Below are 57135 nucleotides of genomic sequence, written 5' to 3'. Positions count from 1 at the left end.
CATTGAGGGTCTCGATGCCGGTGCCGACGATTACCTCATCAAGCCTTATGACTTAGATGAGCTGAGTGCTCGAATCCGTGCGCTTCTGCGCCGTTCGGCCGGAAGAAGTGATCCGATCATTCGCAGAGGGCGCCTCACCATTAATCCTTCGACGCGCGAAGTGCTCTTTAACGGAGAATCCGTACTCTTATCCAGCAAGGAATACGCGCTTTTATTTGCCTTGGCCGAGCGTCCTGGAATCGTATTGTCCAGAGCTCAGCTGGAAGAAAAACTCTACAACTACGAATCTTTAATCGGCTCCAACGCAATTGAGGTTCATATTCATCATCTTCGCAAAAAACTCAGTGAAGACAGTATCAAGACCGTCCGCGGCGTAGGCTACGTCCTCGAAACCTAATGTACTCAATTAAGACCCGGCTCCTCGTTGCCCTAAGCATCGTACTGGCACTGACAACCATAGCCACGGGAGCCGCTATGTATTACTCGGTCCAGCGGGAGGTCGACCGCCTGCTGGATGACTCCCTGCGCGAAGTCGCTCTTTCCTTTGACAATATTCGCTCTCAGGACGTCGTACAGCTCAAGCGCCGCTTCGGCAACCGAGAGCAGAGCATCGTCGTACAAATTTACGATCCGATCAGCGGCACCGTTGCCTTGTCCAGACGGATGGAATCCCTGCCGGTAATGGACCGCGTGGGCTTTTCTGACTTCCAGCTGGACGGCAAGACATGGCGCGCGTATACCTTTTTAAATCCGTACGGCCAGATTGTCGAGGCCGCACAGCCGAGATTTATCCGCAGCGAAATCGCGTTTCAAACGGCTAAGCCGGTCCTGCTCCCGCTTTTTGTCATGATCCTGCTGGTCGGACTTGTGGTTTGGGTCATCATCGGACAAGGCTTTCATGCACTTAATAAAACGACGGGAGCCATTGCCAGAAGGTCTCCGACCTCTCTGCAGCCTCTGTCCATGAAGGGCATGCCGCGAGAGATTGTGCCCTTGGTGAACGCCTTAAACGACCTTTTAGGCCAGCTCGGAGAAAGCATTAAGGCCCAGCAGCGATTTGCTTCCGACGCCGCCCATGAACTTCGAACACCCTTGACCGCGCTCACACTGCAAATTCAGCTCGCCGAACGAGCAAAGACGGATGAGGCTAGGGCAAAAGCGTTCGGACGGTTAAAGGACGGCGTTAAGCGTGCAACTCGACTCGTGACTCAGCTTCTCACGATGGCTCGCCTCGACCCGGACAACCGCTCCAGACCTTTCCTTCCCGTGGACATGACGCAGCTGGCTCGTTCCGTTGCAGAAGATCTCAGTCCCATCGCCGAACAGAAGCACATTCATTTGTGGGCAGTGTCGGAAACACCGACGGTCGTGGTTGCAAACGAAGACGCCCTTCGGCTGCTGCTGACGAATTTATGCGATAACGCACTGCGCTACACCCCCGAAGGCGGCGAAATACGAATTGAGACCCTGATCAAGGATACGGAAGCCTCGATCCGTGTCTGCGACAACGGTCCCGGAATACCTGAAGCCGAACGCGAAAGAATCTTTGAACGTTTCTATCGAGCGGAGGGAACGAAAACGATTCCGGGCACCGGCCTCGGATTGGCGATTGTGCGGCGCGTCGCAGAGCTGCACGGAGGCAAACCGTCTATTTCCGAAGGCATCGGAGGAAAGGGCGTCTGCTTCAGCATCGACTTTCCCATCTGCAAGGCTGCCGTAGAAGATCAACCCCCTGAGGCTGATGAATAGATGACATAATTTTTTACCTTAGCTCTTTGAAGATTAAGGCTTAATTAAGTCCGAAACTTAATATAGAAAGCAATTTTCCGCTCATTTCTTAGGAGAAAAGGAAGCATGTTTTTCAATAAGCTCCTTAAGCCGGCTGTCCTGACCATCGCTTGTGCAGCGGCCTTAACTGCCGGTTCTTTCGGCAACGTATCCTTCTTTCATGAAGCCCACGCTCAGACTTCCCAGCTTTCCGGTCTGCCCGACTTTACAAAGTTAGTCGAGGACAACGGTAAAGCCGTCGTCAGTATTTCGACAGTTAAAAAAGCAAAGCGCCTCGGACCGCAAAACGGCGTGCCTGACGAGCAGCTTGAAATGCTCCGCCGTTTCGGTTTTCCTTTCCCCTTCGGGGATTTCAACGGCCCGGGTATGACACCCGAACGCCGCGGCCAGGGTTCCGGCTTCATCATCGATCCTAACGGCATCATTCTCACAAACAATCACGTCGTCGACGGCGCCGATGAAGTCACCGTGCACCTCACTGATAAACGTGAATTTAAAGCTAAAGTCATCGGTACGGATCCGAAAACCGATATTGCCGTCATCAAGATTGAAGGCAAAAACCTCCCCGTCGTAAAACTGGGAAAATCCGATGACGTCAAGGTCGGAGAATGGGTGGCCGCTATCGGCGCCCCCTTCGGGCTGGACAATACGGTCACCGCGGGGATTGTTTCCGCTAAAAGCCGTAACCTTCCCGACGAACAGTTCGTTCCGTTCATCCAGACCGACGTTGCCGTCAACCCCGGTAACTCCGGCGGTCCGCTCTTCAACATGAAGGGAGAAGTCATCGGTATCAACTCCCAAATCTTCTCCACTTCCGGCGGTTTCATGGGCCTGTCCTTTGCCATCCCGATTGATCTGGCTGTTCAGATCAAAGACGAGCTGATGAAAAACGGCAAGGTCTCCAGAGGAAGACTCGGCATCCTGATGCAGCAGCTCACGCCTGAATTGGCAAAGAGCTTTAACCTGAAGGACGCTAAAGGCGCCCTGATCGCTCAGATCGAAAAAGACGGTCCTGCCGATAAGGCCGGTCTGCGTGACGGAGACATCGTCATCGAATACAACGGCAAGCCGATAGCCGATATCAGAGAACTGTCTCAGGCCGTTGCTTCGACAAAGCCGGGAGCCAAGGTCAAAGTAAAGGCAATGCGCGAGGGCAAGCCTGTCAACCTCGTCATCGTGGTCGGAGAGATGCCCACCGACGGCAAATTGAACTTTAAGAAGCCTGCCGCTTCTCAGAACAATGCCCTCGGCGCCAATGTCAGACCGCTCAATGACAAAGAAAAGAAACGCGTTTCCAACGGATTGTTTGTCGAGTCTGTCTACGGAGCAGCCGCTGAAGCCGGAATGCGAAGAGGTGACATCATCATTAGCGCCGGCGGTAAAAAGATCCGCACCGAAAAGGACTTAAACGAAGTCGTCAGCAAAGCCAAAGGCAGCCTGGCGGTTCTCGTTGACAGGAACGGAAGTCGAGAATTCATTCCCGTGAAACTTTCGGATGAAGCGAAGAAGTAAGCGGTAAAAAACTGCTTTCCATATAACAAACGGCTCTGGAAACGAGCCGTTTGTGTTTTTAGTGTTTGTAGTGAAGGGTCCGGAAGGCTGCCTCTTTCAGATTGTCGGCATTCCGATCCGGTTTGCCGGCTTTTGTTTTCGGGAGCTCCTTTACCCAGGCAATCCGTCGAGGAGACTTATAAGAAGCCAGGATAGGCTTGAGTCTTAATGCCAGTTCTGCATCGGAAGGCAATTTCTGCTCATCTTTCGGAACGAGCAGCGCCGTCACAATGGCACCCCAAGTCTCATCGGGCAGACCTAAAACCAACGCCTCTTTAACCTCGGGAATTGTTTCCAGCGCCTCTTCAACTTCCGCAGGATAGACATTTTCTCCGCCGCTCAGGATGACGTCCTTACGACGGGCAAAGACGCGCACAGAGCCGTCCGGATCGACTTCTCCGATATCTCCGCTGTCAAACCACGCGCCGGGCACCAAGGGCTCTCTTCCCCAATAACCGTGCATCAGCATCGGTCCTTTGATGAAGAGGTGTCCGTCTTCTGACTTTATCTGTACGCCTTTATTGATTTTTCCGCTTCCGGAAGTGCGTTGATAGCGTTCCGCAAACGGTGTTGTCACGACATTGCTTGCCGTCTCTGTCATCCCGTACGTCAGAATAATCGGGATGCCTTTTTCCTCGGCCTCCGCTTTCAGCTTTTCTGAAGTCGGAGCCCCGCCGACTAAAAGCGCTTTTAATGTTTTTAACGGGCGCCATTCGGGCGCTTCATCAAAAATCATGCGCAGCATCGTCGGAACGATAGAAGAGTAGGTAACGTGATCAACCTCCAGACGGCGCAGGTATTCTTTCGGAGAAAACTTCGGCCCGAGCGCAATTGCCGATCTTGCGATCAAAGACCGCGTCAGAATGGAGAAGCCTCCGATACGTGCGGGTGAAATCGACAGCTGCCAAACATCGCCGGGACTCAGAGGAATGTTGTCTCGAGAGGCCTCGGCGCTGGCAGTCAATGCTTCTCGGGTAAGGATCGCGGGCTTAGGCAGTCCCGTAGTTCCGGAAGTAAACAAGATGACAGCCGTATCTTCCGGCAAATGATGATCCAGTCCTTCAACACTTGAGAGGAGCGTATTGCGTTCGTGCTCGGTAAGACCCGGATGGAGAAGCAGGATCGGCTGCTTTCGCTCCAAGAGCGCGAAGACCTTAATCAGCGTCTCAAGATCAGGACGGGCAACAAGCGGGTAAGGGCGCGCGTCACCGAGTCGAGGCAGGATGTCTCGGACCTTTTTGGCAAGTTCCCTGTACGTCAGACAATCACCGTTGCTGCGGACGGCCACAGCATCAGGAACTTCCTCTGCTGCGGCCAGAACCGACAGTTTGTGATCTAAATCGATCGACATATTCCCTCTCGGCTTAGGGGAGACGAGGGAACTTCTTAAAGTTAGGACGACGCTTCTCAAGGAAAGCCTCTTTACCTTCCTTGCCTTCTTCGGTCATGTAATACAGGAGGGTGGCGTTGCCTGCAAGTTCCTGCAAACCGGCTTGACCGTCGCAGTCCGCATTCAGGGCGGCTTTCAAGCAGCGAATAGCAATCGGAGAATTGGCAAGAATCTCACGGCACCACTGCACGGTTTCGGCTTCCAGTTCTTCATAAGGAACCACCGTGTTCACTAAACCCATTTCCAGTGCTTCTGTCGCGTCATAGAAACGGCAAAGGAACCAAATTTCGCGAGCCTTCTTCTGTCCGACAATGCGGGCCATGTAGGATGCACCCCAGCCGCCGTCAAAAGAACCGACGCGGGGACCGGTTTGACCGAAACGTGCATTGTCAGCAGCAATCGTAAGATCGCACATCATGTGAAGAACATGACCGCCGCCGACACACCATCCGGCAACCATTGCAATGACGGGTTTCGGGCAGGTTCTGATCTGACGCTGGAAATCCAAAACGTTCAGACGCGGAACGCCGTCGCCGCCGACATAGCCGCCGTTGCCGCGAACCTTCTGGTCTCCTCCGGAGCAGAAGGCATCTTTTCCTTGGCCGGTAAGAATGATGACACCGATGTTTTCGTCGTCACGAGCGTCTGCCAAAGCCGTTTCCATTTCTCTAACGGTCAAGGGACGGAATGCATTGCGCACCTGCGGACGATTAATCGTAATTTTGGCAATCCCTTCTTCTGATTTCTCGTAAAGAATATCTTCGAAATCTCCGGCCTTTTTCCATTCCGGGACTCGGGGAAGATGTGACGTATCCAACATCGGCTGCATTTTTAATTCCTCAATACGTAAATAATGGGCAAATTTTAGTGGCTATCTGCTTTGATTTCAGAAACAAGCGAGTTCCATTTCGGTTTTTCTGCCGCAATAAAGGCTGCAAATTCATCTGCGCCCGAAAATACCGGTTCCGCGCCGAGCTTTAAGATTTTTTGCTTGGCATCTTCCGAGTTCTTTAATGCCTTAATGGCATTGGAGAATTTTTCTACTACGGGAGCCGGCGTTCCCTTCGGCAGCACGAATCCGTCCCAAGCGTAAAGTTCATAACCGTCGACACCGGCCTCTTTCATCGTCGGGACTTCAGGGGCAGCTGTCAGTCGTTCGGGCGTCGTAACGGCAAGGGCCTTTAAGGCTCCTTTGCGGATGTGAGGAAGAACGTTGCTGCTCACGTCGATCATGAAAGGAATACGGCCGGCCAATACTTCAACCAGAGCCGCCGCGCCGCCTGCATGGGGAATATGAGTAAGTTTTGTACCTGTTACCTGAGCAAAATACTGACCCGCGAGGTGGCTTGTGGTCCCCACGCCTGAGGAGGCGAAATTAACTTCACCGGGATGCTCTTTGGCGTACTTGATCAAAGAGGGTAAATCCGTCACGCCGGGAATTGCTTTCGGATTTAAAACCATGATCAAACCGATCTTAGAAAGTTGTCCGACGGGGATCAGATCTTTCATCGGATCGAAGTTTGTCGTCTTGTAGAGGAGCGGGTTGACGCAGAAGATGCCGTTCGTGACGTAGCCGAAGGTCTTGCCGTCAGGAGCAGCCTGTACGACCGAGCTTGTGCCGATATTGCCGCCGGCTCCCGGACGATTCGCAATCCATACCGTGCTCCCTAAATTCTTGGACAAATATTCAACTTCGGACCGAGCCAGGTTGTCTCCGCCGCCGCCCGGAGGAAAAGGAACCACCAAACAAACTTCTTTTTTCTCTTGAGCAAAGGCCGGTGCCTGAGTCATTAACAATAAGGAGATAAGGCTCAGCCCGAAATTACGTCTTTTCATATTGTTACCCATAAAATAATGTACCGTATGGTACAGTACATTCACTGATGCCACGCACAGAGCTCTCAAAATGAAGACTGAAATCGTTCCGAAAAGTAACACTCCTAAAACAAAACGAGGAGAAGATCGCCAAAAGAAGCTATTAAATACGGCGATTAAAGTATTTTTGGAACACGGCTACGAGGGAGCTTCTCTGGAAAAGATCATCCTTGACGCCGGCGGCTCTCGCTCAACCATCTATTCGTTATACGGATCCAAGAAAGGACTTTTTCTCGCCTGCCTGAAGAGTTTGGTGGAAGAGGTCTATTTCGCATACGCAGAACATTACGACGAGTCTCGTCCTTGGGAAGAGGAGCTCATTGTTTTCGGAAGAGTCTTCCTGACATCCATCTTGGATGATCGGGCCGTCAATACTTCGCGCCTCATCTTTTCTCAAGCCGCTAAAGACCCGGATATTGGAAACTGGTATTACACCGAAGGAGCCGAACTAAGTTACCTTTGCTTTGCCAAAGTACTGGAAAACAAGCTCCCGTTAAGTCTTGAGGAACTCAAACCGCTGGCGCAGCATTATATCGAAATGCTTAAGGCTGACCTCTACATGAAACGTCTCTGCGGCGTCTCTGTTTCTTTGAACGACCAAATCATCAGCGATGAAGTTCGTCTCTGCGCCGATATTCTTATCAAATATCTCAAATCTAGAATGATACAGACTTAAGCTGCCGATACTGCAGCGCAGAGTTGTCTGCAAAAACAAGACCTCCTGAAGATCCGCTTCATTCCCTTAGGCGTTATCCCTAGAAAGTCATTTTTTCTTCTTTCAATCGTCTTATCATTCAGCTTAATTTTTTAGTTACCTCGATTTTCGGGTCATGCTCGATTCCTTCTATTTGCAATACCTCTTCGGCGGATTTGTCAGTCTCATTGTTATTACAAACCCGCTCTCTAAGATTCCGCTTTTCATCAGTTTGACGCAGGGCATGTCGTTAGACGTGCGTAAAAAGCAGGCTAACTGGTCCTGCTATTACGCTGCAGCCATCATGTTGGTAAGTCTGGCTGCCGGAAACCTGCTTCTCGTCTTCTTCGGCATCTCTTATGGAGCGCTTCGTATTTCCGGTGGTTTTGTCGTCGGGATCATCGGCTACCAAATGCTCTTCGGTTCCCGAGATCAAGGAGGTGCCCCGGTTGTGCGCCGTGACAAGGATGACTATTCCTTCTTCCCGATTGCCATGCCGGGCATCAGCGGCCCCGGTACGATCGCCGTTGTTATCGGTATTGCTTCCGAAATCGCTGAACTTCCCAACGTTATGGACATGGCCGGTGCGTTTTTCATGACCGGCGTCGCCATCGTTTTAACCTGCGCCGTCACCTGGATCGTTCTGCGTTCGGCAGATTACATCTCCGGCCGTTTAGGACCGTCGGGCACTGCTGTACTGACCAAACTGATGGGCTTCCTGCTTATCTGTATCGGCGTGCAGTTCATCGGCTCCGGCATCAGAACCTTCATTGCAGGTTCCTAAAGCTCATACCCAGCAAAAAGCCGGCGATTTCGCCGGCTTTTTGCTTTTGGAGTCCAAACGAGACGATTATTCCGTCGTCACGCTCTTAGCCAGGTTTCTCGGTTTATCCACATCCGTTCCTTTTGCGATGGCTGTGTGATAAGCCAGCAGCTGGAGAGGAATGACATGAAGAATCGGAGAAAGAACGGCGTAATTTTCCGGAAGCTGAATAACATGCATACCCTCGGACGGCTGGATGTTGCATCCTTGGTCTGAGAACACGAACAACTCACCCTTACGTGCACGAACTTCTTCCATGTTGCCTTTGAGTTTCTCCAAAAGCTCATCGTTCGGGGCGACCGTGACAACCGGCATTTCTGCATCAACCAGTGCCAGAGGTCCGTGCTTAAGTTCTCCGGCCGGATAGCCTTCGGCATGTAAGTAGCTGATTTCTTTCAGCTTCAATGCGCCCTCTAAGGCGATCGGATAATGCATCCCGCGTCCCAGGAACAAAGCGTTGTTCTTCTGCGCAAATACAGAGGCCCACTCTTTGATCTCGTTTTCTTTTTCGAGAATTGCACGCATTGCCTCAGGCAGGTGGCGCATGTCTTTCAAACGAGCTTTTTCCTCCTCTTCAGACAGCAAGCCTTTTTCTTTGGCAATCGCCGAGGTCATCAGGAACAAGGCTGCGAGCTGAGTGGTAAAGGCTTTCGTGGAAGCGACACCGATCTCTACACCTGCACGAGTAATGTAATGTGCACGAGTCCTTTTCACCATGGCGCTCGTTGCGACATTGCAAATCGTCATCGTCATGTCCATGCCCAGGCTCTTGGCATGTTCCAGCGCTGCGAGCGTATCAGCGGTCTCTCCTGACTGAGAGATCGTAAGAACCAGCGTATCTTTATCAGGGACTGATTCGCGGTAACGGTATTCGCTGGCAATTTCCACGTCACAGGGGACTTTTGCGAGAGATTCCAGCCAGTACTTAGCAACCATGCCCGCGTAATAACTCGTGCCGCAGGCAAGAATCAGGACGCGTTTGAGGCGCTTAAACATGGCGGGCGTTTCATGTCCGAAGATAGAGCTGGAAATACCGACAACACCTTCCAAGGTATCGGAAATCGCCTGAGGCTGCTCAAAGATTTCCTTCTGCATGTAATGCGTGTACGGTCCGAGCGCAATGTTCTGGCTGAAACCTTGAACAACCGAGACGGGACGCTCAACGCGGACAAACTGATCGCCCTGAAGATTGTAAATCTCGGCGGACTGCTGCCGAACATCGGCAACATCGCCGTCTTCGAGATAAATATAACGGTCGGTAACGCCGGCTAAGGCCATGGGATCGGAGGCAACGAAGTTTTCGTTTTCTCCTAAAGCAATCACAAGTGGAGCGGCGACGCGTGCCGCGACAATGCGGCCTGGTTCATCTTTGCAGGAAATGGCCAAGGCGAAAGCGCCGCGAATGCGGCGCAGCACGTTTTCTACCGCTCCCAGCAAATCGCCTTTGTAATAATAGTGGACTAAGTGAGCAATCACTTCGGTATCGGTCTGACTGACGAATTCGTAGCCTTTACCGATCAGCTCTTCTTTTATGGCGGCGTAATTTTCAATGATGCCGTTATGAACCACGGCAATCTGATTATTGGAAAAAAGCGGATGCGTATTGCGAATTTCAGGTGCCCCGTGTGTAGCCCATCTGGTATGAGCAATACCTGTGGAACCTTTAACTTCGTCTTCTTCCGTTTGTCTGATCAGATCTTGAACACGCTTAACCGTTCTGGAACGCTTAAGCTGACCGTCATCGACGACAGCGACACCGCAGGAGTCGTACCCGCGGTACTCCATGCGACGAAGACCTTCCGTCAGAATGGGAACAATATTTCTATAGCTGACCCCGGCAACAATTCCGCACATAGTTTGATAATCCTTATTTCTTTTTGACCGGGCGTTTCCAGCCCTTAATTTCTGTTTGTTTCACACGACTGATGACAAGTGTGTTGTCATTGACGTCTTTGGTCACTGTCGTTCCTGCGCCTACTGTCGCACCTTTGCCGACTTTCACCGGCGCTACCAGCTGTGTGTCGCTTCCGATAAAACAATCGTCTTCAATAACGGTTCTGAATTTGTTGGCACCGTCGTAGTTGCAGGTAATGGTTCCTGCTCCGATATTGACGCCGGAACCCATCGTTGTATCACCGATATAAGTCAGGTGATTAACTTTCGATCCTTTGCCTATTTCGCTCTTCTTAATTTCGACAAAGTTTCCGATGTGTACTTCATCGGACAAAGCGGTTCCCGGACGCAGGCGCGCAAACGGGCCGATTTTGACCGTGTCTCCGACGACAGCCTGATCAAAGTGCGAGTAAGCATCGATGACCGTTCCATCGCCGATTTTGGTGTTCTTTATGACGCAGTACGGTCCGACGACTACGTTGTCTCCGAGGACCACGTCTCCTTCAAAAATACATCCGACATCGATGAAAACATCTTTGCCGCAGGTTAAGGATCCGCGGATATCGATGCGGTTCTTATCCGCCAGACGAACACCTTTCTCCAGCAGTTCTTTCGCCTGACGGAGCTGAAATGCGCGCTCTAAGCCCTCAAGCTGAACTTTGCTGTTGGCGCCTTCAACTTCCCAAGCATCCTGAGCCTTGAAAGTTTTGATTTCACGGCCTTCGGCCGCCGCCATAGCAACAAGATCCGTCAAATAGTATTCCTGCTGTTTGTTATCGTTTTTAAGGTTACCGAGCCAGCGTTCCATCTCTTTGGAAGGAAGGACCATAAAGCCGGTGTTCACTTCCTTAATGGCTCTCTGCTGCTCGGAAGCATCCTTTTCTTCAACGATGCCGATTACCTTGCCGTCTTCTCTCAAGATGCGTCCGTAGCCTTTCGGATTGTCCAGATCAATGGTTAAAAGAGCAAAACCGTCACCGGCGGTTTTTTCAAGTGCCGAAAGCGTTTCCGTAGAAATCAGCGGCACATCTCCGTAAAGAATGAGCGTCGGTTCGTCGGGATTGATCGCCTCGAGTGCTTGCTGCACGGCGTGTCCGGTCCCTTTCTGCTCCTTTTGAAGGACGAATGTGACCGGCTGATCCGCCATAGCTTCTTTGACTTCTTCTGAGCCGTGCCCGACTACGACGATAATTTTTCCGGCATCGGGAAGCCTTCTTGCAGCTTCCACAACATGTTTGAGCATAGCCTTGCCGCCAACCGGCTGAAGGACTTTAGGCAGATGCGAATACATCCGTTTGCCGAGGCCGGCTGCCAAGATAACGATATTCATAAAAAGAAGAATTAAGGTTATTGAGCAATATAGAGATACTTGTCTTTGTTTTCCTGCCAATTGCGAACGCACTCGCGATTAGCACGAAGCGGGAGAAGAGATCCGATGACCTGTCCGAGTCCGGCAGCCAGGAAGCCGCCGAGCAGTGCAGGGAATTCTTCTCCGAGTCCTGAGAACGAGAGAACGATCCAGACAGCGGAGCCGGCGATGATAGAAAGCCAGCAGCCCAGAGTTGTCGAACGTTTCCAGTAAAGGCCGAGTGTTAAAGGCCAGAAGGCGCCGATAACCGGGAACTGATAAGCCATTGCTGCCAATTCATAAATCGGCGTGCCTTCCATGAGAAGTGCATAAGTCAGAACGCCGATAGCGAAAACCACCAGAGAAATACGCATCGCCTTCAATTCTCTCTGGTCGCTCAGAGGCATCAGGTTTCTCAAAACGTTTTCTACGAAGGTCGTTGTCGGAGCCAGCATCGTGGCAGAAGCCGTCGACATCACGGCGGACAAGACTGCTCCGAAGAACATAATTCTGAGCCACAAAGGCATGTATTCCTTGATGAAGGTCGGCAGAATTTCCTGCGGAGCATCAGCCATCAGCTTGGAAGCAAGTTCCGGCGCACCGACGGTTGCAGCGATGACAATAAACATCGGAACGAAAGCAAACAGCAGATAAAAAGAGCCGCCTAAGATCGGACCGTAGCAGGCGATCTTTTCACTTTTCGCCGACATCACGCGCTGGAAAACGTCCTGCTGAGGAAGCGATCCGATCATCATTGTGATGGCCGCGGAAATCCAGAACATCCAGGATTTGAAATTGTTTTCCGGCAGGATTCTGAAAAGGTCATTTTGTACGGCATACTCGGTCACCTTGCCGGGGCCTCCGGCCATGGAGCCGGCGAAATAGGCCACCAGTACAAGACCGATCACGATAATGATCATCTGGAAGAAGTCGGTCAGGGCCACCGACCACATACCGCCGAAAACCGTGTAAATTAAAACCACAATCGTGCCGACGATCATCGCATTGCTGACCGAAACGTAACCTTCGGTCAGAAGATGAATAACGAGTCCAAGTGCTGCGACTTGAGCGGCAACCCAGCCGAGATAAGAGAGTACGACAAAGATGGAACAGCAGAGCTCAACCGAAACTCCGTAACGGCGTCTGTAAAAGTCACCGATCGTCAGCAGACTCATTCGGTACAGCTTTCGGGCGAAGAACATACCGACGAGGATAAGAGCCATACTCGATCCGAAAGGCTCTTCAACAACGCCTTCTAAACCGTTTTTAATGAATTGGCCGGGAAGCCCGAGTACGGTTTCGCTTCCGAACCAAGTAGCAAAAGTTGCCGTAATCACCATGACCAGCGGAAGCGAACGTCCGGCCAAAGCGTAGTCGGTTGTACTACGAACTCGTGTCGCGGCAAAGAGACCGATAGCGACCGTGCAGAGCAAATATAAACCAACGAACAGAGTCAGTTTCACTGCTTCTAGACCCTCAGAAAAATGACTAAAAAACGGGGCTGACTAATACACGTCACTCCGGCCTTAAGTCTTTTAATTGTAGATAAAAAGTGGGAGCCTTAAAAGAAAAACGGGGCCTAAGCCCCATTTTTCGTAAAAATACAACTTTAGGCTTGCTGAATGCCGGCTAATAGCCAGCCAGTCTTGCCTTCCTTCGGCTTAACCAGGTTCCAGATTTCTTTGATTTCTGTCGGTTCGCCGTTTTCCTTCAAGCTGCCGGTAAAGAGAACGGAAGCGACGTACTCTGTCGGAGTAGTTTCAAATCCGGCCAAGGAAGCATTCAGATTGACGATTTCCGTCAGGTTTGCGCCCTTAATCTCGCGGCGCTTATGCGTGAGTTCAATGAACAGGTCATCTGTCGTGTAGTTGGCCAGATCGTCCATATCTCCACTGTCCCAAGCTTTTTGAAGCATCTTGAAGTAAGCGGTGGACATGTTCAGGAACTCTTCCTGGTTGAAATCGGCAGGAGCACCGTAGGTGGATTCCGAAGCTGCCGCAGGCTCATCGGAAAACTGATCCATTGCGGAACCCGGACGAACGGCCTGAGCAGGATTGAAGGCCGGCTGTTCTCTCACAGCGGCTTCGCTTCTGCTTTGTCCGAAGTCGGCATCCTGAGTCGGCTGAGAGGCAGGAGCGCCGGCAGATGCTGCGGCAGAAGCTCCGCTCTTGCGGGCGGCGAAGAAGCGGAATGCCACAACGGCCAACAGGATAAGCGTCAGAATCATAAGCATCTGGGCAAATCCCTCACCGAGACCGAGCATATTGGCTAAAGCCATAAAGCCCAATGCAGCGGCTGCGCCGATCAGGAGGCGCTTGCCCATGCTCATCGGAGCCTTGGCAGCAGCACCGGCAGCCGCAGCTGTTGCCGGACGCTTAGTGGCAGCAGCGGAAGGAGCTTTGAAGGGAGTAGAAGGAGCTGCCTTCGGAACGCTCATAGAACGACCGAAACTTGCACCGCCTCCGAGTCGGGCAGCCGAGGCATCCAATGTGATGGATACCAGAGAGAGACCAATAAGGAGGGCTGCTAAGAATTTTTTCATGTAGATCCTCAAATTAGTTTTTATATCCGATATGTAAAGCCGTGATCCCAAAGGTTAAATTCTTCCATTCAACCCTCTCGAACCCGGCCTCGCGCATGATTTTAGCAAGAGTTTTTTGATCGGGGTGCATCCGAATCGACTCTGCGAGGTAACGATAATTTTCAGAGTGTCCTGCGATCTTTGCCGAAAGAAACGGCATTACTTTAAAGGAGTAAAAGTCGTAGAAAGGACGCATCAAAGCTACCGGTTTTGAGAACTCCAAAACCATGAGTCTGCCGCCCGGTTTTAAAACCCGCTGCATTTCTCTGAGCGCCCGATCCTTGTGCGTCATATTCCTTAAGCCGAAGGACACAATAAGGACATCGAAATATCCGTCAGGAAAAGGCAGATACTCCGCATCACATGTGAGAACATAAGGATGGTAGCCGGCATTTTTAAGACGCTCATCTCCGATCTTCAGCATCTCATGATTGATATCGGACAGCCACACCTCTCCGGTACCTGAAAGTTTCTTCTGAACCAAAAGGGACATATCACCGGTTCCTCCGGCAATATCCAAAACTTTCATACCCGGCTGAATTTCAGCTCGATCAATTGCATACTGTTTCCACAGCCGATGCATTCCGAATGACAAAACGTCATTCATCAAATCGTATTTCGGAGCAACTTGGTCAAAAACAGCCTTTACCTGTTTTTCTTTGTCGGCTTCTTTAACTTTCGAAAAGCCGAAATCTGTTAGTTTTTCAGCTCGATTCTCTTTTTGGTTCTGTTCGTTCATATCAGTGATGGCTCGGGCACTTCTTCTTAGGCGGCTCTTCAAAACGTTTATTAGCAGGATCGTTGGGGTCTCGGCTCGCACCGGCCGCTTTCAAATCCTCCAAGTACGCCTGCCAGAGTGAGTCTTTGTTCTTGCCTAATTCTTCCAAGTAGTCATAGGAGTAAATTCCGCTGTCGTGTCCGTCGCTGAATTTAATTTGCAAGGCATAGGATCCGATAGGAAGAATTTCCAAGACATCGACATCACGTTTGCCGACCTGGAGCTTTGCCTGATCGGGCGTATGGCCTTGAACTTCTGCAGAAGGAGAAAATACTCTTAAAAATTCGAAGGGCAGCTCATAGCGATCACTCCCATACTCAATTGCGAGGAGTCGGGATTTCTTTTTTAACTCGATACTGGTAGGTAATTTCATACAATCTCCTTTGCGCAAGATTTTAAAGTTAAAACCCTGACTTTTTAGTTCTCGTCCTGAAGTTTTATCCGAGGAAAGGCGTGTTTGGATTTGCTTTCTTCTGTTTTGCTTAGGTAAAATGGTTAACTTCGCACCCGTAGCTCATTTGGATAGAGTACTGCCCTCCGAAGGCAGGGGTAGTGGGTTCGACTCCCGCCGGGTGCGCCATCCTCCGGAGCACTTATAGCTCCTCGTTTACCACCGATTTCAAAATATAGAGCTTGTCGTTCTCTCGAATTTTTTCCTTAAGTTTGAAAGTGACGTGCTCTCCCTTTAAGACCCTTTCCACCGGTTTTTCATCTACGTACGGATTATCGAGCGTGGCATAGACTGCACCTGTCGTCGGACCGGTAATGAGAAGCTTATCTCCGGCATTAAGTTCAGCCGCCTGCACCAAAAATTCGGCAACCTGAGCTTTGGAAAAATACTTAATCCCCTTACCGGCGTAAATCTTTCTCTCAGTCGCCTGTGAACCGTAACGGTTGCTCCATTCGCCCATAGTCTGACCGAGATAATAACCGCCCCAAAAGCCGCGGTTATAAACGGTCGCCAACTGAGCATCCCAGGCTTTGCTGATCTCTTCATTCCATTCACCCGTCAGAGCTTGGCGAATCGCCTGATCGTATGCCTCTACGACGGTTCTGACATATTCAGGACCGCGTGCTCGGCCTTCAATCTTAAAGACGCGAACCCCGGCCTTGATCATCTGATCCATGAAGCCGATTGTCTTAAGATCCTTCGGCGACATGATGTACTGATTGTCAATTTCCAGCTCGACATCACGCTCTTTGTCCTTAACGATATAGGCGCGTCTGCACGTCTGCATACATGCACCTCTGTTTGCGCTTTTTCCTGCATTATTCAGGCTAAGGTAGCACTTGCCGCTCACTGCCATACATAAAGCACCGTGACAGAACATTTCGATTCTGATCAGGTCGCCTTTAGGACCGGTAATGCGCTGCTGCTGGATCTCATCGTAGATCCGTTTTACCTGACGAAGATTCAGCTCTCTTGCCAGAACAACAACATCGGCGAACTGGCTGTAAAACTTCAGCGCCTCCACGTTGGAAATATTAAGCTGCGTGGAAAGGTGAACTTCTACCCCTTTTTGCTTGCAGTACATCATAACGGCAGCATCCGAGGCAATCACCGCAGATATCTTGGCTTCTTTTGCCGCATCAACGATTTGTCTCATCAGCGGCAAATCTTCGTCGTAAATAACCGTATTCACGGTTAAATAACTCTTCACGCCTCGTTCGGCACAAAGCGAAGCAATCTCTTTGAGATCGTCGATCGTAAACTCATTGGCTGATTTTGAACGCATGTTCAGCGTTCCGATGCCGAAGTAAACGGAATCTGCTCCGGCCTGAAAGGCCGCGGCCAATGACTCGCGAGACCCCACCGGGGCCATAATTTCAAAATCTTTTCTATCCATACTAATAATTCAATGGGTCAACATCGATATACCAGGAACCCTTGGCTTTCAGAGAAAGGGCTTCGGGCTGAAATCGATTTAAAAATTTCTGCATTTCAACTTTGTTGTCCGCCTCGATCAGTAACTGACCCCTTTCTATATCCATGACTTTTTGGACCGTCAGCGGTACAGGTTCAAAAATCCGCACGGAAGGACCTTTGATTTTCTCGGCCAGCGCCTTAAGTTTTTGCAGAAAAGCCAGAACCGAAGAAATCTCTTTACCTTCTGCGACAAGCAGAGCCTGAGCAGAGAAAGGCACCATGAAACTCGCTCGCCGGGCTTCAAGTTCACCGGCCGCGAACCCTTCATAATCCTGGGATTTTAGGTGCTTGAAAATGTCATCTTCGGTATAACGCGTTTGAATTAAAACCTTTCCTTCCGTTTTATCTCTGCCGGCCCTTCCCGAGACTTGCATCAAAACGGAGAACAGCCGCTCTCTGGCCCTATAGTCGGAAGAGAACAACTGAGGATCCGTGTTCAACACAACCACCAGCCCGACGTTCTTAAAGTCGTGTCCTTTTGCGACAATCTGGGTACCGATGAGGATGTCGACGTCACCGTTATGAACTGCATCGAGCACCTTGCTGGCACTTCCTCTCTGGCGTGCGGAATCCTGATCCAGTCTTGAAACCCTTGCTTCCGGCCAGCGAGTTTCCAGTTCTTCCTCGGCCCTCTGAGTGCCGCGTCCTATCGGCAGCAGCTCGTAGGAGCCGCATTTCGGACAAGTTTTCGGAAGAGGCGTCGACCAGCCGCAGTAATGACAGGTTAAACGCCCGGTAGTTTTATGAAATACGGCGTAAGTCGAGCAATGAGGACATGTTGACTGCCATCCGCAGTTCTTACATTCGACCACCGGAGCAAAGCCTCTCCGATTTAAAAATACAATTACCTGACGCCCGGAATTAATCGTTTCGGTAATTGCATCCGCTGTCTCCTGACTCAGGCCGTTAACGGGCTTATCCTTCCGGATATCCACTAGTGAGAGCTCAGGTAAATGAGCATTTGAGTTTGCCCGCTGCGTCAGCTTAAATAATTTGAATTTCCCTTCCAGAGCGTTTTTATAACTTTCCAGCGACGGCGTTGCTGAACCGAGAACAATGGGTATTTTTTCGATCGATGCTCGTTTCAGTGCTAAATCACGGGCGTTATACCTCACTCCTTCCTGAGATTTGAAAGAAGGATCGTGTTCTTCGTCAACCAGGATCAGCTTTAAAGACTTAAAGCTCGCAAATACCGAGAGACGTGTGCCGACTAAAATTCTTGCCCTGCCTTCATGACAAGCAAGCCAAGATGAGGCTTTTTGTCCCTCCGCCATTCCCGAGTTCCAGGAGACGACTTCCAATTGAGGAAAACGACTCTGCACCCTTTCGACAAGCTGGGGCGTAAGGTTAATTTCCGGCACCATTAAAAGAACCTGAGCTGCAGGATCACTCAATAGAACCTTCTCCATCAGATGGAGATAAACCTCGGTTTTTCCGCTTCCTGTGATTCCAAAAATGAGTGCCGGATAAAACGCCCCATCCATCTGGAACTCTTCAACGATCGCGCTCTGTTCCGAATTGAGATGCGGTTTTTCTGAGGGTTCCTTAACGGCTCGCTTCTTCTCTTTTCTTAAACGTTCAAGCGAACGTTCATGAAGTTTCCCGGGAAGTTTTCTAAAAAATTTAGGAAGAGCAGGAATCGCCACCTGTCCCCAACCGCTTTGATAATAGCGAGCGGCGAACGAAGTAAGCGCTAACCAACCGAATGAAAGAGGTGCGATGTCATCAACCCGGGATATGACCTCTCTTAATTTTGAGAATCGGCTTTCTTCGGAAAAGCCCACAACGATCCCAACGACCTTTCTTGTTCCAAGCGGTACAAGGCACCGCTGGCCTACTTGGATTTCAATATCGGCAGGCACAAGGTAATCCAAGGGCTCCCTAATCGGTGAGTCCACGATAACATTAGCGATCCTTTTTGCCATATCCGATGTTAGTAATCTTCCTTCAAACCTATGAAAACTTCGGAGTTCAATTCAAGCCGAGAACCGATTTTGAACTGAACTCCTTACTTAAAGTGCCGTTTCCGTAAATTTTGAGCAAATCCGCTAGGAGAAAAATGCTTTTGAAACGCTTAGCGGGAATGGAATTTACGGCTGTAGGAATGAACTTCGTCGACAAGCGCGGCAACGACCTCAGGATCAGTATCCTTGTCGATTCCGTGGCCAAGGTTAAAGACATGTCCTCCGTTTCCGACATGACCGAAATCTTCAATAACCTTACGGGCCTCTTGTCTCACGACATCTTCGCCGGCAAACAACACAGAAGGATCCAAGTTGCCTTGGAGCGCAACTTTATCCTGAGTCAATGCACGAACCTCTCCGAGACTGACTGTCCAGTCGAGACCCATCGCATCGGCACCGATCTCTGAAATCTCTTTAACCCATGGGGCACAGCCTTTTGTAAAAACGATAGAAGGAATCTTTTGACCGTGTCTCTCACGTTTGACGGAATTGACGATACGTTTCAGGCAGGGAAGTGAGAACTTAAGATAAGCCTCGTGAGACAGTGTGCCTCCCCATGTGTCGAAAACCATTACAGCATCCACACCGCTTTCAATCTGTGCATTCAAATAAGCAATCACAGCGTCCGTATTCTTTTCAAGAATCTCATTGAAAAGGTCAGGACGGCGATACATCATTTCCTTTACTTTGCGGTAATTGGAAGAGCTGCCTCCTTCAACCATATAGCAGGCAAGTGTAAAGGGACTGCCGGAAAAACCGATCAAGGGAATGCGGTTGTTCAATGCGCGCTTAATTTCGCATACGGCATCCGTCACATATTTCAGTTTGTCGGAAGGATCAGGAACATAAAGAGCTTTAACGGCTGCTTCGTCCTGAACCGGTTTTGCAAACTTAGGACCTTCACCGGCAACGAAAGATAAGCCCAAGCCCATTGCATCGGGGATCGTCAGAATGTCCGAAAAGAGAATTGCGGCATCCAGCGGGTATCTGTCCACGGGCTGAAGGGTCACTTCACAAGCGTAATGAGGATTAGTTGCCAGTCCCATGAAACTTCCTGCCTCAGAGCGAGTCTGGCGGTACTCGGGAAGGTATCTTCCGGCTTGTCTCATAAGCCAAATCGGTGTGTAGTCTGTGGGTAACTTACAGAGCGCCCGAAGAAAAGTATCGTTTTGAAGTTTCATAGCCGTTGCAAAAATTACGATTTAACAGATTCGGATTGTAATTACAAATCCTGAAAGAGCCCTTATAAAAAAAGCGTCCCGAAAGACGCTTTAACAAATGTTCTTTTTTTAACGTACCACAAGGACCGGTCTGTCGGCCTTGGCGAGGACCTGCTGAGTTGAACTGCCGATAAAGAGAGAGCCGAGCGTGCCCAACCCGCGGCTAGCCATGACAATAAAGCGTACGTCTCTTTCCTGAGCGACTTTGAGAATGGCGTCAGGGATGGAAGTTCCGACAACTTCCGAGACTTCGCACGGAACTCCGACTCTCTGACAAGCATCTTTAACATCATCCAAAGTTCTTGCAGCGGTCTCTGAACCTTTAGCTTTGACGACGGTTATGCCCAGAACACAAGTATTGAGATTTTTTGCCAGCTTGGCTGCGGTCACGATTGCCTTTTCAGAAAGCTCGGAACCATCGGTAGAAACTAAAATCACTGGATTCTCCATGTATTGAGTATATCTTTGGTATTTTAGTCTAAGCAGAAAAGAAAAAACTCCGAAACTTCCATGAGAAGATCGGAGTTTAAGAGAACTAATACAAGTATTAGTGTTTGATTCTCTGAAGGATGCGGAGCTGTTCGGCAAGCATACCGATTTCGGCTTCGACCTTCGCCAGTTCGATTTCGCTGGCAGCAGTCTTTGCAGCCGCCTTTGCTTTTTCCATAGCTTCTTTTGCTTTCGCTTCGTCGAGATCCTTGCTTCTGATCGCTACGTCAGCTAAGACGATCACGTGGAAGGGCTGGATTTCGAGAACTCCGCCGGCTACGAAAATTTCTTCCTCGTCCTGTGCACTCTTGCGAATACGAACAAGACCCGGACGAATCAGCGTAATCAGGGGAGTATGGCCTGGCAGAATACCGAGCTCGCCTTCGATACCGGGCAGAGCTACAAACTCGGCGTTGCCGCTAAAAAGGCTTTCCTCAGCATTAACAACGTCGACTTTTAAGGTTTTTTCCATTTAATTCTCCAGGTAGCCGGTGAGGGAAGATCCCTCACCTAGGATTACTTGATTGTCTTAGCCTTTTCGAAAGCTTCGTCAATCGTGCCTACCATGTAGAAAGCCTGTTCCGGCAGTTTGTCGCATTCGCCGTCAACAATCATCTTGAAGCCGCGAATCGTTTCCTTCATCGGAACATACTTACCGGGCTGACCGGTAAAGACTTCAGCAACGTGGAAGGGCTGAGAAAGGAATCTCTGGATCTTACGAGCTCTGGTAACAGCGAGCTTGTCTTCCGGAGAGAGTTCGTCCATACCCAGAATCGCGATAATGTCGCGGAGTTCTTTGTAACGCTGCAGAGTGGCCTGAACACGACGTGTGACAGAGTAGTGCTCTTCACCGATGATGTGCGGGTCAATCTGACGCGAAGTGGAGTCAAGCGGGTCAACAGCCGGATAAATACCGAGAGCTGCAATATCACGAGACAACACAACTGTGGCGTCCAAGTGGCCGAATGTTGTAGCCGGAGACGGGTCAGTCAAGTCGTCAGCAGGAACGTAAACGGCCTGAATGGAGGTAATGGAACCGACCTTCGTAGAAGCAATACGTTCCTGGAGCTTACCCATTTCTTCAGCCAGTGTCGGCTGATAGCCCACAGCGGAGGGCATACGGCCTAACAAAGCGGACACTTCGGTACCGGCCAGTGTGAAACGGTAAATGTTGTCAATGAACAGAAGAATGTCGCGACCTTCGTCACGGAATGCTTCAGCCATTGTCAAACCGGTCAACGCAACGCGGAGACGGTTTCCGGGAGGTTCGTTCATCTGACCGAAAACCATGGCCACTTTGTCCAGAACCTTGGATTCGCCCATTTCGTGGTAGAAGTCGTTACCTTCACGAGTACGTTCACCAACACCGGCAAACACGGAGTAACCGCCGTAAGCCTTAGCGATGTTGTTGATGAGCTCCATCATGTTAACGGTTTTACCCACACCGGCACCGCCGAACAGACCGACCTTACCGCCTTTAGCGAACGGGCAAACAAGGTCAATAACCTTAATGCCGGTTTCAAGCAGGTCAACGGACGGGCTCAGTTCGTCGAACTTCGGAGCGGCACGGTGAATCGGCATACGTTTTTCTTCACCGATTTCGCCGGCTTCGTCAACCGGACGTCCCAAAACGTCCATGATTCGGCCGAGGGTCTTCGGACCAACCGGAACCATAATGCCGTGTCCGAGAGCCTTAACGGCCATACCGCGCTGGAGACCTTCAGAAGAACCCATAGCAATGGTTCTTACTACGCCGTCTCCAAGCTGTTGCTGCACTTCAAAGGTCAGGCCTTCTTCAGCCAGCTTGTTGTTTTCGTCCTTTTCAAGAACGAGTGCGTCGTAAACTTTGGGCATTTCGTCGCGAGGGAATTCGATGTCCACCACCGCGCCGATGACCTGTACGATCTTTCCGATACTCATAGGTATTCCTCGATTCGATATCTTTTCAATTAAGACACTGCAGCAGCACCACCGACGATTTCGGTAATTTCCTTGGTAATGCCGGCCTGACGTGTCTTGTTGTAAACCAGTTCCAGATCGTCGATAAGCTTCTTAGCGTTATCAGAAGCGGCCTTCATGGCGACCATTCGAGCACTCTGCTCGCTGGCCATGTTTTCGGCAACAGCCTGATAAATCAGAGCCTCAACGTAACGCTTAAGGAGAACTTTCAAAACTTCATCTGCGCTAGGTTCGTAGATGTAGTCCCAAGAATTCTCGTGCTTGTCCGTCTCAACCGCAGATTTCGGGAGCGGAAGAAGCTGTTCAATAACCGGCTCTTGCTTCATCGCATTGATAAAGCGAGAGTAGGCAATGTAGACGACGTCAACTCTGCCTTCTTGGAACGCTTCGATCTGAACCTTAATGGCTCCGAGCAAGCGCTCAAGGTTAGGACGGTCGCCTAACTGCGTAACCTGGGAAACAACCGGGATGCCAACGCGTTGGAGGAAGCCCAAGCCCTTGTTACCAATGGCAGTAGCTTCGACTTTTTTGCCTTCTTGTGCCCAATCTCTGAAAGTATGAGCAAGAAGTCTCTGAATGTTTGTATTCAGAGCGCCGGCCAGGCCTTTGTCGGTGGACACGCAGATCAAGCCGATGTTATTGACTTCCTTAACTTTACGAAGGAAGGGATGAACAGCCTCGGTAGAAGCGTCTGCAAGGTGACCGATTAAGTTACGGATCGTATTTCCGTAGGGACGAGCAGCCCTCATACGATCTTGTGCCTTCTTCATCTTAGAAGCAGCCACCATCTCCATCGCCTTTGTGATCTTTCTGGTGTTGTGCACCGATCTGATCTTAGCTCGTATCTCTTTGGTACTTGGCATTAGGATCCTCTAACGTGGCTTATTAAAAAGCACCGGATTTCTTGAACTCTTTAACTGCTTCAGTCAAGAGCTGTTCGTCTTCCTTAGACAGGGCTTTCTGCTGTTCAATGCGGTCAATCAGATCAGCATGATTGATCTTCATGTAATCCTGCATAGCAGCTTCGACCTTCAGAGCGTCCTTAACTTCGACATCGTCGTAAGCGCCGATGTTGATGGCGAACAGAACCAATGCTTCTTCCCAAACCTGCAGCGGCTGGTACTGATCCTGTTTCATCAGTTCAGTAACGATACGGCCGCGTTCGAGCTGTTTACGTGTTGCTTCGTCAAGGTCGCTGGCGAACTGAGCGAAGGCAGCAAGCTCACGATACTGAGCAAGAGCCAAACGAACACCGCCGCCGAGTTTCTTAATGACCTTAGTCTGAGCTGCACCACCGACTCGAGAAACAGAGATACCGGGGTTGATAGCGGGACGGATACCGGCATTGAAAAGGTCGGTTTCCAAGAAGATCTGGCCGTCAGTAATAGAAATCACGTTGGTCGGAACGAAAGCGGTAACGTCACCGGCCTGTGTTTCAATGATCGGGAGAGCGGTCATAGAACCGGTCTTGCCCTTAACGGCACCCTTAGTGAAACGTTCTACGTATTCGGGGTTCACACGAGCGGCTCTTTCGAGCAGACGGCTGTGGAGGTAGAAAACGTCGCCAGGGTAGGCTTCACGTCCAGGCGGACGACGAAGCAGCAGGGAGATCTGACGATAAGCCCAGGCCTGTTTTGTCAAGTCATCATAGACGATGAGGGAGTCTTCACCGCGGTCGCGGAAGTATTCGCCCATTGTTGCACCGGCATAAGGTGCAATGTACTGCATAGCAGCAGATTCAGATGCGGAAGCAGCAACAACAATGGTGTATTCCAATGCGCCGTATTCTTCGAGTTTACGAACAACGTTAGCGATCGTGGAAGCCTTCTGACCGATAGCAACATAGATACAGGTCAGATCTTTGCCTTTCTGGTTGATGATCGTGTCGATAGCTACAGCAGTCTTACCTGTCTGTCGGTCGCCAATGATCAACTCACGCTGGCCGCGGCCGATAGGAACCATGGAGTCAATAGACTTCAGACCTGTCTGAACCGGCTGGCTAACGGACTGACGTTCAATAACGCCAGGAGCAACTTTTTCAACAACGTCAAACTCAGTTGTTTCGATCGGGCCTTTACCGTCAATCGGCTGACCCAAGGCGTTAACAACGCGGCCTTTCAATGCGGGTCCGACGGGAACCTGCAGAATGCGGCCGGTAGTCTTAACGATATCGCCTTCGGTAATATGTGTGTAGTCGCCCAAAATAACGGCACCGACGGAATCTCTTTCAAGGTTAAGAGCAAGACCGTATGTGTTATTCGGGAATTCAAGCATTTCGCCCTGCATCACGTCAGAAAGACCGTGAACACGGCAAATACCGTCGGTAACGGAGACAACCGTACCTTCAGTGCGAAGGTTGGTGTTCAAACCCATACCTTCGATTCGCTGCTTCAGCAGCTCGCTAATCTCACTCGGATTGAGTTGCATAGCTTTTCAACTCCGTAATTAACTTGTGAGGGCAGACTGCATCTCTGCAAGCCGCGCCTTAACTGTTCCATCAAGAACCTTGTCCCCGACAATGACTCTCACGCCGCCGATGAGGTCTTTATCGACCACGACTTTCGGCAGGAGCTTAATTCCGGGAAACTTCTTGTCCAAGGCCTTGATAAGGTCCGCTACCTGATCATCCGATAAGGGGAAGGCCGTTTCAATGGTGACATCGGCTTCCTTGTTTTCGTGATTCAGTAATTCGCGGTACTGTGCAGTGATCTGCGGGAGGGCTTCGATTCTGCCGTTCTGGATGACTAACTTAAGAAGGTTCTCAGCTTCTTGCGGAACGGCCTTATCCAGCATTCCTCTGATAAGTTCGTAAATCTGATCCGAGCTTAAAGAGGGATCGCTAGCGAGTTCTTTAAGCTTCGGGTCGGCGACAATCTCATCAATGGTGTCGAGGACGGGAATAAGCTTTTGAGCTAAGCCCTCTTCCTTACTTTCTTTGACGGCCTTCAGCAAAGCTTCGGCATAAGGCCGTGCAATTGTTGAGATCTCTGCCATGATTACAGTTTCGCCTTAAGTTGGTCAAGCAATTGCTGGTGAGCGGAAGCGTCGACTTCCTTACCCAAAATCTGGGAAGCGCCGGAAACAGCCAGCTGAGCAACCTGATCTCTCAAGGCGTCACGGGCAGACTGAACTTCCTGAGCAGCCTGAGCACGAGCAGCGGCGATAATCTTATCGGCCTCAACCTGTGCCTGAGCTTTTGCTTCTTCAATAATGGCTTGGCCACGCTTTTCGCCCTGGGCCACGATGACCTGCGACTGGGCACGTGCAGCGGCTTCGATAGAAGCGCCTTCTTTCTTGGCTTCTTCCAAAGCATGTTCGCCGCGATCAGCTGCGGCAAGGCCGTCAGCTATCTTTTTCTGCCGCTCTTCGATTGCTCGATTGAGCGGTGGCCAAATGAACTTCATGGTGATCCAGGCACCGACGAAGAACACGGCCATCTGTACGAACAATGTGGCATTAATGTTCATTTTCTAATCCCTTAAGCACTCGGGGTCCGAGTGCAGTTTGTCTATGGAAACCTGTTGGATGGTTGGCTTATTAGCCGACAAACGGGTTAGCAAAGGCAAACATCATGGCGATACCGACACCGATAAGGAAGGCAGCGTCGATAAGACCGGCCAGAAGGAACATCTTGGTCTGCAGTGTGTTGATAAGCTCAGGCTGACGAGCAGAAGCTTCGAGGTATTTGCTACCCATGATAGCGATACCGATACAGGCACCGAAGGCACCAAAGCCAATGATCAGGCCGCAAGCCAATGCAACATATGCAACGTTTGTCATAACGAACTCCTTGTTTAATATGACGTATTTAAATCAAAAGAAAGAAAAGAATTAGTGTCCTTCGTGAGACTGACCAATGTAGACGAGAGTCAACATCATCATAATGAAGGCCTGAAGCAACACGATAAGAATATGGAATAACCACCAGCAGAGACCGGCAAAGAACTGGCCGAGTACACCGAAAGCAGCAAGTCCGACTTCTCCTTCCCAAAGCATTCCGGTGAGGAGCGCAATGAGGAAGAACAAGAGTTCACCCGCATACATATTACCGAAAAGTCGCATGCCGAGAGAAACTGTTTTTGCCAAATATTCAATGATATTCAGCAGGAAATTGAACGGCCAGAGAAGAATGAAGTTACCGAAAGGAGCAGTGAAAAGCTCTTTTCCGAAACCGGCCGGTCCCTTAATTTTGATACCGTAGTAAATCATCAGCAGCAATACGCCGACGGAAATACCCATAGAACCGTTAAGGTCAGCGGTAGGCAGAGGACGCATGTAATGAATGCCGAACCAGCCGCAAATGGCAGGAATCAAGTCAACCGGAATAAGGTCGATAGCGTTCATCAGGGTGACCCAAACGAAAACGGTCAGAGCCAAAGGAGCGATAAACGTGCGGTCTCCGTGAACAATGGATTTAGCCTGTTCCGAAACCATATCGACGAGCATTTCAACTGCGCACTGCCACTTACCCGGGACTCCGCTTGTGGCTTTTTTGGCTGCACTGTACATGAGCCAAACTGCCAACAGCATCATAAGGATAGAGAAAACAGCGGTGTCGAAGTTAAAAACGCTGAAGTCGACAATGCTTCCTTGCTTAGCACCAATGTTGTTTAAATGCGTCAAATGGTGCTGAATATACTCAGTAGCCGTGCCTGCCATGATTCGTTTATTCCTTCAATTATTTCCTGCTTGCCAAAGCAAAAATATGACTTAGTAAAACTATTCCAGCTGACAAAATAAATGGCAGCCAGCTTAATTCTTTATAAAACAAAGCGACGCTGAAAAATCCTAAGATCACCAGCGACACTTTTATGAATTCGTATAAGAAGATTGCTAACGGATGGGCTTGCTGATTCCGAAACAAATGCATCAGTAAGACGACGAGCATTGAAGGGAGCGCACAAACCAAACCGCCCAAGAGGGATGAAATTCCGGCCACAGAACCTGCCGCAACCCAAGAAACAAGGCCACAAAGAATGACGGCTCCGCTTTGCCAGAAAACAGTTCTTCTCAAGGCCTTCATGGTCTCAAAAATCTCCTTGTTTCCCGTCCTGACAGCAAAAATCCGAATGCATTCTAATGAGTTAGGCCAAAATGAGCAACTGAATCAATCAATTATCATCCGTTTGAATGAAGGGTTTGTTCCAATAAATATAGCTTTATTTATTATTTAGAGACCTTAAAAGTTCAAGAATTGCGGCAAATTCTTTTTCATTTTTAAATGAAATCTGTAAGTTACCTCTTCCTTTAGAATTTGATACAAGTTTTACATGTGTATTCAGGATTTTTGAAAGCTCATCCTCAAATTTAGTAAATTCCGAGCTTTTTTGCACCGTTTTATGGGGATTCTCGCTTGTATTTTCCCTTTCTTTATAACGCGCAACGTATTCCTCAGTCTGTCGGACGGAGAGTCCTTTTTCTTTGATTTGCTGGGCAAGCCAGACTTGCTGTTCTTCCGGGAGAGAGAGCAGGGCTCTTGCGTGACCCATTTCTATTTCACCGGCTCTGAGCATGGTCTTAACCGCTTCCGGCAAACCTAACAGACGAAGAAGATTAGATATCATCGGTCTGGAACGGCCGATAGCCTCTGCTACACCTTCATGACTGTATTTGAATTCTTCAATGAGTCTTTGAATCCCTTCCGCGGTTTCCAAAGCATTGAGGTCTTTTCTCTGAAGATTTTCGACAAGGCCAACGATCATGGCCTGCTTATCGCTCACGTCCAAAATCGTTACCGGGACTTTTTTCAACCCTGCTATTTTGGCAGCCTGGTAGCGTCGTTCACCGGCCAAAATTTCATACTTGTCCGAGGAGAGCTTTCTTACAACAATCGGATTTAGGATCCCGTTTTGTTTAATGGATTGTGCTAACTCGGCCAAGCCGGAATTTTCAACGTCGTTTCTCGGCTGAAATTTTCCCGGCTTGAGAGCCGAAAGCGGCAAAGAACTTTTCGGCTCCGGAACCTTCGGATTGTCTATCACATCGGCAACGTTTTTCATACTGAAAACGCTGTCCATATTTTTTCCTAATCCTTTTCTAACAACCACTTCAACCCTCACGCTTTCTGTTTTTGAGAAGTTTCTTTAACTTGTCTTTTTTCACAAGTTCTTCTGCAAACGTTTTATAAGATACGGCGCCTCTTGATGAGGGGTCGTACTGAATCCCTGAAAGTCCGTAGCTAGGGGCTTCTGCGAGGCGAACATTTGTCGGAATAACGGAAGAGAAAACCGATGACCCGAAATATCCGGAGAGCTGCTCGCTAACTTCACGCTGAAGCGTAATACGAGGATCAAACTTCACTCTCAAAAGACCGGTAATCACCAAACCGCTGTTCACTTGCTCTCGGACGGCGCGAATACTCAGCAATAAGTCTGAAACACCTTCAAGAGAGTAGTACTCGCACGTCATCGGAATAATCAGACCGTCTGCCGCACAAAATGCATTGATTGTCAGAATTGAAAGTGTAGGAGGGCAGTCAATGATAATGACGTCATATTGCCCGGACACTTCGTCCAGCTTCGTCTTTAACCTCAGCTCTTTTCTCGCTGCAGACAATAATTCTTCCTCGGCTGCGGCAAGCTTTCTATTAGAACCCAGAATGTCGTAGCCGGATGTGGAGTGAGTGATCACTTTCTTTATGTCCGCTCTGTCCAACAATACTTCGTAAACAGATTGAACAAGATTATTTTTCTCAAGCCCGCTCCCTGTCGTCGCGTTTCCCTGTGGATCAAGGTCAACCAACAAAACATTAAAAGACAGCTGAGACAACGCAGCAGCTAAGTTAACGGCTGTGGTCGTTTTTCCCACACCGCCCTTTTGATTAGCTATACAGTAAATTTTTGCCATGTTGTCTATATATTCCGAAATTTTTCAAGCCGATTAGTAAATTCTTTAATTTTACCCAATTAGGGAAAAAGGTTTTTAGCTGTTTAATTTTTAGTAATGACAGACATAACTTTTCACCTTTGTACGGCGGCGACCGAATACTCTTATCAGAATCCGGAATAACCCAATCTACACACTCTCCGAGGGAGATGGATACCAGGGAGGCTAGAATTTCTGCATCTACTGAACTAAATTTCTATTAACTAGATGGATAAGCAACTTTCGGTCAAACTCCCGCCGTCTCTCACTGCAGAGACCTCTGTGAAAATATGGGAGCAGGTCCTCGGAGCGGAAAGTTCAGGACAGACTATTTTTGACGCATCGGACCTTACCTTTTGTGATGAGTCCGGTTTGACACTCTTATACGAGCTGCGGTCGAGACCTGACGCTTTTAAACTTATCAACGTATCGGCCAGCATTGAAACGCTTTACAACACAATGCTGAAGAATTTTTCTCCGAAACCGGTCGAGAAAAAATCTCTAGGCGTTGTAAGCAGTCTCGGAAAATGGCTTTACGACGCTGCCTCTTCCACCAAGCAAAGCATCATTTTTTTAGGTTCGGCATGCTGCGCTCTGACAGACGTGTTGCTGCATCCGTCTCAAATCCGTTTCGGAGAAATTCTCTCCGTCTCAGATGAGGCCGGCAGCAGAGCCGTAGGCATTATCTGCCTTATCGGTTTCTTAATGGGCGTCATTATCGCTTTTGAAACGGCCTTAGTTGCTCAAATTTTCGGAGCCGTTATTTTCGTAGTCAATGGTATCGGAATTGCGATGACAAGAGAATTGGGGCCTCTTATGACCGCAATCCTCTTTGCCGGTCGAAGTGGTTCTGCCTTCGCAGCCCAGCTCGGAACTCAAAAAGTTAATGAAGAATTAAATGCATTAACGACCTTCGGCCTGAGCCCAATGTACTTTTTAGTCGTTCCTCGCCTGATCGCTTCCTCCCTTGTCGTGCCGCTATTGTCTGTCTTTGCCACGATCCTAGGGATCCTTGGAGGAGGTCTAGTCATGGCAATGTACGACATTACGTATACACAGTTTTATGTACAGCTACTTAAATCCGTGACTGTGACCGATATTGTTTTCGGGTTAGTGAAGGCTGTAATTTTCGGTTTTGTAATTGCACTTATCGGGTGTCAATGCGGTATGAACACCGGTGCCGGTGCAGCTGCCGTCGGTTCTTCTACGACGAAATCCGTTGTTAAAAGCATTATTTGGATTGTCGTGATCGACGGTGCTGCAGCTCTTCTGACTAACAGGTTGGGAATATGATGGACACCTCTAAGAAATCCGTAATAAGTGTGCGTAACCTCACGATGGGTTGGCCGGGAAAGATTCTTTTAGAGAATGTATCTTTCGATATTTATGAAAAACAAATTGTTTTCATAATGGGAGGGTCCGGCTGCGGAAAATCCACGTTGATGAAAACTATCATCGGTTTGAATCCGCCCATGGCCGGAGACATACTTATTCGAGGAAAAAGTATTATCAACTCGGGAAAAGAAATTCCTGAAATTCAGCGAAGCTTAGGCATCATGTACCAAAGCGGAGCCTTGTTCGGTTCTCTAACTGTTTTGGAAAACGTCCGTTTCCCGTTGGATCAATTTTCAAAACTACCCTTAGAAGCCAGAAACCTGACTGCACAAATACTTCTGAACGCTATGGAGATGCCCGGTTCGGCCAACTTAACTCCCGGGGAACTTTCCGGAGGCATGATCAAGAGAGCCGGCATAGCCAGAGCCCTGTCTCTCGGAGCAACTATTCTTCTATTAGACGAACCAAGCGCAGGACTTGACCCTATAACTGCGGCCAACTTAGACCAAACAATACGCAAACTTCGCGACAATCTAGGGGCAACTTTCGTCATTGTCAGTCACGAATTGAAAAGTATTTTTAGAATCGCAGACAGATGCATCATGCTTGATCCAAAAACACGTTCCATCATCGCCGACGGGGCACCTAACGACTTACAAAAAAATTCTCCTAACCCGTGGGTTAGACAATTTTTTAATGCTCAACCTGATGCGGAGTAGAAATGGGAGTTAAAACAAATTATTTCAGATTGGGCCTGTTTGTAGTCGCTGCCATTGCAGCGGCAATCGCCTCTATCCTTATACTTCTCGGCCCGAGCCTTGGAAAGCCGTACGCAGAAATGGAGACGTATTTCCAATTTTCTATCAGCGGACTAGAAGTCGGAGCCCCGGTTAAATTTAGAGGTATCCAGGTCGGACAGGTTCAAGAGATTCTCTTATCGACGGAAGCCTATCCGTCTTCTTCTCAAGAAATTCTTTCTGAGACCAAAGCTGTTGCCGTTGTAAGAATGAGAATGGAACTGGCTGGAAAGGAAGTTGAATCCCACCTTCAGGACTATATTAATCACGGTCTGAGAATCCAAACACAGCTTGCGGGCATCACCGGCTCCTTGTATCTCTCTGTAGATTTCCTGGATCCGAAGAAATATCCCGCAGATCGTGTTCCTTTTGATTGGAAACCTAAGTATTTGTTCATTCCGTCAGCTCCAAGCTTGAGCAATGAAATTGTTGAAAATGTCAAAGGCTTCCTTGCCAGTCTTGATTCTTTAAATATCAACAAAGATCTCCAGGAAACCGTCCCCGTGATCCAATCTCTCATTGCTAATCTTGAGAGGATCGCGAACGGAATTGATCCGTCCTCCTTTAATAAACTTGGAAGCTCTCTTTCCAACCTACTTAACCAAGCTGACAACAAGATCAATCAGTTCGACATCAACCAGCTGAACACACTCATTGCGCAGCTGGATAAATCTGCTGAGCAAATCGGCAACCTCAGTCAAAAAGCTGAGACTAAACAGCTCGTAACCAACCTGACAAACTTATCTCGTAATCTAAATCAGATGGTTTCTAACAATGGTTACGACGTAACGGTTACGCTTATGAACTTAAGTAAGATCGCACAAAATTTAAAGAATCTTACGAACAATATTTCGGGTTCCGCCTCTGAGTTTTTAGCACCAGCGCCAAAGACAGCAGAACCCTTCCAAGTTAATAAATAGGCACGCTTATGAAGAGAAGAACTCTTGCTTTAGGACTTTTAACCGGACTAGCCGGCTGCTCAATCCTCCCTGAAAGACCTCCGCTGAAGCTCTATACACTTCTTGCGAATCTAAACACTCAGGACTGCAGAGCACCGAAACGCCGTCTCTCCAGTGTGCGCATCAATTCCCCTATGATTGCGTCTCCCTATGACAGTACGCGCTGCTATGTGTTAATTAAGGACAACCGAATCTACAACACAGACATCAATAGGTTTTCATCTAATCCCGGCAACCTCATCGGAGACGGCTTACGCGAAGTCATACAAGACTGTGGACCATGGAATGTTGTCCTTTCTCCTAATTCCATCAGTACACCTGCTTATCAGCTCACGGTCTTTGTTTCCAAGTTCTTCATCAATGCTGTTAAGAAACCGTTTGCAGCTGTCGTCGAAATGGAAGTTTCTGTGGTGGCAAGCGTTTCCGGCAAACTGGTTTTCCATGAAACCTACAGCCAAACACAGAACACGCCAACAGACGATATGCCGGGAGCCGTGAGCGCCTTTGATGTCTGCCTCGAGAACATCTTCAAGACATTAACCAACGACCTCAATAAGCAAGCCACAAGAATGTGAGGTTAGCGTGCTTGTTCCTCTCTGATTTAAGCTCACTCTGGACTCGCGCCTTCTCCTAATCCAAAGAGGCGAGGGGAAGGCTATAGGAATTCTGGAAATAATGAAATCGATAACGCGTCGCGCCTTATTAACGATTCTCGCCGGTTTTTCTTTTTTTAATCCGGCAGCAGTCCTAAGCGCAAAAGAAAAAGAGTTAGCGATTTTCTATAGTTTCTCGGGAAACTCTAAGAGAGTCACAGAAATTTTTCAAAAATTAGAGCACTGCGATATCTCAGAAATTAAAACCTTGGAGCCTTATAACGCTTATGACGCGAGAGAGGACAGAAAGAAGAGAGAACTTCCTCCCATCTCACCGTTGAACATAGATTTGGACAATTACCGAAAGATCGTCCTGATTTTTCCTGTCTGGGGGTACACGCCGGCTTTGCCGATGCAAAGCTTCCTGAGGAAACATTCACTAAACAACGAAGTGGAAATTATTTCCGTAGGTGTCGGACGGCTAGGCGGAATGTATGAAGACGTCCATAAGCTGCTTCCTCACGCAAAGATCACACGCTTCACACACGTCCCTAGGGCCTCCGACCTCACTGATAGGGAACTTGAGACAATGCTCCGCAATCGATCTTTGCCTCCTTCAATGCATGCCATACTCACAAAAGGCTTGGATGCCTACAAAGAAGAAATTAAAGCGCGCATTGATTTCACAAATGCAGAATTTGCAAAGATGCTTCCGAGAACGGCCACATGGTGCAAAACACCACAGGTAAAGCCTAAGCCGCGTCTAAGTACCAATCCTGCACCTGACTGTCTGAGTTTTCAAAATAATATTCTGTATTTCAATGGGCAGCCCATCGGCATGGGCGTCTTTTATGATGCACTTCCTTCGGAAGGAAGCGAAGTAACAATTTCCGGTTCGACGAACGCAGTCTGAAATCTCATTAAGCGTTAGCATTTTCTTGTGAGCTGCGATTGTTCACTGCAACTCACAAATAAAGGGACGATGTTGAGTTACATCTTCCTTAATAAAAATTGAAGCGAACTTTAAGCTCCTTATTTCTTCTTTAAAACTATCAGATGTCTTTCAGTATCCAGGAAAGGAACTTTCAGCTCTATCACTTTCTCCACACCAACACCGGCCGGAAGCTCGTTAATTTCCTCGACCGGATACTTGCCTTTCATGGCTAGCCATCGTCCATTCTCGTCAATTAAGTGCTCAGTTAACGTCACGAAGCTTGCTAATGAAGAGAATGCTCTGCAACTAATTAAATTAAAAGGCTTTAATGGATGAAAATTTTCAACTCTTTCATTAAAAGCATTGACATTCGGAAGTTTCAGTTGAATGACCGCTTGTCGGACAAAAGTTATTTTCTTATTAACCGTGTCGATTAAATTAAAGTCAAAATCTTTCAAGAAGATTGACAAGGGAATAGCAGGTAATCCCCCGCCACACCCAACGTCCAAAGTTCTGCAACCTACTTCTGATCCGTACAACTTGAAATAAGGAAGTAGCGTCAAAGAATCCAACAGATGTTTTCTAATTACGTCCCCTTCGTCTCGAATCGCTGTAAGGTTATAAACTTTATTCCATTTCAGCAACAGCTCGGAGAAAGAAATCAACTTTGAAACCTCTTCTTCACCGGCTGTTATCCCGAGCCTTTCCAATCCTTGGATGAGTTCTTCTCGATTCTTTTCCATATTTACTCCTTCTTTCCTCGGTATCGTTTCAGATAAACGAGAAGGATAGAAATCGCCGCAGGTGTCACCCCGGAAATATTTAAAGCCTCCCCAAGTGTTCTCGGTTTGATCTTTTTCAATTTTTGTGTGATTTCAAACGACAGGCCCTTTGCAGAATCGTAATCAAAATCTTCTGGAATAACCGTCTCTATTTTTTCCAAGTTCTTCTGAACTTCGGCTTTTTGTTTGTCTTCATAGCCGGAATACTTAACTTTAGTCGTAAGCGTTTCAGCGTCTTCGTCCGAAAGATAGGGCGGAGGCAGCAGCGATTCTCCGTCTTTTGTCTTCAATAATTTGAGTTTTTGATAATCTACTTCCGGTCGTTTCAGCATTACATAGAGTTGTGATTCCTTAGAAAGTTCAGCGCCCACAACTTCTTCTAAGCTGAATTTATCCAGTACACCGGGGTTCACCCAAATACTTTTAAGACGTTCTGTCTCTCTTGCTAACCGCTCTCTTTTTTCTTGGAAGAATTTCCAGCGCTCTTCTGACACAACTCCAAGCTTATAACCGATCTCAGTAAGTCGTTCATCTGCGTTATCTTCCCTCAGGCTCAGCCTATATTCTGCCCGCGAGGTGAACATACGGTACGGTTCATTCACGCCTTTGGTGATCAAATCATTTACCATCACACCGAGATAAGCTTGATCTCTGCGGAGCAGGAAAGGCTCTTCATCTCTAATTTTTAAAACTGCATTGATACCCGCCATCAAGCCTTGGGCCGCGGCCTCTTCGTAGCCGGTAGTACCGTTTACCTGACCTGCCAAGAATAAATTATCAAATTCTTTACTTTCAAGATTGTCTTTCAAATGGGTAGGATCGTAATAATCATATTCAATCGCGTAACCGGGTCTTATGATGTGTACATTTTCCAAGCCCTTAATGGAATGAATGAAATTCACCTGAACGTCGTAAGGCAAACTTGTTGAAATTCCGTTGGGATAATACTCATAAGTATTTAACCCTTCCGGCTCTAAGAAGACATGGTGAGAATTTTTAGAAGCAAACTTGTGAATTTTGTCTTCGATTGAAGGACAGTAACGAGGACCTATCCCTTCAATAACACCTGTAAATAAAGGCGAACGGTCTAAACCTTTCCTAATAAAGTCATGAGTCGTTTGGTTCGTATCTGTTATCCAACAAGGCACTTGCTGCGGATGATCCTCAGGCGAACCCATGTAAGAGAAGACCGGTACCGGCTCGGAATCGCCCAACTGCCTTTCACATTTAGAAAAATCGATTGTTCTTCCGTCTAATCGCGCAGGTGTGCCTGTCTTCAAACGAGCTTTAGGTAACCCTAGCTCCGCCAGATTAATTCCTAAATTTACCGAAGAAGGGTCACCGGATCTGCCGGCAAGGTATGAAGTTTGTCCGATAAATACTTTACCGTTCAAGAAGGTACCGGCGCACAAAACGACTGCCTTAGCCTTTATCGAGATTCCTGATCGTAAATAGACACCGGCAACTTTCCCGTTTTCAAGAAGCAGGGCGTCAACAGCTTCCTCAATCAAAGACAAATTTTCTATTGCTTCGATTCTTGTCCGCATCTGATATTTATAGAGACGCCGATCAATTTGTGCTCTCGTAGCGCGAACGGCTGCACCTTTAGACGCATTTAAAACCCTAAATTGAATACCGGAAAAATCCGTAGCTTTTGCGATTAAACCATCTAAGGCATCAACTTCTTTAACTAAATGGCTTTTTCCGATGCCCCCAATAGATGGATTGCAAGATTGCTGGCCCAAATTGTCCAAATTATGGGTTACTAAAAGCGTTTTAGCTTTCATTCTTGCGCAGGCGGCTGCCGCTTCAATTCCGGCATTTCCTCCGCCAACAACAATTACTTCGTATTCATTTGGATAACAATAACTCATCTTTTTGTTCCACGTGAAACAGCTTACTTGCCAATACAAAAACCACTAAAGATTTTTCCTAAAAGATCGTCAGAAGAAATCTTCCCGGTAATTTCTCCCAGCTCATCGGAAGCTCCTCTTAATTCTTCTGCAAATAACTCCAATTGAGGGCTAGTTGAGTTAAGGTAAGAAGCGGCTCTCTTTAACGATTCTTTTACATTAAGCAGGTTATGGATATGACGCTCTCGAGCCATATAGATTGACTGATTTTCTGAAAAACCTGCCAGTTTCAGAAGTTCGGATTTCAATTCCTGCATCCCTTTTCCGGTGACAGCTGAGGTTTCAATGATCGTTCCACGTGAAACATCTTTTGTGTTCGGAAGAGGAGTTGAGATAAGATCGACTTTATTCAAAACAGTAATGATAGGAACATCTTTCCCTTTAATCATTTTCAGAGCTGTTTGCATCGAGTCTTTATTCTTATTTTGCTGATCTCTAATATCTCGAATTTCTAAAATAACATCTGCTTTGGATATCTCCTGCTTCGTCCTTTCGATACCAATCTGTTCAATTCGATCTTCTGTTTCACGAATACCGGCCGTATCTACGAAGTGGAAAGGAACTCCGGAAATAATTAAGTCAGTTTGAATCTTATCTCTAGTAGTACCGGCAATATCAGAAACAATAGCAATTTCTTCGCCTGCTAAATAGTTCAAAAGACTGGACTTGCCAACATTGGTCTCGCCAACGAGAGCAACTCTCAGACCGTCTCGCAAGATCTCGCCCTGACGCGCGGAATCCAGAACGCTCTCTAATCTATTCTGAATATCCTCTAATTTCTCCTGACTCTGGTATTCAGACAAGAAATCAATTTCTTCTTCAGGAAAATCTAAAATAGCTTCAACTTCAACTCGAAGATTAATTAACGCATCATTTAATGCATTAACCTTATTAGAAAACTCTCCGGTTAGAGAACGAGATGCTGCTTTTGCGGCGTTACGGGAATTTGCTTCGATAAGATCTGCTACAGCCTCAGCTTGAACTAGGTCAATTTTCCCATTCAAAAAAGCGCGCTCCGTAAACTCACCGGGCAGAGCCTGTCTCAAGCCGAATTCTTTCCCGAAGATAAGCACTTCCTGAACAATCCAGTTAAGAAGAACTCTGCCTCCGTGAACCTGCAGTTCAAGTACAGATTCTCCCGTATAAGAAAAGGGGGCCCGAAAATAAATCACAATTCCGGTATCCAATATTTGACCCTGAGTGTCTCTGATTGGAAGCAATTCTGCGTAGCGAGGTTTTATTTCTTTTCCCGGGAACATCTTCTGGAAAAGAGCTTTGACGTCTTCTTCCTCGCCGGAGATTCTAACGATACCAACACCCGCGTTTCCGTTTCCGGTTGCTATTGCTATGATTGGTGAAGTTTTCACTAAAGACATTTAGATACCTAAGAATGAGTTTGAAGCAGAATAACAACGAATTGTCCCGTCTAGTCGGAGCCGCAATCGCTGTCCTAATCGCACTCCCGATCGCCGCCTGGGTAGGCAGCTTCATCGGTGACTCTTACACTGCCCGAGCAACGGCCTACATTTTAATCCTTGCATGGTCTGTGCTCGGTGCAGGAATACTTTGTTTCATTACCCGAAATTCGACCAAACCTGTGACCGCTGTCTCCTTAATTCTTTGGATCATCAGTGTTTGGGTCTGGCCGATTCTGCTTTTGGTTTATTGGCAAAAAAAATAAAACCAAAAGTGGCGCAAAAAAAATTTCGGGTCCGACTCAGAGAGAAGGACCCGATTTTTATTAGTTAGACTGCCGTTTTATTCTGTCTGCCTCTATTTGTTTGTTCACAACATATTGCTGAATGATCGACAAGATATTGTTGACAAGCCAGTAAAGGACCAAACCGGAGGCAAAGAAGATAAACATAATACCGAAGACAAACGGCATAATGGCCATCATTTTTGCCTGGACAGGATCAGGAGGGGTCGGGTTCAGTTTGAACTGAATGACCATCGTGATGATCATAAGAATCGGAAGAATGAACCAAGGATCGGGAGCTGCCAAGTCAGTAACCCAGAAAATCCAAGGAGCATCTCTCAGTTCAACAGAAGCCAGAAGCACCCAGTACAAGGCTAAGAAGACGGGAAGCTGCAATGCAATCGGGAGGCAGCCGCCGACAGGATTGATCTTCTCTGTCTTGTACATCTCCATCATTGCCATGTTAAGACGCTGCTTGTCGTCGCCGTATTTCTCTTTAAGCGCTTTCATACGCGGACCGAGATCTTTCATCTTAGCCATAGAGCGGTAGCCGGCCAAGGAGAGCGGATAGAGAATGGCCTTAACGATACAGGTCAGCAGAACAATCGCCCAGCCCCAGTTACCGACAATTCCGTAAAGGAAGGAAAGAAGCCAGTAAATCGGTTTAGCTAAGAAAGTGAGCCAGCCGTAATCCACAACTAAGGACAGCCCCGGAGCAATAGCATCAAGACGGGTCTGATCCTGAGGACCGGAGTAGAGCGTTGCTTCGATTGTCTTAGAGGAGTTAGGCGCAATCGTATCCATCTGCTGGATGCTTCCTACGGCATAAAGCTTCTCGCCTACCGTATTCGTGTAGTTTTCACGTTCTACGCCTTGTGTCGGAACCCAAGCAGAGACGAAGTAGTGCTGAATCATGGCAATCCAGCCGTTATCTGCTTTTGCCTGGAAATCTTTATCCCCGTCGGCAATGTCAGAGAAACTGACCTTCTGGAACTTATCCTTATCGGTGTAAACAGCGGCACCGGTATAGGCGTTGACCATGGTGCTTTCGCCTTCAGGCTTTTCACCGTCGCGAGTCAGCTGATAGTAAACAGACGGCTTGATCTCGGATGCCGTGTTATTAACCACTTCATGAGAAACTTTGATGCCGTAATGACCGCGTTCGAACGTGAAGCTCTTAATGACTTTAACACCGCCGGATTCGCCTTCAAACTTAACGGTGAGATTGTCCTGACCGTCAGCCATCTTGAGCGGACCGGGGACTAATTTAAATTGAGTCTTATGAGTCGGGTAAGGACCGCCGATTAAACCGGTCTGCGCTAAATAAGTTCTTCCTTTTTGTTCCGTAAAAAGAACCACATCAGCAGGCGTTTCAGCCTTGTTTCCGAGAATCATGCCGACAAGGCCGGTATCCGTCCAAGGAATGGTCTGTTTTTCTTTTCGAAGTGCAGAACCGATGATGACGGCACCTTCTGGATCAAAGGAAAGCTTGAGGAGGTCTGTTTCAACCTGAATCGGCTCAGCCTTCACTGCTGTTTTAGCTTCAGCAGGCAGAGATGCTGTCTGCGACTGGCTCGGAAGGGCTGCCTCATTCTTAGGTGCTTCCGTCGTCGCAACCTGCTGGGTTTCAGCCCCGAAGAAAGACGGGCGGCCGTTGTAGACTTCCCAACGGTCGTACAGCATAAAGGCGGAAAGACCGAAAAGAATCCATAGGAGGGCTCTTTGAATATCACTTCCCATGATTTGATTTCTCTAATTTAGATTGAAAAAAATACGCCTGAGATTCCTGATCCCAACAATCCCGGCACCAACAATTCCACTTGAATTTGTCAGGAACTTCGTCAATTCCGCTTCCCCCGAAGGGATTGCAGCGGAGAATTCGGAAAAACGTGAGCCAAACTCCTCGGAGGGCACCGAATCGCTGTATGGATGTATAGGAATATTGAGAACAGGTAGGAAGAAACCGACAGTTGTGGCCAACCCAAGGCGAAAAAAGAAACTGGTAACCCCTGATCATGAAAAGACAGAGATTTTTAATCATCTTTTTTTCCTTGATCAAGAACCTGAATTCTTGCCTCTAACTGGCTCAACAGTCGGTTCGCATCCTCCGATAATTCTTTTTTAAGAGAGTTTAGACAGGCGCCTTCTGCAGGCACCGGAACTTTCTTTTTTAAGCGGAGAACGAATGTTCGGCTTTGGAGTGCGGAAGGGGACTCAGCGGGATGAGTAAGAACCGAGTGCCTAATGGCTTCCCTCAATATTCTTTTCACCAGATTTCGGTCTACTGAACGCTTAGAAAAATGTTTTCCGACCGTAAGACCGAATCTTGAGGAGACTTTTCCTTGGGTAAGGACTGCCTTCAACTCGAACCATTGTCCAGAAAGTCTAACGACTCCTTTCCCTCTTGCTTTTAAAACGGTCAAAAAATCCTGAGACTTCTTGATTTTTGCTTTTTGAGGAAAAGAATTAGCCCAGCCCCCTAACGCCATCGTTAATTTGAATAATCCTTAAGGATTAAAGAGCTAAAACGTGACGTCCTTTGCGACGACGAGCAGCAAGCACCTTACGGCCGCCGCGAGTGCGGCTGCGAACGAGGAAACCGTGTGTACGAGCACGTTTAACCTTAGAAGGCTGGTATGTACGTTTTGTTGCCATTTTTATTCCTTTTAAATCGGCCAGGCGAACGGCCGCAAAAACTAAAATTACTAATGCTTTTAGGGGACCGATCCCCTAATTTGAGAAACCACATATTAGACTTCATTAGAACGTAACTTGTCAAATTAAAAGAAATTATTTTGTTACGGCTTTTTATGAAGCCCTTCCTTTTGAGCGCTCTTCTTATTCGTAAGCAGTTCTGTCTTAAAAATTACGCAATCGGGGCTCAAGGCGTTTTAGACGGTGTTTAGCGCCTTTTTATCTGTGCCTGCTATACCCCTATTATCTTAGTAGGAGAGAAGGCCAAATAAGGTACAATGATCGTTTAGTTTGAAAATAGACTTAGAGTCGACAAGTTATTCTCGGAAACTTAAATGCGTGAAGTTTGGAAGTCGGTGTTAGCCTTTCTCAAGAATACTATTCCTGAAGAAGTCTTCGTTCCGTGGTTTGGAAAGGTTGAATTCACTGAGGACAGCGAGCCTGACATTATTAATATTAGTGTACCCTCTGTTCCCCATAGTAAATTCATCAAGGCGCAGTATGAAAAAGATATTGAGGAAAAAGCCTCCGAAATCTGCGGCCGTGAGATAAAACTTAAAATAACGGTGAAAGACCCCAACAAAGGCGCGATGATTTCCGAGCCTTTGCCCGGGCCTGCCAATACTCTCCCGGAAGAGGAAAAAGCTCCTAAGTCCATTGACGAAATTGCGACCAAGTGCGGTCTTCACTCCGGTCTGACTTTTGACACTTTTGTGATCGGAAACGCTAATCGTGTCGCAAGAAGTTCGGCAATGTTAGTTGCGGAATTTCCCGGCGAGCGCTGCAATCCCTTATTTATTTATGGCGGCGTCGGTTTAGGAAAAACGCACCTGATGCACGCGGTCGGCCGAAAGATCCTCGAGGACAATCCGAACACCAATCTTTTGTGCATCTCAGCGAACCGCTTTATTAATGAGGTCGTTTCTCTGTCTGCTGGCGGCCGCTACTCTGACGAGAAGATTCAAAAGTTTGACAATAAATACAGAAATCTCGATGCTCTTCTGATCGACGACGTCCAGTTTTTATGCAAGCGCGGCGGAACACAGCAGCGTCTCTTTAATATTTTTGAAGCGCTGCTTCCAAAAAACAAGCAGATCATTCTGACCTGCGATACCTATGCCCGCCAGTTATCTGACTTTGATGAGCGTTTGATTTCAAGATTCGGAGCCGGTCTATCCGTCTCCATTGAGCCCGCCGAGTTTGAATTAAGAGCCGCGATTCTTTTACAGAAGGCCAAACAACAGGGCGTCAAACTTCCGTTAGAAGTTGCTTACCTTATTGCTACTCGTTTAAACACGAATATTAGAGAGCTCGAGGGTGCTCTTAATAGCGTGATTATGCGGGCGGAAGTCTTTAAAAAACCTATCACTGAGGAGCTTGCCAAAGAGGCTCTGCAGGGAATTACAGGGACAGGGCGTATCTCAATTGAAAATATTCAGCAGTCCACTGCTGAGCATTTCAGTATCAAAATTGCGGATATGCACTCAAAGAGAAGAGTGGCCAATGTCGCATATGCGCGCCAAATAGCGATGTATCTGGCAAAAGAGCTGACTCAGAAGAGTCTTATTGAGATCGGATACGCATTCGGCGGAAGAGACCACGCTACCGTTTTATATGCTGTTAAGAAAATCACAAAGGAACGTGCTCAGAATCAAGAGCTGAATCACACGCTTCATTTGATTGAACAAGATTTAAAAAACTGGAACTAACGGAGATCGATAATGAATGAAACTAAGTTAGAAAACGGACCTGCTGCCGCAAGTGAAGGCATTGATAAAACGGCCGGAACCTCTGTATTCATTAACTCCAAAAAAGAAAATATCTTTAAGCCTATTCAGGCAGTAAGCGGTGTTGTACAGAGAAAACAGCCTTTGCCGGTCCTTTCGAACATCTTGTTTGTTCAAAAAGGCAAGCAGGTAACCTTAGTCGCAAACGACCTCGATCTCCAAATCCTGACTGTTGCGGAAATAGGTGAAGAAAATTCAGAAATGTCTACGACGATTTCAGCAAGAAAGCTGACGGATATTCTGGCGACGCTTCCCGACACCAATCCGCTTTCTTTCTCAAAGAAAGGTGATCACGTAGTCCTGAGCTCCGGTAAGAGTAAGTTCGAACTCCAAACAATCAGCGCAGAAGAGTTCCCAGTCATTACTGAAGTAGATTTGGAACATGCTTTTACGATGAGCTGCCTTCGTTTCAAATATCTCCTGAACATGGTCTCTTTTGCCTGTGCAGTCAACAATGTCCGTTACTTCTTGAACGGCGTTTATATCTGTGCAGAAAACAATAAAGTGAGAGGCGTTGCAACCGACGGTCACAGACTCGCACTTTGTGATGTTGAAGCGGAAAAAACAGCAGATAAGAAACTTGATGCTATTTTGCCGAGAAAGACGGTTAAAGAACTCGTTCGTCTGATTCCCGACTCTCAAGATCCCATTGAGGTCTACATTTCCGAACGCCAGATTAAATTTAAATTCGTCGGCATTGAGATATTGTCCAAGCTTGTTGAAGGCCGTTACCCGGACTATCAGCGAGTCATTCCCGAACACAATGAAAAAGAATTCAGAGTCGGACGTCAGGAATTATTGAGCTCACTCCAGAGAGTCGCAACTTTAACAGCCGACAAACTTATGGGAGTCCGCTGGAACCTTACACCGGGCCACCTTAATGTCGCTGCCAACAATGCGGACATGGAGGAAGCCGAAGACGAAATCTCCGTTGAATACAGTGGCTCTCCGATTGAAATCGGTTTTAATGTCGCCTACCTCATCGAAGTTTTGAATGTATTGAAGAACGACTCAGTCAGAATTTCTCTGGGCGAACAGAAAAATCCGGCTTTAATCAGAATGCCGGATAACGACAACTTCAAGTTTGTCGTGATGCCCATGAAAATTTAACTTTGAATTCACGGTCAGAATATTAGGTAAGCCAAATAATGAGTGAAATGCAAGACAAGAATTACTCTGCCGAAGAAAGCTACGGAGAGGACGCAATTCAGGTATTAGAAGGTCTGGAGGCTGTTCGTAAGCGTCCCGGCATGTACATCGGCGATACGTCTGACGGAACAGGACTTCATCACCTTGTCTTTGAGGTCGTCGATAATTCGATCGATGAAGCCTTGGCGGGTTATGCTGATCACATTAACGTCACCATCAATCGCGATGAGTCCATCACCGTCGTTGATAACGGACGTGGTATTCCGACCGATGTAAAAATGAGCGACAAGCACGAACCAAAAAGAAGTGCGGCTGAAATCGCTCTTACAGAGCTCCATGCAGGCGGAAAATTCAACCAAAACAGCTATAAAGTTTCCGGAGGCCTCCACGGCGTAGGCGTATCTTGCGTTAACGCTCTTTCTTCCTGGTTAAAGCTCACTGTACGCAGAGAAGGGGTAGAGCACTACTTAAACTTCAAAAAAGGTGTTCTTCAGGACAGACTCACTGAGAAAGTTCAGACTCCCACCGGCCCGGTTGAAATCTCTCCGATGCACGTCAGCGGAGCTACCGATCGACGCGGCACCGAAGTCCAATTTTTACCGGATGCGGAAATTTTCGGTACCGTTGATTTCCACTACGAAGTTCTTTCCTCACGCCTTAGAGAACTCTCTTTCCTCAACAACGGTGTCAAGATCCACTTGGCAGACTTAAGAAAAGGAAAAGACGAAGTTTTCCAATTCGCCGGAGGTGTGAGCGGTTTTGTCGATTTTATTAACAGAGACAAAACAAAAATCCATGACAACTGTTTTTATACCAACAAGACAGTTACAGTGAATCCGGAGGAAAACATCAACGTCGAAGTCGCCATGCAGTGGACCGACGGCTACACGGAAAATTTCCTCGCATACACAAACAATATTCCTCAAAAAGACGGCGGAACGCATGTCAACGGTTTAAGAAGTGCGATGACAGCTGTCATCAAACGTTATATTGAGGAATCTGAATTTGCAAAGAAAGAGAAGATCGACCTCACCGGTGAGGATATTCGCGAAGGCTTAACCTGCGTTTTATCGCTGAAAATGCCTGAACCGAAATTCAGTTCTCAGACAAAGGATAAATTGGTCTCCTCCGAAGCCCGCCCTGCAGTAGAGCAAGTAGTCAGAACCGCTTTGGAAAGCTACCTCCAAGAAAATCCTAAAGACGCAAGAATCATCTGCGAAAAGATTATGGACGCTGCCCGTGCCAGAGAAGCAGCACGAAAAGCCAGAGAAACAACACGCAGAAAAGGTCTGCTTGGCTCGGCAGGCCTTCCCGGTAAATTGGCTGATTGTTCGGAAAGAGACCGCTCTCTCTGCGAAGTCTTCCTCGTGGAGGGTGACTCCGCCGGCGGCTCTGCAAAACAGGGTCGTGACCGTTCTTTCCAGGCTATCCTGCCTTTGCGAGGAAAGGTCCTTAACGTTGAAAAAGCACGAATCGAGAAACTGATTTCCAGTGAGCAGATTGCAACCTTAATCGCAGCCCTAGGTACCAGTATCGGTGATGAATTTGATCTGGATAAACTGCGTTACGACCGTGTCATCATCATGACGGATGCTGACGTGGACGGTGCGCATATCCGTACTCTGCTGCTGACGCTTTTCTATCGTCAAATGCCGAAACTCATTGAAGGAGGTCATGTTTATATCGCTCAGCCTCCGCTGTACAAAGTTGAATACGGTCAGAAGACGAAATACATCAAAGACGATAAAGAACTTTATACATTCCTCGTAGATCAGGGCATTACAGGAACTAATCTTTACGTTTCTAAAGAAGCCTTTGAGAACAAACAGGGAATTTCCGGCGACAAACTGAAGGAATACTTCTTAGCCTACAGCGACGCCCAGAATATTATTTCTAAGTTCTCTCGCTTTGTTGATGCCAGCGTCCTTACAGCAATTGCTGCAGGCGCAACGATTGACTTATCTTCAGACAAAGCAGCTGCTGATTCAATTGAGAAGCTGGTTGCTAAGATAACTGATCCGGCGATTTCTCTCGGCTACGCTGTAGAAGAAAACATTCCGACGATTATTGTTAAACGCACTCATTTTGGCAATATCATCGAAAGCAGAATTACACCGGCTTTCATTGAAACGCCGGATTATCTGACTTTGACAGCTGCATCCGTTACCTTTAAGAACCTGCTGCATGAGGGTGCCTGCTTAGTACGAACGACGAACAACAAGGAAACCATTCAGCCAATCTCCAACTTCAGCGAAGCCATTTCGTTCATTCTGAAGATCGGCAAAGCCGGCGTTAAAAAGATGCAACGCTATAAAGGGCTTGGTGAGATGAAGGCTGAAGAGCTGGAAGAAACCACAATGGATCCTACCAAACGCAGCCTTCTTAAGGTGAGAATTGAAGACGCCATTGCGGCAGACCAAGTCTTCACAAAATTAATGGGAGATGAGGTTGAACCGAGAAGAAGATTTATCGAGGACAACGCCTTGTTAGCGGGAAATATCGATACCTAGTCTCTAGTTTCGCTTCATGAAGGTCGGCTATGCCGGCCTTTTCTTTTAAATCTAAATAATTAAAGTTGGCTTTAACTCTTATAACTAACTATTTGCACCGAATTAAACTTCGATTTAACTCGTTTTTTTTTAATATTCCTTCCAAAAAACTCCTTCATTGGCCTCGGCCTGTGAAGGTCTGGCTGTTTTGGCTCTTATTCAAAAGCGGCATCAAACTAATTTCTCTAAAACAACCTTACAACCCAATCAATTGCTTGATCAAATCTGAACCTTCTTTTTGGGAAAAATTGTGAATAACTTCTGGCTTTAGTTGTGAATAAAAACGAGAGGGTCTATCTTGTTAACTGCTCTTAGTTAGTAGTCATCAGGTTTTATCGCCCTTTATCAACAACATAATTATTTGTTTATAAAAGACAAATATAGGTTATCAACAATAATTTCTTAAGCTATTAATACTATATCTATTAATAATTAATATAAGAATTAAGTTGGTGCTTTGCTAACAGCGTTAAAAACTCAACTTTCCGGATTTAGTGAAAGAAACTGGTTATTTATGAACAAAACAATCGCGAATCTTTTTGAGTTTTGTGGAAAAGACGTGGAAAAAGAGATAATGAAACGCAGGGAGCTCGATTTGTCCACATAAATTTACTGGCTGTTTGGGAATTTTGAACTAAGTTATCGCTTATTTAATTTACTGAATACATTAGATAAATTTAACTTATTAACATTTTTCTGAAACTCTATTAATACACATTTCATTAATAGATTAATAAAGGATATTGTGTATTGATTGTTTTATAGCGTGAATAACTACAAAGATTAGCTACTCAAACGGCTTAAACTCAATTGTGTTTAAAAATTTTGTTCAATTTTTAAAATAATAATAAATAAACAAATAGTTATCTTGTTAATAACTCTGTTGATAACTTGTCTGAGTTGGCGTTTTGGAAAAATTTTTCAATAAATTAAGAGGTGAGCGACTTCTAAACTCATGAAAATCGAAGTTTCATAAGTAAAATGGAGCAGATGCAGGCGAACTGCCCTACTAACTAAACAGTAACGGTCCAAAATGAAACCTTCTCGTATCGCTATTTTGTTGTTTGTTACTTCTTCCCTTTTGATGTCGACTGCTTGCGCGCCGGTATTAATTGGATCAGCAGCTGTCACAGGAGTTTCCGTTGCCGCGGATAGGAGAAGTGCCGGGGCGGTGGCAAACGATGGCGTTATCGAAGCAAAGTCAGCCATGCACCTCAGTCAGACAAATTTTGCCTCCAGTCATATCACCACAACTTCCTATGAGGGAAATGTTCTGTTGAGCGGTGAAATAGACTCCGAAGCCAGTAAGCAGAAAGCCACTGAAATCGTGAAGTCTATTAATGAGGTCAATAAGGTATATAACGAGCTCGCTGTGCAGGCTAATTCTTCTCTGACGACAAGGATGAATGATTCCATTACAGCAAGTAAGGTCAGAGCGGCTCTTCTGGATAACAAACAAGTAACCTTAACCTCTATAAAAGTAGTTGTCGATAGAGGAATTTGTTATCTGCTGGGAACAGTCACTCAAACAGAAGCCGAAATCATTTCCAAGATTGCTTCGAGAGTGCCGGGCGTTGTTCAGGTAGTTCGTCTTTTCACGATTATCACTCCCGAAGAGTTGGAAAAAAGACAGCTGATTGACTCAAAACTTCAGCAGAATGAAGCTGCGGAAGTTACCGAAGGAACGACTGAAGAAAACGGCAAGCTCACCTCGGAAGAGGGAGCCACTGAGGAAGTATCCGTCTCGCCTGTTAAGTTATAAAGTGTAAATAATAATTATTCTCATTAAATTTAGTTATAATGAGCCTTTCAAGGGGGCTCTCAAAGGTGAAAAACTTTCTAAATCTTATTGAGGTGCCGGCTATTCTTTTGCTGGTATGGGGAGCTGTTTCACATTTTGGCTTGTTTCCCGAGTTTCTGCTGCCGTCGCCGGAAAAGGTCTGGAGTAGTTTTGTTGAGCTTCTCGTCTGCGGTGAGCTCTGGAAACATATAGCAGCCAGTGCGGGCAGAGTATTCGGAGGATTTTTCCTTGCAATGCTCGTTGCGATCCCTCTGGCGTATTTCTTTTATTATTCGCCTGCATCTGAGAAAAGAGCAAAGCTGTTATTGGAGGCCCTTCGTTTTATACCTCCGCTCTCACTTATTCCGCTTTTGATTCTTTGGCTCGGAATCGGAGAGGCGGCAAAGCTCTCTATTGTGTTTCTAGCGAGCTTTTTTCCGATTTATTTAAATGTATTCTCGGGTTTTAAGCAAATCGATAAGTCCTATAAAGAGCTTGCTTTCATGCTTAGGCTCAACCGGATGGAACGTTTTAAACACATCGAGTTTCCGGCGTCCCTTCCTAATATTTTTACAGGCCTGAGACTGGGTTTTGGTTATTCTTGGAGAGCTTTGGTCGGTGCAGAATTAATCGCGGCAAGTTCCGGTCTTGGATATCTCATCGGAGATGCGAGTGAAATGTCTCGAACTGATAAAGTTTTTGTGGGCATTCTTTGCATTGCCGTTCTGGGAGTTTTGGGAGACCAATTATTTCAACTGTTTGGAAAACGTCTGACTCCGTGGATGAAAAGCAAATGGTAACGGGTGTCACACTAAAAGGGATTTGTAAGTCCTTTCAGTCTAGAGGGAGAGTAGTATCTCCGCTTAAAGATTTTTCCTTGAATCTTGAGCCCGGAAAGTTGACGGCCGTGTTAGGAAAAAGCGGTTGTGGAAAAACAACGCTATTAAAAGTGATCTCCGGCTTGGAAGAACGCGATGCCGGGGAGATCTCCTTTTTTGACGAAGCAGGACGTCCTGTCAGCAGCCCGAAACTTTCCTTGGTTTTTCAGGATCCTCGTCTTTTACCTTGGAAGACGGTGGAGGAAAACCTTTCATTGGCTATTCGTCACCTGCCGGAAGAAGAACGCAAGCAAAGAATTAGAGAAGTTCTTGAGCTTGTGCGCTTGCCTGAAGTAGAAGCGCTGTATCCCTCCGAGCTATCAGGGGGCATGGCTCAGCGAGTTGGGTTAGCTCGAGGAATTATTGCAAAACCGGATTTGCTGCTCTTGGATGAACCCTTTAGCGCTTTGGATTTTATGACTCGCAGTCGTCTTCAAATGGACTTCTCTAAGATTCAGGATGAGCTTGGTATGACTATGGTACTGATCACTCATGATGTGAATGAGGCGGTCTTGCTGAGCGATAAAACCGTATTTTTAGAAGAAGGAAAAGTCAAACAAGAGGTGAATATTGCCTTACCAAAGCCGCGCCGCTTTGGAGACCAGAATTTACTTCCATTCCAGCAAACTTTATTTAATTTTTTTCTTACTTAACTTAGATAACTGAAATGAAAAAAACATTATTAGCTTGTTTATTCGGACTTGGTCTTGGTGCTTGTGTTAATGCTGCTGATGTGCAGGAAATTAATATCGCTTATGTAAAGGCACCGTTTAATCTCCAGAACATCGTGATGAAGCACAATCAGATGATGGAGAAAGAATTCGCAAAAGACGGCATTAAGGTCAAGTGGCACGACATCACTTCCGGCGCTAAACAGACACAAGCGATGGCGGCCGGCTCTCTGGATGCCAGCGCAGCAATGAATACTGCTTCTATTCTTATGGCGAATGCAGCCGGTAATCCGATTCGTATTGCAACCGGTGTGGCTCATCCGACGAGTTTGTTTGCGATCGTAGGTAAACCCGGACCTCAAATGAAAATTGAAGATTTGAAGGGGAAGACGGTTGTAGGTCCTAAAGGCACGGTTCTTCACCAGACACTTGTTGCAGCCCTTACCAGCAAAGGTATTGATCCTAAGGATGTGAACTTTATCAATATGGACATTCCGAAAGGAATGACGGCAATGATGGCTGGAAAAGCCGATGCTGCATTGTTAGCAGCAAGCGGCATTTATAAAGCTAATGAAGGCGGCGCAAAGACGATTGCAACTGCTCAGGGACTGATTCAGCCGAATCTCGTTTTCACGGTCAGCGGAAAATTTGCTAAGGAACATCCTCAGCTCGTTGAAAGATTGGTTAAGGTCAACAGAGAAGCTCATCAGTGGATCAAAGATCACAAGCAGGAAGCCCTCGAAATCGGCGCTAAAGAGCACGGAATTTCTGTCAAGACTGCTGAGAACTTAGCTGATGGAAGCCACTTTTATGACACTTTGACTCAGAAGGACTTAGATGAATTGGCTGCCGACCAGAAATTCCTAAGAGAGAACGGCATGATGGCAAAAGACGTCAACATTAAAGAAATTGTGCTGCCTACCGCGTTGAAATAATGACTGAAGTTATATCTGTATACGACGACGGAGTCCGCTTGGATATTCCTTTTGAGGCTTGTGTTCTATACCATGGACGAGACAGCATCGGGGGACTTTCTTTAGGCTACAGATTGCTCCGATTTGCTTTAAATAAGCTGACGGATGGTCGTATTCCTGAAAGAAAAGAAATTACCTTCAAAACGGCTTTCCCGGGACCCGGTCTGAGGGACGCCGTGGAGATGACCACAAGGGCTGTCACGAGAAAGGCTTATGAAGTCCTTGAGAACGCACCGGAAGGGACCCCTGAGGGTGTCTATGGTCACATGTATTTTGAGATTACTGTGGGCTCTAGAACGCTTTGTTGTGCCCTTAAACCGGGTGTTCTTCCGGAAGAGTTCGTACAAACGGGAAGAGCGATCAAGAAAGGTAATTATTCCGAGCAGGATGCGCGTCACTGGAGAGAGCAAAAGGACGCCCTCTCCGAGGCGATTTGGAATATTCCTAACTTTGAGGATGTTCTGTCTTTTTCAATGAAAGAGTAGAGGCTTCCAGTGCCTGTTCAAAGGCGCTGTAGCTCGATCTAATCAGAGGTCCGCTGAAACAGCTGAGGAACCCCATATTCTTAGCTGTTTCAGCAAACTTAGAAAAAGTCTCCGGAGCGACATAGCGTTTTACTGGGATGTGGTACTTACTTGGCGCCAAATATTGACCGATAGTGAGCATTGAAACGCCGTGTTCCCGAAGTTCTTTCATCACTTCGAATACTTCATCATCTGTTTCTCCGAGACCTACCATAAGGCCGCTTTTTGTCGGAATGGAAGGTGAGCGCTCACTCCATGTTTTTAATAAATTTAGTGAATGAAGGTAATTACCTCCCGGCCGCGCTTCCTTATAAAGTCTTGGAACCGTCTCAATGTTGTGATTAAAGACGTCGGGCGGTGCAGAAAGAAGTTCATCAATTGCTCGTTCTACTCTTCCGCGAAAATCCGGAACAAGGATTTCAACTTTTACGCCCTCTTGCTTTCTTAGCTCGTGAACGCATTTCGCAAAATGCGAAGCTCCTCCGTCTTTTAGGTCATCCCGGTCGACACTGGTAATGACCACATATTTAAGCCCTAGAGTTTTTGCAGCCTCAGCTAGCCGTTTAGGCTCGTCCGGATCAAGAGGATCGGGGTAGCCATGCGCTATATCGCAGAAAGGGCATCGGCGGGTGCAAATATTCCCCATGATTAGGAAGGTTGCGCGCTTACCGTTAAAACATTCTCCCAGATTCGGACAGCAAGCCTGCTCGCAAACGGTCGTTAGGGTGTTGGAAGCGAGAAGATTCCTTACCTCTTTTATCGTTTGCCTATTGGGAGAAATTTTGATTTTCAGCCATTCAGGTTTTTTAAGCTTTTCTTGAGAGACGAACTCCTTGTAGTTTTTAATTTTTAAAACTTCTCGGTTTTTGTTGAAGTCCGAATGGTCCATACGTCAGAAGGGAGAGACAAACAAATTAGCGGCTAATTGTGTAGAAGGCCAGGAGAGGAAGGCAACGGCTATGCCGGAAAGCGTTAATAAGAAGCCGAAGAACAGTTCAAGCTGGATTGTCTTGAACATAACCATCGTGATTTTCTCCTGAGGGCTGGTTTTTAAAAGATGAGGCAGGAAGCTGGCTCTGGGAAGGGCCATGAGAACAAAAAGGAACGGCCAATAATGCTGATTCAGCGGTACCATCCAGCCAATAAAAACAAAGGGCAGGAAAATCATCAGCATATAAAGCGTGTTGGCAAGTTTTCGACCGCATGCAGCTACCAACGTATAGCGGCCGACAGATCTGTCATGGTCCAAATCCCGATAATTATTAACGAATAAGATAGCCGCTCCGATTAACCCGAGGCTAAGGCCCGGAACTAAAGTGAGCCAGTTAAAACTATGCGTTTGAAGCCAGTAAGTTCCGCTGACTGCGAAAAGACCGTAAAAAACTAAAACTAAAAATTCTCCGAAAGGCGTGTAAGCGATAGGTTTCGGGCCGCCCATATAGCAAAAGCCGCAGATAAGCGAAAGTACTGCAATACAAGCGATCGGAAGGCCGCCAATGACGATCAAGAGAATACCGAACAGGGAGCAAACAACAATAGAAAAGCCGACCATTTTCTTTGCTGCGGACATAGAGATCCAGCCTTCGGTCGTAGCTCTCGGCAAACCAACGCGTGTACCGTTTTCTGCTTTTTTAAGGTTGTAAGCATAGTCGTTTACCATGTTGGACATGGCCTGAATGGAAACGGCGCCAAGCAATGTGAAAAGGAAAATCCATAGGTTCCACGTGCCGGCTAATGCTCCGGCAAAAGCCGTACCGACACAGACGGGAGCGGCAGCGATCCAAAAGGTTTTCGGCCGCATGAAGGCCATCCATGCAGCAAAGGAGTGAGGACGGATTTCTTTTTTAACAACGCTTTTCACAGAACTGTTCCTTAATTTTCTCTATTAAAACTTTTTTTGTAGATTCTAAAGTGGCGTTTTGCGCAAATTTGTTTAAGTTTACGATCCTTAATCCTTCATAACCGCATGGGTTGATGTAAGAAAAGGGTTCAAGATTTGCACTGACGTTGAGCGCAAAACCATGATAGGAGCTATGGCCGGAGATTTTAAGGCCGATTGAACAAATCTTAGCCAGGTTTTGAAATTGACCGGCACCGCCCGATTTAGAAACGTATATCCCCGGAGCTCCGGCGACCAAAACTCCCTCGACCCCAAACTCTCTCATGACTGAGAGAACTGTCTGATTGATAAGGTTAAGGAGTTCTTTCGGATAAAGATGATTTTTTCTAAGATCAAGCAGCGGGTAACCGACTAACTGTCCCGGGCCATGGTAGGTGATCTTTCCTCCGCGGTCTGTGTGAATACAAGGTATCCCTCTGATGGGAAAGGTATTATTTTTTAAACTGGTTCCAAGTGTGAAAACCGGCGGGTGTTCGCAGATCCAGAATTCGTCTTCAGTGGTTTGATCGCGTTTTTTTGTGAAGTCGATCATTTCCTGCCAAACAGTCAAATAATCGACCTGACCCAAATCTTTAATAACCAATTTTTCTAGAGGACAAACTTAACAAGCGGATGGGCAGTCAAACTGCGGTAGAGGTCGTCCAGCATGTCCTGAGAAGTTGCATTCACCAAAAATCCCAGAGAGAGATAATTTCCCTTTCCGGAAACCTTCATTTCCACTTCTGAGGCGTTAAAGTCCGGGGCGTGTTTTTCAATAATCGCCACAATTTGCTGGGCAAAATCATCAGTTCTTTGGCCGACAACTTTCATCGGGAATTCACACGGAAATTGCAATAAAGGGGCCGGAAGTTCTTCCGGCAGATCTTTCTTATCTTGTTCAGCCATTATTTACTCGATAATCTGTTTAAAGGTTTTATAAATATCGGACAGTTTGCTCTTTTTTTCTGCCACATCAGCCACGGCATAAAGAGGTACAGTTTTAAGAACCCTGTCACCAAGCTTGATATTAATTCTTGCCAAAGGTTCATTCGTCGTTACCGGAGCCTTAATGAGCTCTTTTCTTTCAATAATCATTTCCACTTTAGGTGTTTTTTGTTTTTTTAACTCATCTGAGGAAACAGTGATGAAAACATCTTGCTTTGGGGCCAAAGCTATGTTCTGTTGTTCACCGTCAATGATAGGAATGACGGTCACCGGTTTGCCTTCAGTGAAAACTTTTGCGGTTTCAAAATGGTTAACGGAGCTGACTAAGGCTTGTGCAATTTCAGGAAACAGGGCGTTTGAATCCGAGTCGTGAACCAGACAGAGAACGATTCTGAGATTGTTTTCTCTCAGACGACTTGCAACAATGGCTGCTCCTAAAGCGACCTTTGATGAATTATCTAAAATAAAGAGTAAGTCGGATTTTTCAGAATGACTGATTCGGATATTTGAGGGAAAGTTTTTTTCCTGAATCTCTACCGTTTGATCAGTTATTTGCCCAACTTCTTTCGGCAGGTTTCTGATGACAAAGCCGACATCTTCAAGCAGAGATTTTCCATTTATCTTTTTTTCAGGTTCTGATGCTTTAGCTGGTTCATCTTTTTTGTCTGAGAGCGTTTCCAACCAGTGAAGCGCGATTTTGTTCGCTTCAGGGGCTTGTAAAAAGATCAATGCTCTTAATAGTTCTTTTATTGATATTTCTTTATCAGCACCCAGCAAGATTCCTTTTGAAGATTGATGTCCGGCGAGGACTTCCGGGGTAATTGTGATTGTGCTGTTAAGTTCTGTTTTTTTGCTTTCCACCTTCTCCAATATTTGTTTTGCTAAACAAAAGCTATATAGCTTTTTCGAGAAAGGGACAAGAAAGTCGGCCGGTGCTTGTATAAACTGCTGACTTAACACATCGTACGATAAGTTGTCGGAACTTGCTGAAGCACCGTTTAGTAATGGCACGAACAGGAGCAGAGAAACAAAGAGTTTTGCTGTGTATTGTTTGAATTTTCTAAGCATGGCAATAGGTAAGGCTCCTCATTTTCTATCGCTTCAGTTGGGATAAGAGGGACTTATATTTCTTGTTTTATGAATATAACCGCTAATTTCTTTTATGAAAGATTATTTAGAGACAGAGTGTGTCGAAAAGATAAAAAAAGAATGCTTGCTACAGGTTTTCGACGAGATTGATTCGACAAACGAATACTTAAAAAAACTCGTAAAGCGGGAAGCAAGCAGTTTGGCTCAGCCGATTCTTGTCGTGGCACAAAGACAGACAGCGGGAAAAGGAACAAAGGGACGGAAATGGATGGATTCGCCGGCAAGTCTTAAATTCTCGCTGCTGATTGGTTTTGAGGAAGAATCGGAGAGATTGGCACTTCTTAGTCCTTATATCGCCCTAAAACTTAGAAAGGTCCTATCTGCTGCAGCTAAGGAAGAAGTAAAAATTAAATGGCCTAACGATCTTTATTGCTTCGGAGGTAAGACAGCCGGAATCTTGACGGAAGTCATCCAGAAAAAAGGTATGGCTTATTTGATCATCGGTGTAGGGATTAACCTGGCAACGGATCCGGAAGTTGTCAGAAATATAAATTCGCCGGTTGGCTCTCTGTTTAAGCATATTGAGCCTGAAGAGTTAGAGCGAGTTCGAAGCCTGATTCTGTCATGCGCATTTGAAGAAATCATTCGTGCGGTACGAAGTCTTCCGGAGGAATTCTCAGCAGAGGAAATTAAAGAGTGGAATCACTCCGATCTTTATAAAGGCAGGAAATTAAGGCTTATCGAAGGAGAAAAAATAGTTTCCGAGGGACAGAACATGGGAATTGACAAAAAGGGGCGTATTCTTTTGCAGGACGGTAACCAACAAAAGGCATTTTGTATCGGAGAGGCTTCGCTAAGGCTATGACGAATATTCTCGTAGATATCGGTAATTCGGCATTGAAATGGTCTTCCCTGGAAAACATGGAGAAGCCCAGAGCGTACCTGCACGACAGCAAAACACAGTTGAGCTCGGTTTTGGTCTCGGATTTGAGCAGATTACCTTTCGAAGAAGCTTGGGCTTGCTCTGTTGCTCAACAGCCACTGGCAACTCAGTTTGAAGAATTAGTCAATTGCAAAGGCGGCAAGGTTCATTGGCTGAGGGCAGAAGAAAAATTTGAAGGTCCGTTAACTATGATTAACGAATACGACAGTCCTTCCAGATTAGGTGCTGATCGTTGGTTTGCGGCGCTTGGGGCAGCTTCTCAATACTTTGGCAACTCCATAGTATTGGTTCAATTTGGAACCGCGACAACTGTGGATGAAATAAATTTCGAAAGAGATCGCTACGTATTTCTTGGCGGAAGGATTGCCCCGGGAATCGATGTCATGTTCAAGTCCCTGCAGGAAAGAATTCCTGCGTTGAACGTGAGCTCAGGAGAATTGGTGGATTTTCCTAAAAACACAGAGGACGCAGTGACCACAGGCATTATCGAATGCCAAATAGGACTGATTAAAAACGCAATAGAAAAACTTAAAAAGAAAAGCGATCATGCCCCGGTTATCGTTGTATTGACCGGAGGCGGAATTGAGAGCTATGAAGCGCTGCATCAGTGTGCAGTGGATCATATGCCGAGAGCTCATATCAATACAAATCTAGTCTTAAAAGGTTTGGCCTTGGAAGCTCAAAATAAAAGATAGGTTGCATAAAACATACAACAATTAGAAACATTTGTAAGCTGTGCTCAACTTGCGCACATAGAATTGTTTCGTTAAGATGCACGTCCTGTCGCTGGTGCACAACGCAGCAACGACAGACGGAAACGAAGTTTTACATTTGAAGTTATTCAGTCGCTTGACAGAAAATTTTAAACGAGTAAAATTTCAATTCTTCACTCACGAAACTGAGCGGCGGCGAAAGCCGAAATGATCTTTAAAAATTTATCGACGACCGATAAGAGCGGGCACTAAGAAGTCTGCAGTAAACCTGCAAATTTTAAATTGCTCGATCTTATTGGAGAAGAAGGAGTAGAAAATACTCCGTCAAACACCAAGCAAGAGTAATTCGAGCGACAAAACAAGATTAAACAATAGAGTTTGATCCTGGCTCAGATTGAACGCTG

57 protein-coding genes and 1 tRNA gene (1 of these 58 only partly in view) are annotated in these 57135 nt (G+C 47.0%); 22 read left to right on the top strand and 36 right to left on the bottom strand.

The genetic code is table 11. The features are described from left to right. The 3 genes from ACZND6_RS05020 to ACZND6_RS05010 all read left to right on the top strand — a co-directional run. Positions 1 to 397: the 3' portion of a response regulator gene (locus ACZND6_RS05020; protein WP_008810383.1), read on the top strand. Its footprint begins 260 nt before the window's first position; the window shows 397 of its 657 coding nt (coding positions 261-657); its start codon lies off the left edge, out of view; it ends in the stop codon at positions 395 to 397. Continuing rightward, a complete protein-coding gene (locus tag ACZND6_RS05015; protein ID WP_008810382.1) occupies positions 397 to 1749 on the top strand; it encodes a sensor histidine kinase in 1353 nt (450 codons plus the stop codon). The genes ACZND6_RS05020 and ACZND6_RS05015 overlap by 1 nt, the downstream gene beginning before the upstream one ends. A 105-nt stretch (positions 1750 to 1854) precedes the next feature. Then, positions 1855 to 3300 (top strand): DegQ family serine endoprotease, encoded by a 1446-nt coding sequence (locus ACZND6_RS05010; RefSeq protein ID WP_008865146.1) that lies wholly within the window; start codon positions 1855 to 1857, stop codon positions 3298 to 3300. A 58-nt stretch (positions 3301 to 3358) separates the two neighbouring features. Here ACZND6_RS05010 and ACZND6_RS05005 read toward each other — a convergent pair whose 3' ends face one another. Genes ACZND6_RS05005 through ACZND6_RS04995 form a run of 3 tightly spaced genes read right to left on the bottom strand, consistent with a single transcriptional unit; the run spans position 3359 to position 6565 of the window. Then, positions 3359 to 4690: a class I adenylate-forming enzyme family protein gene (locus ACZND6_RS05005; protein ID WP_008810380.1), complete on the bottom strand. Its 1332-nt coding sequence runs from the start codon at positions 4688 to 4690 to the stop codon at positions 3359 to 3361. 13 nt (positions 4691 to 4703) lie between these two features. Continuing rightward, positions 4704 to 5558, bottom strand: coding sequence for a 1,4-dihydroxy-2-naphthoyl-CoA synthase (menB, locus tag ACZND6_RS05000; protein WP_008865148.1), 855 nt, complete (start codon positions 5556 to 5558; stop codon positions 4704 to 4706). A 35-nt stretch (positions 5559 to 5593) separates the two neighbouring features. Further along, complete coding sequence (locus ACZND6_RS04995) at positions 5594 to 6565, bottom strand: Bug family tripartite tricarboxylate transporter substrate binding protein (protein ID WP_240141167.1); 972 nt, start codon at positions 6563 to 6565, stop codon at positions 5594 to 5596. A 70-nt stretch (positions 6566 to 6635) separates the two neighbouring features. Between ACZND6_RS04995 and ACZND6_RS04990 the strand changes: the two genes are divergently transcribed. Together ACZND6_RS04990 and ACZND6_RS04985 are read left to right on the top strand one after the other, a co-directional pair. After that, positions 6636 to 7280, top strand: a complete 645-nt coding sequence (locus ACZND6_RS04990; protein WP_489524430.1) for a TetR/AcrR family transcriptional regulator — start codon at positions 6636 to 6638, stop codon at positions 7278 to 7280. A gap of 154 nt (positions 7281 to 7434) precedes the next feature. Then, positions 7435 to 8082: a MarC family NAAT transporter gene (locus tag ACZND6_RS04985; RefSeq protein WP_008810376.1), complete on the top strand. Its 648-nt coding sequence runs from the start codon at positions 7435 to 7437 to the stop codon at positions 8080 to 8082. A gap of 66 nt (positions 8083 to 8148) precedes the next feature. Here the strand turns inward: ACZND6_RS04985 and glmS are convergent, their stop codons facing one another. From glmS to ACZND6_RS04955, 6 genes are all read right to left on the bottom strand, one after another. Further along, the gene (glmS, locus tag ACZND6_RS04980; RefSeq protein WP_008810374.1) at positions 8149 to 9975 is read right to left on the bottom strand and encodes a glutamine--fructose-6-phosphate transaminase (isomerizing); all 1827 of its coding nucleotides are present in this window, start codon (positions 9973 to 9975) and stop codon (positions 8149 to 8151) included. Between the two features lie 13 nt (positions 9976 to 9988). Then, the gene (gene glmU, locus ACZND6_RS04975; protein WP_008810373.1) at positions 9989 to 11344 is read right to left on the bottom strand and encodes a bifunctional UDP-N-acetylglucosamine diphosphorylase/glucosamine-1-phosphate N-acetyltransferase GlmU; all 1356 of its coding nucleotides are present in this window, start codon (positions 11342 to 11344) and stop codon (positions 9989 to 9991) included. Positions 11345 to 11361: 17 nt separating this feature from the next. Then, positions 11362 to 12825, bottom strand: coding sequence for a high affinity choline transporter 1 (locus tag ACZND6_RS04970; protein ID WP_008865150.1), 1464 nt, complete (start codon positions 12823 to 12825; stop codon positions 11362 to 11364). 146 nt (positions 12826 to 12971) lie between these two features. Next, a complete protein-coding gene (locus tag ACZND6_RS04965) occupies positions 12972 to 13904 on the bottom strand; it encodes a Tim44 domain-containing protein (protein ID WP_008865151.1) in 933 nt (310 codons plus the stop codon). Positions 13905 to 13917: 13 nt separating this feature from the next. Continuing rightward, positions 13918 to 14682: a bifunctional demethylmenaquinone methyltransferase/2-methoxy-6-polyprenyl-1,4-benzoquinol methylase UbiE gene (gene ubiE / locus ACZND6_RS04960; protein WP_008865152.1), complete on the bottom strand. Its 765-nt coding sequence runs from the start codon at positions 14680 to 14682 to the stop codon at positions 13918 to 13920. 1 nt (position 14683) lies between these two features. Next, positions 14684 to 15094: a gamma-butyrobetaine hydroxylase family protein gene (locus ACZND6_RS04955; RefSeq protein WP_008810369.1), complete on the bottom strand. Its 411-nt coding sequence runs from the start codon at positions 15092 to 15094 to the stop codon at positions 14684 to 14686. A 130-nt stretch (positions 15095 to 15224) separates the two neighbouring features. On the opposite strand from ACZND6_RS04955, the gene ACZND6_RS04950 reads away from it, so the two are divergent. Further along, a tRNA-Arg gene (locus ACZND6_RS04950) sits at positions 15225 to 15301 on the top strand. A 13-nt stretch (positions 15302 to 15314) separates the two neighbouring features. Here the strand turns inward: ACZND6_RS04950 and ACZND6_RS04945 are convergent. The 15 genes from ACZND6_RS04945 to ACZND6_RS04875 form a co-directional block, all read right to left on the bottom strand. After that, on the bottom strand, positions 15315 to 16568 hold the full coding sequence (locus ACZND6_RS04945; protein ID WP_008810368.1) for a peptidase U32 family protein: 1254 nt from the start codon (positions 16566 to 16568) through the stop codon (positions 15315 to 15317). A gap of 1 nt (position 16569) precedes the next feature. Beyond that, the gene (gene priA / locus ACZND6_RS04940) at positions 16570 to 18573 is read right to left on the bottom strand and encodes a replication restart helicase PriA (protein ID WP_118631576.1); all 2004 of its coding nucleotides are present in this window, start codon (positions 18571 to 18573) and stop codon (positions 16570 to 16572) included. Between the two features lie 149 nt (positions 18574 to 18722). Continuing rightward, positions 18723 to 19793: a uroporphyrinogen decarboxylase gene (gene hemE / locus ACZND6_RS04935; protein WP_008810366.1), complete on the bottom strand. Its 1071-nt coding sequence runs from the start codon at positions 19791 to 19793 to the stop codon at positions 18723 to 18725. Positions 19794 to 19901: 108 nt separating this feature from the next. Then, positions 19902 to 20270, bottom strand: coding sequence for a universal stress protein (locus ACZND6_RS04930; RefSeq protein ID WP_021868473.1), 369 nt, complete (start codon positions 20268 to 20270; stop codon positions 19902 to 19904). 109 nt (positions 20271 to 20379) lie between these two features. Beyond that, positions 20380 to 20793, bottom strand: a complete 414-nt coding sequence (locus ACZND6_RS04925; protein ID WP_008810364.1) for a F0F1 ATP synthase subunit epsilon — start codon at positions 20791 to 20793, stop codon at positions 20380 to 20382. Positions 20794 to 20837: 44 nt separating this feature from the next. Next, positions 20838 to 22241: a F0F1 ATP synthase subunit beta gene (gene atpD / locus ACZND6_RS04920; protein ID WP_008810363.1), complete on the bottom strand. Its 1404-nt coding sequence runs from the start codon at positions 22239 to 22241 to the stop codon at positions 20838 to 20840. 29 nt (positions 22242 to 22270) lie between these two features. Continuing rightward, positions 22271 to 23143 carry a F0F1 ATP synthase subunit gamma gene (atpG, locus tag ACZND6_RS04915; RefSeq protein ID WP_008810362.1) on the bottom strand — a complete coding sequence of 291 codons (873 nt, stop codon included), beginning with the start codon at positions 23141 to 23143 and terminating at the stop codon, positions 22271 to 22273. Positions 23144 to 23165: 22 nt separating this feature from the next. Next, positions 23166 to 24707 carry a F0F1 ATP synthase subunit alpha gene (atpA, locus tag ACZND6_RS04910; protein WP_008810361.1) on the bottom strand — a complete coding sequence of 514 codons (1542 nt, stop codon included), beginning with the start codon at positions 24705 to 24707 and terminating at the stop codon, positions 23166 to 23168. Between the two features lie 18 nt (positions 24708 to 24725). Continuing rightward, positions 24726 to 25274, bottom strand: coding sequence for a F0F1 ATP synthase subunit delta (locus tag ACZND6_RS04905; protein WP_008810360.1), 549 nt, complete (start codon positions 25272 to 25274; stop codon positions 24726 to 24728). A 2-nt stretch (positions 25275 to 25276) separates the two neighbouring features. After that, a complete protein-coding gene (locus ACZND6_RS04900) occupies positions 25277 to 25747 on the bottom strand; it encodes a F0F1 ATP synthase subunit B (RefSeq protein ID WP_008810359.1) in 471 nt (156 codons plus the stop codon). 70 nt (positions 25748 to 25817) lie between these two features. After that, on the bottom strand, positions 25818 to 26060 hold the full coding sequence (atpE, locus tag ACZND6_RS04895) for a F0F1 ATP synthase subunit C (protein ID WP_008810358.1): 243 nt from the start codon (positions 26058 to 26060) through the stop codon (positions 25818 to 25820). Positions 26061 to 26111: 51 nt separating this feature from the next. Beyond that, positions 26112 to 26939, bottom strand: a complete 828-nt coding sequence (gene atpB / locus ACZND6_RS04890) for a F0F1 ATP synthase subunit A (RefSeq protein WP_008810357.1) — start codon at positions 26937 to 26939, stop codon at positions 26112 to 26114. Positions 26940 to 26958: 19 nt separating this feature from the next. Continuing rightward, positions 26959 to 27303: an ATP synthase subunit I gene (locus tag ACZND6_RS04885; protein WP_008810356.1), complete on the bottom strand. Its 345-nt coding sequence runs from the start codon at positions 27301 to 27303 to the stop codon at positions 26959 to 26961. Positions 27304 to 27439: 136 nt separating this feature from the next. Next, positions 27440 to 28297, bottom strand: coding sequence for a ParB/RepB/Spo0J family partition protein (locus tag ACZND6_RS04880; RefSeq protein WP_489524429.1), 858 nt, complete (start codon positions 28295 to 28297; stop codon positions 27440 to 27442). 31 nt (positions 28298 to 28328) lie between these two features. After that, on the bottom strand, positions 28329 to 29126 hold the full coding sequence (locus tag ACZND6_RS04875; protein ID WP_008865158.1) for a ParA family protein: 798 nt from the start codon (positions 29124 to 29126) through the stop codon (positions 28329 to 28331). A 390-nt stretch (positions 29127 to 29516) separates the two neighbouring features. On the opposite strand from ACZND6_RS04875, the gene ACZND6_RS04870 reads away from it, so the two are divergent. The 5 genes from ACZND6_RS04870 to ACZND6_RS04850 all read left to right on the top strand — a co-directional run bounded on the left by ACZND6_RS04870 (position 29517) and on the right by ACZND6_RS04850 (position 33741). Then, positions 29517 to 30437, top strand: coding sequence for an MlaE family ABC transporter permease (locus ACZND6_RS04870; RefSeq protein WP_241679875.1), 921 nt, complete (start codon positions 29517 to 29519; stop codon positions 30435 to 30437). After that, positions 30437 to 31198, top strand: a complete 762-nt coding sequence (locus ACZND6_RS04865; RefSeq protein ID WP_418572819.1) for an ABC transporter ATP-binding protein — start codon at positions 30437 to 30439, stop codon at positions 31196 to 31198. Before ACZND6_RS04870 ends, ACZND6_RS04865 begins: the two co-directional genes overlap by 1 nt. A gap of 2 nt (positions 31199 to 31200) precedes the next feature. After that, a complete protein-coding gene (locus tag ACZND6_RS04860) occupies positions 31201 to 32196 on the top strand; it encodes an MlaD family protein (protein ID WP_008810351.1) in 996 nt (331 codons plus the stop codon). An 8-nt stretch (positions 32197 to 32204) separates the two neighbouring features. Next, complete coding sequence (locus ACZND6_RS04855; protein WP_118631571.1) at positions 32205 to 32810, top strand: ABC-type transport auxiliary lipoprotein family protein; 606 nt, start codon at positions 32205 to 32207, stop codon at positions 32808 to 32810. Between the two features lie 100 nt (positions 32811 to 32910). Next, a complete protein-coding gene (locus ACZND6_RS04850) occupies positions 32911 to 33741 on the top strand; it encodes an NADPH-dependent FMN reductase family protein (RefSeq protein ID WP_008810349.1) in 831 nt (276 codons plus the stop codon). A gap of 119 nt (positions 33742 to 33860) precedes the next feature. On the opposite strand, the gene rsmG is transcribed toward ACZND6_RS04850, so the two are convergent. Genes rsmG through mnmE form a run of 3 tightly spaced genes read right to left on the bottom strand, consistent with a single transcriptional unit; the run spans position 33861 to position 37833 of the window. Further along, entirely contained in the window at positions 33861 to 34505 is a 645-nt protein-coding gene (gene rsmG, locus ACZND6_RS04845; RefSeq protein ID WP_008810348.1) for a 16S rRNA (guanine(527)-N(7))-methyltransferase RsmG, read from the bottom strand. 2 nt (positions 34506 to 34507) lie between these two features. Continuing rightward, positions 34508 to 36418: a tRNA uridine-5-carboxymethylaminomethyl(34) synthesis enzyme MnmG gene (mnmG, locus tag ACZND6_RS04840; RefSeq protein ID WP_039895747.1), complete on the bottom strand. Its 1911-nt coding sequence runs from the start codon at positions 36416 to 36418 to the stop codon at positions 34508 to 34510. Positions 36419 to 36441: 23 nt separating this feature from the next. Further along, positions 36442 to 37833 (bottom strand): tRNA uridine-5-carboxymethylaminomethyl(34) synthesis GTPase MnmE, encoded by a 1392-nt coding sequence (mnmE, locus tag ACZND6_RS04835; protein WP_008810345.1) that lies wholly within the window; start codon positions 37831 to 37833, stop codon positions 36442 to 36444. A 14-nt stretch (positions 37834 to 37847) separates the two neighbouring features. Here mnmE and ACZND6_RS04830 point away from each other — a divergent pair, with 14 nt between their 5' ends. Beyond that, positions 37848 to 38138, top strand: coding sequence for a hypothetical protein (locus ACZND6_RS04830; protein ID WP_008865163.1), 291 nt, complete (start codon positions 37848 to 37850; stop codon positions 38136 to 38138). Positions 38139 to 38198: 60 nt separating this feature from the next. Here the strand turns inward: ACZND6_RS04830 and yidC are convergent, their stop codons facing one another. From yidC to rpmH, 4 genes are read right to left on the bottom strand one after another with little or no spacing between them, the layout of a single operon-like run. Continuing rightward, complete coding sequence (gene yidC / locus ACZND6_RS04825) at positions 38199 to 39896, bottom strand: membrane protein insertase YidC (protein WP_489524428.1); 1698 nt, start codon at positions 39894 to 39896, stop codon at positions 38199 to 38201. Further along, a complete protein-coding gene (yidD, locus tag ACZND6_RS04820; protein ID WP_489524431.1) occupies positions 39886 to 40173 on the bottom strand; it encodes a membrane protein insertion efficiency factor YidD in 288 nt (95 codons plus the stop codon). The genes yidC and yidD overlap by 11 nt, the downstream gene beginning before the upstream one ends. Positions 40174 to 40189: 16 nt before the next feature. After that, positions 40190 to 40645 carry a ribonuclease P protein component gene (locus ACZND6_RS04815; protein ID WP_412447688.1) on the bottom strand — a complete coding sequence of 152 codons (456 nt, stop codon included), beginning with the start codon at positions 40643 to 40645 and terminating at the stop codon, positions 40190 to 40192. Between the two features lie 25 nt (positions 40646 to 40670). After that, the gene (gene rpmH / locus ACZND6_RS04810) at positions 40671 to 40811 is read right to left on the bottom strand and encodes a 50S ribosomal protein L34 (protein WP_008810341.1); all 141 of its coding nucleotides are present in this window, start codon (positions 40809 to 40811) and stop codon (positions 40671 to 40673) included. 374 nt (positions 40812 to 41185) lie between these two features. On the opposite strand from rpmH, the gene dnaA reads away from it, so the two are divergent. From dnaA to ACZND6_RS04770, 8 genes are all read left to right on the top strand, one after another. Then, positions 41186 to 42559: a chromosomal replication initiator protein DnaA gene (gene dnaA, locus ACZND6_RS04805; protein ID WP_008810340.1), complete on the top strand. Its 1374-nt coding sequence runs from the start codon at positions 41186 to 41188 to the stop codon at positions 42557 to 42559. A 12-nt stretch (positions 42560 to 42571) separates the two neighbouring features. Further along, a complete protein-coding gene (gene dnaN, locus ACZND6_RS04800) occupies positions 42572 to 43747 on the top strand; it encodes a DNA polymerase III subunit beta (protein ID WP_008810339.1) in 1176 nt (391 codons plus the stop codon). A 38-nt stretch (positions 43748 to 43785) separates the two neighbouring features. Then, entirely contained in the window at positions 43786 to 46296 is a 2511-nt protein-coding gene (gene gyrB, locus ACZND6_RS04795) for a DNA topoisomerase (ATP-hydrolyzing) subunit B (protein ID WP_008810338.1), read from the top strand. A gap of 1072 nt (positions 46297 to 47368) precedes the next feature. Next, a complete protein-coding gene (locus tag ACZND6_RS04790) occupies positions 47369 to 48097 on the top strand; it encodes a BON domain-containing protein (RefSeq protein WP_008810337.1) in 729 nt (242 codons plus the stop codon). A gap of 65 nt (positions 48098 to 48162) precedes the next feature. Further along, positions 48163 to 48915 carry an ABC transporter permease gene (locus ACZND6_RS04785; RefSeq protein ID WP_244862448.1) on the top strand — a complete coding sequence of 251 codons (753 nt, stop codon included), beginning with the start codon at positions 48163 to 48165 and terminating at the stop codon, positions 48913 to 48915. Then, entirely contained in the window at positions 48894 to 49646 is a 753-nt protein-coding gene (locus tag ACZND6_RS04780) for an ABC transporter ATP-binding protein (RefSeq protein ID WP_008810335.1), read from the top strand. Before ACZND6_RS04785 ends, ACZND6_RS04780 begins: the two co-directional genes overlap by 22 nt. Before the next feature lie 14 nt (positions 49647 to 49660). Further along, a complete protein-coding gene (locus ACZND6_RS04775; RefSeq protein WP_008810334.1) occupies positions 49661 to 50599 on the top strand; it encodes an ABC transporter substrate-binding protein in 939 nt (312 codons plus the stop codon). Continuing rightward, a complete protein-coding gene (locus tag ACZND6_RS04770; protein ID WP_008810333.1) occupies positions 50599 to 51123 on the top strand; it encodes a hypothetical protein in 525 nt (174 codons plus the stop codon). The genes ACZND6_RS04775 and ACZND6_RS04770 overlap by 1 nt, the downstream gene beginning before the upstream one ends. On the opposite strand, the gene lipA is transcribed toward ACZND6_RS04770, so the two are convergent. From lipA to ACZND6_RS04745, 5 genes are read right to left on the bottom strand one after another with little or no spacing between them, the layout of a single operon-like run. Beyond that, on the bottom strand, positions 51083 to 52051 hold the full coding sequence (lipA, locus tag ACZND6_RS04765) for a lipoyl synthase (protein WP_008865169.1): 969 nt from the start codon (positions 52049 to 52051) through the stop codon (positions 51083 to 51085). The genes ACZND6_RS04770 and lipA overlap by 41 nt on opposite strands. 3 nt (positions 52052 to 52054) lie before the next feature. After that, positions 52055 to 53023 carry a 1,4-dihydroxy-2-naphthoate octaprenyltransferase gene (gene menA, locus ACZND6_RS04760; protein WP_008810331.1) on the bottom strand — a complete coding sequence of 323 codons (969 nt, stop codon included), beginning with the start codon at positions 53021 to 53023 and terminating at the stop codon, positions 52055 to 52057. Continuing rightward, complete coding sequence (gene lipB / locus ACZND6_RS04755; RefSeq protein ID WP_279173673.1) at positions 53007 to 53594, bottom strand: lipoyl(octanoyl) transferase LipB; 588 nt, start codon at positions 53592 to 53594, stop codon at positions 53007 to 53009. Before lipB ends, menA begins: the two co-directional genes overlap by 17 nt. Before the next feature lie 56 nt (positions 53595 to 53650). Further along, positions 53651 to 53947: a YbeD family protein gene (locus ACZND6_RS04750; protein ID WP_008810329.1), complete on the bottom strand. Its 297-nt coding sequence runs from the start codon at positions 53945 to 53947 to the stop codon at positions 53651 to 53653. 3 nt (positions 53948 to 53950) lie between these two features. Beyond that, entirely contained in the window at positions 53951 to 55054 is a 1104-nt protein-coding gene (locus tag ACZND6_RS04745; RefSeq protein WP_008810328.1) for a D-alanyl-D-alanine carboxypeptidase, read from the bottom strand. 94 nt (positions 55055 to 55148) lie between these two features. Here ACZND6_RS04745 and ACZND6_RS04740 point away from each other — a divergent pair, with 94 nt between their 5' ends. Continuing rightward, positions 55149 to 55940 (top strand): biotin--[acetyl-CoA-carboxylase] ligase, encoded by a 792-nt coding sequence (locus ACZND6_RS04740; RefSeq protein ID WP_489524427.1) that lies wholly within the window; start codon positions 55149 to 55151, stop codon positions 55938 to 55940. After that, positions 55937 to 56713: a type III pantothenate kinase gene (locus ACZND6_RS04735; protein ID WP_281536546.1), complete on the top strand. Its 777-nt coding sequence runs from the start codon at positions 55937 to 55939 to the stop codon at positions 56711 to 56713. Before ACZND6_RS04740 ends, ACZND6_RS04735 begins: the two co-directional genes overlap by 4 nt. The last annotated feature ends 422 nt before the right edge of the window (positions 56714 to 57135 follow it).

It is taken from the genome of Parasutterella sp. (assembly GCF_057870745.1).
The sequence above is the reverse complement of the archived record's forward strand: the minus strand, read 5'-3'. Positions and strand labels throughout refer to the sequence as shown.

Bases quoted from the DNA above. Each gene is read 5' to 3' on its own strand.
- ACZND6_RS05015 (WP_008810382.1), top strand. From the start codon at position 397: ATGTACTCAATTAAGACCCGGCTCCTCGTTGCCCTAAGCATCGTACTG.
- ACZND6_RS05010 (WP_008865146.1), top strand. From the start codon at position 1,855: ATGTTTTTCAATAAGCTCCTTAAGCCGGCTGTCCTGACCATCGCTTGT.
- ACZND6_RS05005 (WP_008810380.1), bottom strand. From the start codon at position 4,690: ATGTCGATCGATTTAGATCACAAACTGTCGGTTCTGGCCGCAGCAGAG.
- menB (WP_008865148.1), bottom strand. From the start codon at position 5,558: ATGCAGCCGATGTTGGATACGTCACATCTTCCCCGAGTCCCGGAATGG.
- ACZND6_RS04995 (WP_240141167.1), bottom strand. From the start codon at position 6,565: ATGAAAAGACGTAATTTCGGGCTGAGCCTTATCTCCTTATTGTTAATG.
- ACZND6_RS04990 (WP_489524430.1), top strand. From the start codon at position 6,636: ATGAAGACTGAAATCGTTCCGAAAAGTAACACTCCTAAAACAAAACGA.
- ACZND6_RS04985 (WP_008810376.1), top strand. From the start codon at position 7,435: ATGCTCGATTCCTTCTATTTGCAATACCTCTTCGGCGGATTTGTCAGT.
- glmS (WP_008810374.1), bottom strand. From the start codon at position 9,975: ATGTGCGGAATTGTTGCCGGGGTCAGCTATAGAAATATTGTTCCCATT.
- glmU (WP_008810373.1), bottom strand. From the start codon at position 11,344: ATGAATATCGTTATCTTGGCAGCCGGCCTCGGCAAACGGATGTATTCG.
- ACZND6_RS04965 (WP_008865151.1), bottom strand. From the start codon at position 13,904: ATGAAAAAATTCTTAGCAGCCCTCCTTATTGGTCTCTCTCTGGTATCC.
- ubiE (WP_008865152.1), bottom strand. From the start codon at position 14,682: ATGAACGAACAGAACCAAAAAGAGAATCGAGCTGAAAAACTAACAGAT.
- ACZND6_RS04955 (WP_008810369.1), bottom strand. From the start codon at position 15,094: ATGAAATTACCTACCAGTATCGAGTTAAAAAAGAAATCCCGACTCCTC.
- ACZND6_RS04945 (WP_008810368.1), bottom strand. From the start codon at position 16,568: ATGGATAGAAAAGATTTTGAAATTATGGCCCCGGTGGGGTCTCGCGAG.
- priA (WP_118631576.1), bottom strand. From the start codon at position 18,573: ATGGCAAAAAGGATCGCTAATGTTATCGTGGACTCACCGATTAGGGAG.
- hemE (WP_008810366.1), bottom strand. From the start codon at position 19,793: ATGAAACTTCAAAACGATACTTTTCTTCGGGCGCTCTGTAAGTTACCC.
- ACZND6_RS04925 (WP_008810364.1), bottom strand. From the start codon at position 20,793: ATGGAAAAAACCTTAAAAGTCGACGTTGTTAATGCTGAGGAAAGCCTT.
- atpD (WP_008810363.1), bottom strand. From the start codon at position 22,241: ATGAGTATCGGAAAGATCGTACAGGTCATCGGCGCGGTGGTGGACATC.
- atpG (WP_008810362.1), bottom strand. From the start codon at position 23,143: ATGCCAAGTACCAAAGAGATACGAGCTAAGATCAGATCGGTGCACAAC.
- atpA (WP_008810361.1), bottom strand. From the start codon at position 24,707: ATGCAACTCAATCCGAGTGAGATTAGCGAGCTGCTGAAGCAGCGAATC.
- ACZND6_RS04905 (WP_008810360.1), bottom strand. From the start codon at position 25,274: ATGGCAGAGATCTCAACAATTGCACGGCCTTATGCCGAAGCTTTGCTG.
- ACZND6_RS04900 (WP_008810359.1), bottom strand. From the start codon at position 25,747: ATGAACATTAATGCCACATTGTTCGTACAGATGGCCGTGTTCTTCGTC.
- atpE (WP_008810358.1), bottom strand. From the start codon at position 26,060: ATGACAAACGTTGCATATGTTGCATTGGCTTGCGGCCTGATCATTGGC.
- atpB (WP_008810357.1), bottom strand. From the start codon at position 26,939: ATGGCAGGCACGGCTACTGAGTATATTCAGCACCATTTGACGCATTTA.
- ACZND6_RS04885 (WP_008810356.1), bottom strand. From the start codon at position 27,303: ATGAAGGCCTTGAGAAGAACTGTTTTCTGGCAAAGCGGAGCCGTCATT.
- ACZND6_RS04880 (WP_489524429.1), bottom strand. From the start codon at position 28,297: ATGGACAGCGTTTTCAGTATGAAAAACGTTGCCGATGTGATAGACAAT.
- ACZND6_RS04875 (WP_008865158.1), bottom strand. From the start codon at position 29,126: ATGGCAAAAATTTACTGTATAGCTAATCAAAAGGGCGGTGTGGGAAAA.
- ACZND6_RS04865 (WP_418572819.1), top strand. From the start codon at position 30,437: ATGGACACCTCTAAGAAATCCGTAATAAGTGTGCGTAACCTCACGATG.
- ACZND6_RS04860 (WP_008810351.1), top strand. From the start codon at position 31,201: ATGGGAGTTAAAACAAATTATTTCAGATTGGGCCTGTTTGTAGTCGCT.
- ACZND6_RS04855 (WP_118631571.1), top strand. From the start codon at position 32,205: ATGAAGAGAAGAACTCTTGCTTTAGGACTTTTAACCGGACTAGCCGGC.
- ACZND6_RS04850 (WP_008810349.1), top strand. From the start codon at position 32,911: ATGAAATCGATAACGCGTCGCGCCTTATTAACGATTCTCGCCGGTTTT.
- rsmG (WP_008810348.1), bottom strand. From the start codon at position 34,505: ATGGAAAAGAATCGAGAAGAACTCATCCAAGGATTGGAAAGGCTCGGG.
- mnmG (WP_039895747.1), bottom strand. From the start codon at position 36,418: ATGAGTTATTGTTATCCAAATGAATACGAAGTAATTGTTGTTGGCGGA.
- mnmE (WP_008810345.1), bottom strand. From the start codon at position 37,833: ATGTCTTTAGTGAAAACTTCACCAATCATAGCAATAGCAACCGGAAAC.
- ACZND6_RS04830 (WP_008865163.1), top strand. From the start codon at position 37,848: ATGAGTTTGAAGCAGAATAACAACGAATTGTCCCGTCTAGTCGGAGCC.
- yidC (WP_489524428.1), bottom strand. From the start codon at position 39,896: ATGGGAAGTGATATTCAAAGAGCCCTCCTATGGATTCTTTTCGGTCTT.
- yidD (WP_489524431.1), bottom strand. From the start codon at position 40,173: ATGATCAGGGGTTACCAGTTTCTTTTTTCGCCTTGGGTTGGCCACAAC.
- ACZND6_RS04815 (WP_412447688.1), bottom strand. From the start codon at position 40,645: ATGGCGTTAGGGGGCTGGGCTAATTCTTTTCCTCAAAAAGCAAAAATC.
- rpmH (WP_008810341.1), bottom strand. From the start codon at position 40,811: ATGGCAACAAAACGTACATACCAGCCTTCTAAGGTTAAACGTGCTCGT.
- dnaA (WP_008810340.1), top strand. From the start codon at position 41,186: ATGCGTGAAGTTTGGAAGTCGGTGTTAGCCTTTCTCAAGAATACTATT.
- dnaN (WP_008810339.1), top strand. From the start codon at position 42,572: ATGAATGAAACTAAGTTAGAAAACGGACCTGCTGCCGCAAGTGAAGGC.
- gyrB (WP_008810338.1), top strand. From the start codon at position 43,786: ATGAGTGAAATGCAAGACAAGAATTACTCTGCCGAAGAAAGCTACGGA.
- ACZND6_RS04790 (WP_008810337.1), top strand. From the start codon at position 47,369: ATGAAACCTTCTCGTATCGCTATTTTGTTGTTTGTTACTTCTTCCCTT.
- ACZND6_RS04775 (WP_008810334.1), top strand. From the start codon at position 49,661: ATGAAAAAAACATTATTAGCTTGTTTATTCGGACTTGGTCTTGGTGCT.
- ACZND6_RS04770 (WP_008810333.1), top strand. From the start codon at position 50,599: ATGACTGAAGTTATATCTGTATACGACGACGGAGTCCGCTTGGATATT.
- lipA (WP_008865169.1), bottom strand. From the start codon at position 52,051: ATGGACCATTCGGACTTCAACAAAAACCGAGAAGTTTTAAAAATTAAA.
- lipB (WP_279173673.1), bottom strand. From the start codon at position 53,594: ATGATCGACTTCACAAAAAAACGCGATCAAACCACTGAAGACGAATTC.
- ACZND6_RS04750 (WP_008810329.1), bottom strand. From the start codon at position 53,947: ATGGCTGAACAAGATAAGAAAGATCTGCCGGAAGAACTTCCGGCCCCT.
- ACZND6_RS04745 (WP_008810328.1), bottom strand. From the start codon at position 55,054: ATGCTTAGAAAATTCAAACAATACACAGCAAAACTCTTTGTTTCTCTG.
- ACZND6_RS04740 (WP_489524427.1), top strand. From the start codon at position 55,149: ATGAAAGATTATTTAGAGACAGAGTGTGTCGAAAAGATAAAAAAAGAA.
- ACZND6_RS04735 (WP_281536546.1), top strand. From the start codon at position 55,937: ATGACGAATATTCTCGTAGATATCGGTAATTCGGCATTGAAATGGTCT.